The 50,916-nt window shown below is 62.5% G+C and carries 47 protein-coding genes (1 of these 47 only partly in view); 21 read left to right on the top strand and 26 right to left on the bottom strand.

All coding sequences use genetic code 11. From position 1 onward, the window contains the following. Positions 1 to 339, bottom strand: partial view of a DUF4390 domain-containing protein gene (locus BLS51_RS19905; protein WP_175472633.1) — the 5' portion only. 261 nt of this gene lie to the left of the window's left edge; 339 of the gene's 600 nt are visible here — the first part of the coding sequence; its start codon is at positions 337 to 339; the stop codon falls past the left edge of the window. Continuing rightward, positions 332 to 1,738 carry a 16S rRNA (cytosine(967)-C(5))-methyltransferase RsmB gene (gene rsmB, locus BLS51_RS19910; RefSeq protein ID WP_090187084.1) on the bottom strand — a complete coding sequence of 469 codons (1,407 nt, stop codon included), beginning with the start codon at positions 1,736 to 1,738 and terminating at the stop codon, positions 332 to 334. The genes BLS51_RS19905 and rsmB overlap by 8 nt, the downstream gene beginning before the upstream one ends. Before the next feature lie 127 nt (positions 1,739 to 1,865). Between rsmB and BLS51_RS19915 the strand changes: the two genes are divergently transcribed. The 8 genes from BLS51_RS19915 to BLS51_RS19950 all read left to right on the top strand — a co-directional run bounded on the left by BLS51_RS19915 (position 1,866) and on the right by BLS51_RS19950 (position 8,462). Next, the gene (locus BLS51_RS19915) at positions 1,866 to 2,183 is read left to right on the top strand and encodes a hypothetical protein (protein WP_090187088.1); all 318 of its coding nucleotides are present in this window, start codon (positions 1,866 to 1,868) and stop codon (positions 2,181 to 2,183) included. Positions 2,184 to 2,298: 115 nt separating this feature from the next. Then, on the top strand, positions 2,299 to 4,008 hold the full coding sequence (gene argS, locus BLS51_RS19920; RefSeq protein ID WP_090187321.1) for an arginine--tRNA ligase: 1,710 nt from the start codon (positions 2,299 to 2,301) through the stop codon (positions 4,006 to 4,008). A 21-nt stretch (positions 4,009 to 4,029) separates the two neighbouring features. Next, complete coding sequence (locus tag BLS51_RS19925) at positions 4,030 to 4,731, top strand: SPOR domain-containing protein (RefSeq protein ID WP_090187092.1); 702 nt, start codon at positions 4,030 to 4,032, stop codon at positions 4,729 to 4,731. An 11-nt stretch (positions 4,732 to 4,742) separates the two neighbouring features. After that, on the top strand, positions 4,743 to 5,408 hold the full coding sequence (locus BLS51_RS19930; protein WP_090187097.1) for a thiol:disulfide interchange protein DsbA/DsbL: 666 nt from the start codon (positions 4,743 to 4,745) through the stop codon (positions 5,406 to 5,408). A 2-nt stretch (positions 5,409 to 5,410) separates the two neighbouring features. Next, positions 5,411 to 6,205 (top strand): SDR family oxidoreductase, encoded by a 795-nt coding sequence (locus BLS51_RS19935; protein ID WP_090187100.1) that lies wholly within the window; start codon positions 5,411 to 5,413, stop codon positions 6,203 to 6,205. Between the two features lie 13 nt (positions 6,206 to 6,218). Beyond that, positions 6,219 to 7,022: a biotin--[acetyl-CoA-carboxylase] ligase gene (locus tag BLS51_RS19940; protein WP_090187325.1), complete on the top strand. Its 804-nt coding sequence runs from the start codon at positions 6,219 to 6,221 to the stop codon at positions 7,020 to 7,022. Beyond that, positions 7,019 to 7,768 carry a type III pantothenate kinase gene (locus BLS51_RS19945; RefSeq protein WP_090187105.1) on the top strand — a complete coding sequence of 250 codons (750 nt, stop codon included), beginning with the start codon at positions 7,019 to 7,021 and terminating at the stop codon, positions 7,766 to 7,768. The genes BLS51_RS19940 and BLS51_RS19945 overlap by 4 nt, the downstream gene beginning before the upstream one ends. 10 nt (positions 7,769 to 7,778) lie before the next feature. After that, positions 7,779 to 8,462 carry an SPOR domain-containing protein gene (locus BLS51_RS19950; RefSeq protein ID WP_090187329.1) on the top strand — a complete coding sequence of 228 codons (684 nt, stop codon included), beginning with the start codon at positions 7,779 to 7,781 and terminating at the stop codon, positions 8,460 to 8,462. Here BLS51_RS19950 and BLS51_RS19955 read toward each other — a convergent pair whose 3' ends face one another. From BLS51_RS19955 to BLS51_RS19985, 7 genes are all read right to left on the bottom strand, one after another. Continuing rightward, positions 8,463 to 9,620 (bottom strand): septal ring lytic transglycosylase RlpA family protein, encoded by a 1,158-nt coding sequence (locus BLS51_RS19955; protein WP_090187110.1) that lies wholly within the window; start codon positions 9,618 to 9,620, stop codon positions 8,463 to 8,465. It lies immediately after the preceding gene. Beyond that, positions 9,604 to 11,523 carry a penicillin-binding protein 2 gene (gene mrdA / locus BLS51_RS19960; RefSeq protein WP_090187113.1) on the bottom strand — a complete coding sequence of 640 codons (1,920 nt, stop codon included), beginning with the start codon at positions 11,521 to 11,523 and terminating at the stop codon, positions 9,604 to 9,606. Before mrdA (BLS51_RS19960) ends, BLS51_RS19955 begins: the two co-directional genes overlap by 17 nt. A gap of 1 nt (position 11,524) precedes the next feature. After that, positions 11,525 to 12,637, bottom strand: coding sequence for a rod shape-determining protein RodA (rodA, locus tag BLS51_RS19965; protein WP_090187116.1), 1,113 nt, complete (start codon positions 12,635 to 12,637; stop codon positions 11,525 to 11,527). 13 nt (positions 12,638 to 12,650) lie between these two features. Next, positions 12,651 to 14,696 (bottom strand): penicillin-binding protein 2, encoded by a 2,046-nt coding sequence (gene mrdA, locus BLS51_RS19970; RefSeq protein WP_090187120.1) that lies wholly within the window; start codon positions 14,694 to 14,696, stop codon positions 12,651 to 12,653. A 15-nt stretch (positions 14,697 to 14,711) separates the two neighbouring features. Next, complete coding sequence (gene mreD / locus BLS51_RS19975) at positions 14,712 to 15,224, bottom strand: rod shape-determining protein MreD (RefSeq protein ID WP_090187123.1); 513 nt, start codon at positions 15,222 to 15,224, stop codon at positions 14,712 to 14,714. Then, a complete protein-coding gene (gene mreC, locus BLS51_RS19980) occupies positions 15,221 to 16,546 on the bottom strand; it encodes a rod shape-determining protein MreC (RefSeq protein ID WP_090187127.1) in 1,326 nt (441 codons plus the stop codon). The genes mreD and mreC overlap by 4 nt, the downstream gene beginning before the upstream one ends. Positions 16,547 to 16,640: 94 nt before the next feature. After that, entirely contained in the window at positions 16,641 to 17,684 is a 1,044-nt protein-coding gene (locus BLS51_RS19985) for a rod shape-determining protein (protein ID WP_072789105.1), read from the bottom strand. Between the two features lie 257 nt (positions 17,685 to 17,941). Here BLS51_RS19985 and gatC point away from each other — a divergent pair, with 257 nt between their 5' ends. From gatC to BLS51_RS20015, 6 genes are all read left to right on the top strand, one after another. Further along, positions 17,942 to 18,244, top strand: a complete 303-nt coding sequence (gene gatC, locus BLS51_RS19990) for an Asp-tRNA(Asn)/Glu-tRNA(Gln) amidotransferase subunit GatC (RefSeq protein WP_090187131.1) — start codon at positions 17,942 to 17,944, stop codon at positions 18,242 to 18,244. A 67-nt stretch (positions 18,245 to 18,311) separates the two neighbouring features. Further along, positions 18,312 to 19,784 (top strand): Asp-tRNA(Asn)/Glu-tRNA(Gln) amidotransferase subunit GatA, encoded by a 1,473-nt coding sequence (gatA, locus tag BLS51_RS19995; protein ID WP_090187136.1) that lies wholly within the window; start codon positions 18,312 to 18,314, stop codon positions 19,782 to 19,784. A gap of 23 nt (positions 19,785 to 19,807) precedes the next feature. Further along, on the top strand, positions 19,808 to 21,268 hold the full coding sequence (gene gatB / locus BLS51_RS20000; protein ID WP_090187141.1) for an Asp-tRNA(Asn)/Glu-tRNA(Gln) amidotransferase subunit GatB: 1,461 nt from the start codon (positions 19,808 to 19,810) through the stop codon (positions 21,266 to 21,268). A 47-nt stretch (positions 21,269 to 21,315) separates the two neighbouring features. Then, entirely contained in the window at positions 21,316 to 22,395 is a 1,080-nt protein-coding gene (locus tag BLS51_RS20005; RefSeq protein ID WP_090187144.1) for an acyltransferase family protein, read from the top strand. A 102-nt stretch (positions 22,396 to 22,497) separates the two neighbouring features. Beyond that, complete coding sequence (locus tag BLS51_RS20010) at positions 22,498 to 22,869, top strand: BlaI/MecI/CopY family transcriptional regulator (RefSeq protein ID WP_090187147.1); 372 nt, start codon at positions 22,498 to 22,500, stop codon at positions 22,867 to 22,869. Next, positions 22,866 to 24,125 carry a M56 family metallopeptidase gene (locus tag BLS51_RS20015; protein ID WP_090187150.1) on the top strand — a complete coding sequence of 420 codons (1,260 nt, stop codon included), beginning with the start codon at positions 22,866 to 22,868 and terminating at the stop codon, positions 24,123 to 24,125. The genes BLS51_RS20010 and BLS51_RS20015 overlap by 4 nt, the downstream gene beginning before the upstream one ends. A 4-nt stretch (positions 24,126 to 24,129) precedes the next feature. Here BLS51_RS20015 and BLS51_RS20020 read toward each other — a convergent pair whose 3' ends face one another. The 3 genes from BLS51_RS20020 to pyrE form a co-directional block, all read right to left on the bottom strand. Beyond that, entirely contained in the window at positions 24,130 to 24,927 is a 798-nt protein-coding gene (locus BLS51_RS20020; protein ID WP_229207652.1) for an alpha/beta fold hydrolase, read from the bottom strand. A gap of 55 nt (positions 24,928 to 24,982) precedes the next feature. Next, positions 24,983 to 25,354 carry a hypothetical protein gene (locus BLS51_RS20025; protein WP_090187161.1) on the bottom strand — a complete coding sequence of 124 codons (372 nt, stop codon included), beginning with the start codon at positions 25,352 to 25,354 and terminating at the stop codon, positions 24,983 to 24,985. Between the two features lie 74 nt (positions 25,355 to 25,428). Further along, the gene (gene pyrE, locus BLS51_RS20030; protein WP_090187164.1) at positions 25,429 to 26,094 is read right to left on the bottom strand and encodes an orotate phosphoribosyltransferase; all 666 of its coding nucleotides are present in this window, start codon (positions 26,092 to 26,094) and stop codon (positions 25,429 to 25,431) included. A gap of 76 nt (positions 26,095 to 26,170) precedes the next feature. Between pyrE and BLS51_RS20035 the strand changes: the two genes are divergently transcribed. Together BLS51_RS20035 and BLS51_RS20040 are read left to right on the top strand one after the other, a co-directional pair. Then, complete coding sequence (locus tag BLS51_RS20035) at positions 26,171 to 26,941, top strand: exodeoxyribonuclease III (protein ID WP_090187168.1); 771 nt, start codon at positions 26,171 to 26,173, stop codon at positions 26,939 to 26,941. A gap of 122 nt (positions 26,942 to 27,063) precedes the next feature. Continuing rightward, on the top strand, positions 27,064 to 29,403 hold the full coding sequence (locus BLS51_RS20040; protein ID WP_090187171.1) for an Ig-like domain-containing protein: 2,340 nt from the start codon (positions 27,064 to 27,066) through the stop codon (positions 29,401 to 29,403). 3 nt (positions 29,404 to 29,406) lie between these two features. On the opposite strand, the gene BLS51_RS20045 is transcribed toward BLS51_RS20040, so the two are convergent. The 13 genes from BLS51_RS20045 to BLS51_RS20105 form a co-directional block, all read right to left on the bottom strand. After that, positions 29,407 to 30,309: a pseudouridine synthase gene (locus BLS51_RS20045; protein WP_229207653.1), complete on the bottom strand. Its 903-nt coding sequence runs from the start codon at positions 30,307 to 30,309 to the stop codon at positions 29,407 to 29,409. 1 nt (position 30,310) lies between these two features. Next, the gene (locus tag BLS51_RS20050) at positions 30,311 to 31,186 is read right to left on the bottom strand and encodes a M48 family metallopeptidase (protein ID WP_090187178.1); all 876 of its coding nucleotides are present in this window, start codon (positions 31,184 to 31,186) and stop codon (positions 30,311 to 30,313) included. Beyond that, positions 31,173 to 32,417, bottom strand: a complete 1,245-nt coding sequence (locus BLS51_RS20055) for an AmpG family muropeptide MFS transporter (protein ID WP_090187182.1) — start codon at positions 32,415 to 32,417, stop codon at positions 31,173 to 31,175. Before BLS51_RS20055 ends, BLS51_RS20050 begins: the two co-directional genes overlap by 14 nt. 10 nt (positions 32,418 to 32,427) lie before the next feature. Continuing rightward, positions 32,428 to 33,030 (bottom strand): methionine biosynthesis protein MetW, encoded by a 603-nt coding sequence (metW, locus tag BLS51_RS20060; protein ID WP_090187187.1) that lies wholly within the window; start codon positions 33,028 to 33,030, stop codon positions 32,428 to 32,430. After that, positions 33,027 to 34,175, bottom strand: coding sequence for a homoserine O-succinyltransferase MetX (locus tag BLS51_RS20065; protein WP_090187190.1), 1,149 nt, complete (start codon positions 34,173 to 34,175; stop codon positions 33,027 to 33,029). The genes metW and BLS51_RS20065 overlap by 4 nt, the downstream gene beginning before the upstream one ends. A gap of 77 nt (positions 34,176 to 34,252) precedes the next feature. Further along, positions 34,253 to 36,001 carry a phosphoenolpyruvate--protein phosphotransferase gene (gene ptsP, locus BLS51_RS20070; protein WP_090187194.1) on the bottom strand — a complete coding sequence of 583 codons (1,749 nt, stop codon included), beginning with the start codon at positions 35,999 to 36,001 and terminating at the stop codon, positions 34,253 to 34,255. A gap of 44 nt (positions 36,002 to 36,045) precedes the next feature. Beyond that, positions 36,046 to 36,315 (bottom strand): HPr family phosphocarrier protein, encoded by a 270-nt coding sequence (locus BLS51_RS20075; protein ID WP_090187196.1) that lies wholly within the window; start codon positions 36,313 to 36,315, stop codon positions 36,046 to 36,048. A 41-nt stretch (positions 36,316 to 36,356) separates the two neighbouring features. Beyond that, the gene (locus BLS51_RS20080; RefSeq protein ID WP_090187199.1) at positions 36,357 to 36,764 is read right to left on the bottom strand and encodes a PTS sugar transporter subunit IIA; all 408 of its coding nucleotides are present in this window, start codon (positions 36,762 to 36,764) and stop codon (positions 36,357 to 36,359) included. Between the two features lie 47 nt (positions 36,765 to 36,811). Beyond that, complete coding sequence (gshB, locus tag BLS51_RS20085) at positions 36,812 to 37,762, bottom strand: glutathione synthase (protein WP_090187203.1); 951 nt, start codon at positions 37,760 to 37,762, stop codon at positions 36,812 to 36,814. 52 nt (positions 37,763 to 37,814) lie between these two features. Beyond that, positions 37,815 to 39,116 carry a glutamate--cysteine ligase gene (gene gshA / locus BLS51_RS20090; protein WP_090187207.1) on the bottom strand — a complete coding sequence of 434 codons (1,302 nt, stop codon included), beginning with the start codon at positions 39,114 to 39,116 and terminating at the stop codon, positions 37,815 to 37,817. 114 nt (positions 39,117 to 39,230) lie between these two features. Then, the gene (locus BLS51_RS20095; protein ID WP_090187211.1) at positions 39,231 to 40,766 is read right to left on the bottom strand and encodes an ammonium transporter; all 1,536 of its coding nucleotides are present in this window, start codon (positions 40,764 to 40,766) and stop codon (positions 39,231 to 39,233) included. Positions 40,767 to 40,780: 14 nt separating this feature from the next. Beyond that, positions 40,781 to 41,119, bottom strand: coding sequence for a P-II family nitrogen regulator (locus BLS51_RS20100; protein ID WP_090187216.1), 339 nt, complete (start codon positions 41,117 to 41,119; stop codon positions 40,781 to 40,783). Between the two features lie 11 nt (positions 41,120 to 41,130). Beyond that, positions 41,131 to 41,877, bottom strand: coding sequence for a TorF family putative porin (locus tag BLS51_RS20105; RefSeq protein WP_373994341.1), 747 nt, complete (start codon positions 41,875 to 41,877; stop codon positions 41,131 to 41,133). A 278-nt stretch (positions 41,878 to 42,155) separates the two neighbouring features. On the opposite strand from BLS51_RS20105, the gene BLS51_RS20110 reads away from it, so the two are divergent. The 5 genes from BLS51_RS20110 to BLS51_RS20130 all read left to right on the top strand — a co-directional run bounded on the left by BLS51_RS20110 (position 42,156) and on the right by BLS51_RS20130 (position 46,913). After that, positions 42,156 to 42,440, top strand: coding sequence for an accessory factor UbiK family protein (locus BLS51_RS20110; RefSeq protein ID WP_090187220.1), 285 nt, complete (start codon positions 42,156 to 42,158; stop codon positions 42,438 to 42,440). Positions 42,441 to 42,588: 148 nt separating this feature from the next. Next, complete coding sequence (locus BLS51_RS20115) at positions 42,589 to 44,100, top strand: YifB family Mg chelatase-like AAA ATPase (RefSeq protein WP_090187223.1); 1,512 nt, start codon at positions 42,589 to 42,591, stop codon at positions 44,098 to 44,100. Between the two features lie 115 nt (positions 44,101 to 44,215). Further along, the gene (locus tag BLS51_RS20120; RefSeq protein WP_090187227.1) at positions 44,216 to 45,910 is read left to right on the top strand and encodes a M1 family metallopeptidase; all 1,695 of its coding nucleotides are present in this window, start codon (positions 44,216 to 44,218) and stop codon (positions 45,908 to 45,910) included. Next, a complete protein-coding gene (locus tag BLS51_RS20125) occupies positions 45,907 to 46,395 on the top strand; it encodes a hypothetical protein (protein WP_307188158.1) in 489 nt (162 codons plus the stop codon). The genes BLS51_RS20120 and BLS51_RS20125 overlap by 4 nt, the downstream gene beginning before the upstream one ends. A 176-nt stretch (positions 46,396 to 46,571) precedes the next feature. Next, a complete protein-coding gene (locus BLS51_RS20130; protein ID WP_090187230.1) occupies positions 46,572 to 46,913 on the top strand; it encodes a DUF1840 domain-containing protein in 342 nt (113 codons plus the stop codon). On the opposite strand, the gene BLS51_RS20135 is transcribed toward BLS51_RS20130, so the two are convergent. Then, positions 46,910 to 50,737 (bottom strand): sensor histidine kinase, encoded by a 3,828-nt coding sequence (locus BLS51_RS20135; RefSeq protein ID WP_090187232.1) that lies wholly within the window; start codon positions 50,735 to 50,737, stop codon positions 46,910 to 46,912. The genes BLS51_RS20130 and BLS51_RS20135 overlap by 4 nt on opposite strands. Between the last annotated feature and the right edge of the window lie 179 nt (positions 50,738 to 50,916).

The following is a 50,916-nucleotide window of genomic DNA, read 5'->3' on the forward strand; positions in this document are numbered from 1 at the left end:
GGTCAGCACGTTATACGACAGGCTGATGGTCTGGCGCTTGGTGATGGCCTTTTCGTCAAACCAGTACCAGCGCGGGCGGGTGAATTCTATTTCGGTATAGAAATACAGGGTACGGCCATACTGCAACGCCTCTTCCATCTCGGAACTCAGCTCGAAGCCGTAGGTGGCCGACAGGCGGTAGCCGTCTTCGGTGGCTTCGACCAGCGCGCGGCGGATTTCCACGCCTTCGGCCGCGTGCGAGGGCTGCGGCAGCAGCGCCAGCATCAGCAGTAGCGGAGCGATCAGAAGTCGAAAAAATCGTAGCGTCACGGGTGGGCAAGTACTCAAGAGGTTACGCATTTTTCTGGAACAGCGCGTAAAACAAACCATCGTGATCCTGCCCGGAGCCGCCGGCGGGGAGCAATTGACCGGGCGCATCCAGTCGGACAGCCTGATGTCGTACAGCAAAAGCGGCCGCCTGCGCCTCGGATTCCTGCGGCCACAAGGAACATGTCACGAATAGCAATTTACCACCCGGTGCCAGCATCTGCCAAAGGTTGTCGAGGATTTTGCCGGAAAGTGTTGCAAGTTGGAGCGCGTCGCCCTTGCGGCGCAACCAGCGGATGTCGGGATGGCGGCGCACGATGCCGGAGGCGGTACACGGCACGTCGGCCAGGATGCGGTCGAACTGCTGGCCGTCCCACCAGTCCCTGTTTTGCGCATCGGCCGCCTTCAGCGTGGCTTTCAGTTGCAGACGGTCAAGATTTTCGCCGACGCGCGCCAGGCGCTTGGGATCAGCGTCCAGCGCGGTGACCTGGGCATCGGCCAGTTCTAGAATGTGGCAGGTCTTGCCGCCCGGCGCGGCGCAGGCGTCCAGCACGCGCATGCCGGGCTGCACGTCCAGCAGCGGCGCGGCCAGCTGGGCGCCGGCGTCCTGCACCGAGACTTCGCCTTCGGCAAAACCAGGAATCAGCTGGACACCGACCGGCTTTTCCAGGCGCACGGCGTACGGGCCGATCTGGCTGGCGGCCATGCCGGCGTCGGCCAGCTTGTCCAGGTACTCAGCCACCGTGGTCTTGCTGCGGTTGACGCGCAAGGTCAGCGGCGGCGGCGCATTGCCCGTGGCAAGAATTTCCTGCCATTGTTGCGGCCAGGCCGTTTTAACGGCATCGATCCACCATTGCGGGTAGTTCCATTTTGCTACCGGTTGCAGCAGCGCGGTGTCCAGCAAAGCCTTGCGTTCCCGCAGGAAGCGGCGCAGCACGGCGTTGACCATGCCTTTGGCGCGGGCGGTGTCCGGGTGGGCATCGGCGGCGGTGACCGTCTGGTCGACCACGGTGAATTCTTCGTAGGGCGGCGTCTCGTCCGGCGCGGTCATCAGCGCCAGCGCGCACGACAGCAGCGCCGCCACCAGCGGCTCCGGTGCCTTGGGCGCCATCAGGCCGATCAGCGCCTCGCTCTGGCCCAGCTGGCGCATGGCGCGGTAGGCGATGTCCTGCATCGCACCGCGCGCCTGCGGCGTGGTGTCCGGCTGTTTGGCCCACACCTGGGCCAGCGCCTGCGGCAGGTTGGTGCCGGTCTTGACCTGGGCGATGGCGCTGGCGGCGCCGATCAGGCTGTAGGCCAGCGAATCGGGCTTGAGTTTGGTCTGGAAATGGGTCTGCAACGCCGGTTTCAGCTCCCGCGCGTGACTGGCGCGCAACTTCGGCGCGGCCGGCTTGGCAGGGGACTTCAAGGAGAGCGTTGGACGCTTGTTCATATGCTAATTCCAGAGGTGGGTGACGGCCGTGATCGCGCAGTATACATTAGGGCCTGACGCAAGGCGACAGCGGTGTCGGCTTAATTTAGATCAATCGTGCCGCCGCTGGCGGGCGTAAGATCGGCGTATGGCTACGCAAGCAAAACCCGAGCAAACCACTGACGAGCAGGTCGTAACAAGACTGGGCGGCCTGGAAACACGACTGGGCGGCCTGGAAACGCGACTGACGATAGTCGAAATTGATCTGGCGGTCGTCAAATCAAACTATGCGACCAAGGAAGACATAGCCCGGCTGGAGCAAGCGATCGCGGCTGTCGACAGCAAGCTGGAGGTCAACATGGCGCAACTGGAGGCCCGCCTGATCAAATGGTTCGTCGGCACCGCAGTCACCTTGTCGGCGGCGGTGGGAGCGATCGCGTTCAGCATTGCAAGGTTTCTTCATTAACAACACCCTCCTGTCTCACAGTCCGCCCCTCCGCCCGGTCAACACAGTATAATTACCGCTGTTTGGCCGGCGCCCATGCGCCCGCCGTTTCCACTATCTGATGACCTTTAAGCGCATGCTAGCCCAACAAAAACAAGATATCACGGCCCTGTTCCAGGCCGCCCTCGCCCCGATCCTGGCCGGTACTGAAGTCGCCGCCAACGTCGTGCTCGAGCGCCCGCGCGATCCTTCGCATGGCGACGTCGCCTGCAACATCGCCATGCAACTGGCCAAGCAACTGAAAATGAACCCGCGCGAGCTGGCCACCAGGCTGGTCGACGCCCTGCTGGAAGATCCCGCCCGCAACGGCCTGATCGACAGCGCCGACATCGCTGGCCCTGGCTTCATCAATCTGCGCGTCAGCGCCGCCGCCAAGCAGGCCGTGGTCAAGAGCGTGCTGGCACAGGGCGACAAGTTCGGCGCCGCCGATAGCGGCGCCGGCAAGAAAGTCATCATCGAATTCGTCTCCGCCAACCCGACCGGCCCGCTGCACGTGGGCCACGGCCGCCAGGCGGCGCTGGGCGATGCGCTGTCGTCGCTGTTCACCTCGCAAGGCTACGACGTCACCCGCGAGTTCTATTACAACGACGCCGGCGTGCAGATCCAGACGCTGGCCAACTCGGTGCAGGCGCGCCTGCGCGGCTACAAGCCGGGCGACGCCGAATGGCCTGAGTCGGCCTACAACGGCGACTACATCGCCGACATCGCCGAAGATTTCAAACAGAAGAAAACCGTATCGGCCTCCGACGGTTCGCCCGCCACCGCGTCCGGCGATATCGAAGACATCGAATCGATCCGCGCCTTCGCCGTGACTTATCTGCGCAACGAGCAGGACATCGACCTGCAAGCCTTCGGCGTCAAGTTCGACAACTACTATCTCGAATCGTCGCTGTACTCGGACGGCAAGGTGGACGCCGCCGTCGAGATGCTGAACAACTCCGGCAAGACCTACGAAGAAGAAGGCGCGCTGTGGCTGCGCACCGAAGACTACGGCGACGACAAGAACCGGGTGATGCGCAAGAAGGACGGCACCTACACCTACTTCGTGCCGGACGTCGCCTACCACATCGTCAAGTTCCAGCGCGGCTACAATCAGGCGATCAACATCCAGGGCTCCGACCACCACGGCACCATCGCCCGTGTGCGCGCCGGCCTGCAAGCGGTCAACCTGGGTATCCCGCAAGGCTTCCCGGACTACGTGCTGCACAAGATGGTCACCGTGATGAAGGGCGGCGAAGAGGTCAAGATCTCCAAGCGCGCCGGCTCCTACGTCACCGTGCGCGACCTGATCGAATGGTCGGGCGGCGGCGACATCACCAAGGGCCGCGACGCCGTGCGCTTCTTCCTGATCTCGCGCAAAGCCGACACCGAATTCGTGTTCGACGTCGACGTCGCGCTGAAAACCTCGGACGAGAATCCGGTCTACTACGTGCAGTACGCCCACGCGCGCATCTGCCGCATGCTGGAACAATGGACCGGCGACGAAGCTTCGCTGGCCAATGTCGACCTGTCGCCGCTGACCGCGCCAACCGAAGCGACGCTGCTGGCGACGCTGGCCGCCTATCCGGAAGCGCTGGCGCGCGCCCAGGCGGAACTGGGTCCGCACCAGATCGCGTTCTACCTGCGCGACCTGGCCGCCAACCTGCACAGCTTCTACTTTGCCGAGCGCGTGCTGGTCGACGACGAAGCACTGAAGGCCGCGCGTATCGCCCTGATGGTCGCCACCCGCCAGGTGCTGCGCAACGGCCTGGCGCTGATCGGCGTTTCGGCTCCCAACAAAATGTAATTGCGAAGGACATCCCGCACAATGAATTTCCGTTCCAGCCGCTCCAGTTCCCATCGCCCTCGTACGAAACAGCAGGGCAACACCTTCGTCGGCATCATCATTGGCCTGGTCATCGGCCTGAGTATCGCTGTCGTCGTAGCGCTGATGATTACCAAGGGCGCGACGCCGTTCACGGACAAGGGCCATCCGGGCAAAACCACGGAACCGACTGCGGGACAAATCGCCGATCCAAACAAGCCGATGTACGGCAACAAGGACGCGGCGCGCGAAGCGGCCAAGGACCTGTCGCGCGAGCAGCCAGCACCTGCGCCGGCCACGCCTGCGCCACCGGCTCCGGCAGCGGCCGACCAGTTGCAGGCCATGGTCGACAAGATCCAGAACACGCCGGCAGCGCCAGCCAAGCCGGCGCCGGCAACGCCTAACGCCGCCAACGTCACGCCGCAGCCGGCGGCCAAGCCTGCCACCGACGCAGCGGGCGCGGACGAGAAATACATCTACTACCTGCAAGCCGGCGCCTTCCGCGAAACGGCCGATGCTGAAAGCGCGCGCGCCAAGCTGGCCCTGCTGGGCTTTGAAGCCAACCTCTCGGACCGCTCGACCGACACCGGCGTGCTGCACCGCGTGCGCCTCGGCCCTTATCATCAGGTTGAAGCGATGAACAAGGTGCGTAGCAAACTGTCCGAAAACGGCATTGACGTTGCCGTTGTGCGTAACCAGAAATAAGAGGAGTAATAATGCGATTCCTGAAATTCATCCTGACCGCCATCACCCTGAGCGCCGTGGCGTTCACCGCTTCCGCTTCGCCAACCGATCCGAAAGAAGGCACCGAGTTCAAGACGCTGGCCAAGCCGCAGCCGGTGGACACCGGCAAGAAAGTCGAGATCATCGAATTCTTCGACTACGCCTGCCCGCACTGTGCCGCCTTCGACGCCACGCTCAACGCCTGGGTGAAGAAACAGGGCGACAACATCGTCTTCAAGCGCGTGCACATCGGCCGCCAAGGCACCGAACTGCCGCAGGCGCGCATGTTCTACACGCTGCAATCCATGGGCGCGCTGACGCCTGAGCTGCACACCAAAGCCTTCAATGAAATCCACGTCAACCACAATCGCCTGAACCGCGATGAGCAGGTGTTCGACTTCGTCGCCAAACAAGGCGTCGACAAGCAGAAATTCACCGACACCTATCGCGGCTTCGGCGTTGCCGCCCAGGTGCGTAAATCGCTGTCCATGATGGATGCTTACAACGTCGAATTCTGGCCGCTGCTGATCGTCGACGGCAAATACCAGACCGCGCCATCGATGGCCAACGCCAATGCCACCAGCGAAGCGCAGCTGAACGAAAGCGTCACCCAGGTGCTGGACGCACTGGTGGTCAAAGCCAAGGCAGAGAAGAAATAAGCATGACGCCTTTGCGCGTCTTTATCACCGGCGCCTCCAGCGGCCTGGGCGCCGCGCTGGCCCGCCAGTACGCCGCACAAGGCGCCACCCTCGGCCTGCTGGCCCGCCGTGGCGATTCGCTGGCCGCCCTGATCGCCACCCTCCCCAATCCGCAGCAGCACCGCGCCTACGCGGTTGATGTGCGCGACCACGCCGCCATCAACACTGCAGCGCAAGCCTTCCTCGCGCACGCCGGCGGCGTTGACGTAGTGATCGCCAACGCCGGCATCTCGGTCGGCACGCTGACCGAATACGCGGAAGATATCGCGGTCTTCGCCGACATCATCGCCACCAACGTCACCGCCACCGCCGCCACCTTCTCGCCGTTTATCGCCGCCATGCGCAGCCAGCGCACGCCGGGCCGGCTGGTGGGCATCGGCAGCGTGGCGGGCATCCGCGGTCTGCCGGGCGCCGAAGCCTACAGCGCCTCCAAGGCTGCCGTCATCAGCTACTGCGAATCGCTGCGGCTGGAGATGAAACCCTATGGCATCCGCGTGGTCACCATCTGCCCCGGCTACATTGATACGCCAATGACACAAGTGAATCCGTATCCGATGCCATTCCTGATGGCGCCTGAAAAATTTGCCGCGCGCGCGGCGCAGGTGATCGCCGCCGGCGATAGCTACGCCGTCATTCCATGGCAAATGGGCGTGGTCGCCAAGGTGCTGCGCCTGCTGCCGAACACTGTTTACGACTGGGCCTTCAGCAAGGCGCCGCACAAACCCCGCAAGTCCGCCGGCCCCGCCGCGCCGCATTGATATGAACATCGCCATGACCCAAGCCGCAGCGTCGCAGCTGTCCGCGTCCGCCATCAACGCGCATTGCGCGACATCGGCCACGCACATCGCCATTGAAGTCGTCAGCGAAACCGGCTCCACCAATGCCGACCTGCTGGCGCGCATCGGCAGCCTGTCAGGCCCGCTGCTGCGCATCGCCGAAAATCAGACTGCTGGTCGTGGCCGCGCCGGCCGTTCCTGGCTGTCCAAACCGGGCGCCGCGCTGATGTTTTCGCTGGCCTGGCCGTTCAAGGGACCGCTGCACAAGATGTCCGGCCTGCCGATGGCGGTGGGCGTGGCACTGGCCGAAACCATCGGCGCGCTGGGTGTGCCGGTGCAGATCAAGTGGCCGAACGACCTGCTGCGCGACGGCGCCAAACTGGCTGGCATCCTGGTCGAGACGCAGAAGGCTGGCGACGCCATCTGGGCTGTCATCGGCTGCGGCATCAACCTGGTCATGCCGGACGAACTGGAAGCGCAGATCGGCCGCGAAGTGGCCAGCGCACCATGGCTGGCGCAGATGGACCGCAACCAGCTGATGGCCGCCCTGCTCAGCCGCCTGGCCGCCGTGCTGGCGGAATTCGATGACACCGGTTTCGCCCCGTTCACCGAGCGCTGGAATGCGCTGCACGCGTGGCAAGGCAAGGAAGTGATGCTGCTTGATGACGGCGCGGTGATACAGCAAGGCCGAGCCGCCGGCGTTGACGCCATCGGGCGCCTGTTGCTCGACACCGATGCCGGGCGCGTGGAAATCCTGTCCGGCGATGTATCGCTGCGATTAACCGGAGCACAAGCATGATATTACTGATCGACGCCGGCAATACCCGCGTCAAATGGGCGCTGGCGGCGGAAGACGCGGCGCTGGGCGCATGGACCACCCACGGCGCTGTCACCCACGCCGACATGCCACAGCTGGAACTGGCCTGGAGCGAGGCGCTGTCCGGGCACGCGGTGCAGCGCATCCTGATTGCCAATGTGGCCGGCAACGCGCTGCGCGTGCAACTGGAATACGTGCTGCAGCGCTGTCTGCCGGACCTGACGCCGGAATGGTTTGCCTCGCTGCCGGCGCTGGCTGGCGTCACCAACGGCTACCGTAATCCGGCGCAGCTGGGTTGCGACCGTTTTGCCGCCGCCATTGCCGGTCACGCGCTGGTGCCTGGCCTACCGGTCGTCGTGGTCAACTGCGGCACCGCCACCACCATCGACGCGGTGACGGCGGACGGTGTGTTCCTCGGCGGGATGATCCTGCCCGGCCTTGGCCTGATGGCCAGCTCGCTGGCGCGCAATACTGCGCAGTTGCCGCAGATCGCGCAAGACGGTAAGCTGCCGGACGGATTTGCCGACAACACCGACGACGCCATCCTGAGCGGCATCCTGGCCGCGCAGAGCGGCGCCATCGAACATGCCTGTGCCGCCCACCAGGCCGGCGCCTGCATCATCTCCGGCGGTGCCGCACCCTATATTGCGCCAATGCTGAAAGTGCCGTACCGTATCGTCGAAAACATCGTGCTGACCGGACTGCATGCCGCAGTTCGCGCCGAATAAGGAACGCCTTGTGCTGAAGTTTATTTTCTGGTCCCTGCTTGCCGTGAACGCCGCGCTGTTCGCGTATGGACGCGGCTACCTGGGCCACTTCAGCGGCAATGAGCGCGAGCCGGAGCGCATGCTGAACCAGCTAAACGCCAACAAGCTGGCCATCATCACGGCGGACAGGGCCAACCACGCGGCGGAAGCCAGCGCCACGGCGGTCGCCGAAACCAGGCCGGCGCCGGAGGTCCAGGCCTGCATCGAAATCGCCAGCTTCGTGCTGGCCGACGCACGCCGCTTCGAAGCCCAGCTGGAGCCGCTGAACCTGGGTGACCGCCAGTCGCGCCACAACCTGCCGGGCACCGAGGTTTCAAGCTATATCGTGCATATCCCGCCGCAGGGCAGCAAGGAGGCAGCCGACAAGAAGGCCGCTGAACTGCGTGGACTGGGCGTCAGCAACTACTTCATCATGTCCGACAACTCGCCGCTGCGCTGGGGCATTTCGCTGGGCGTGTTCAAGACCGAGAACGCTGCGCAGAACCAGCTGGCGATGCTGATGAAACAAGGCGTACGCACCGCGCGCGTGGCGCCGCGCATGAGCGGCAGCAAGCTGCTGGCCTTCCAGTTCCGCGAAGTCGACGCCGGGCTTAAAGCAAAGCTGGAAAAAATCCGCGCCGGCTTCCCCAACGCGGAGCTCCGCAACTGCAAATAATCAGCGCTGCACGATGATGGGCTTCAGGCCCAGCGTCGATGGCAGCCCTTGTGCCGCCTGCTGCGCTTCCTGGCGCGTCGCGAACGGGCCGCCGAACAGGCGGAACACCGCACCACCCTGCACCACTTCCATCAGGTTGAATTTTCCACCCAGCTTGCTGCGCATGGCTTCAGCGTTTTCAGCGCGCGAATACGCGCCCAGTTGCAGGTAGAAGCCGCCGGCCAAGCCCGGCGTCGCCGGCGCCGCATAATCTGCCGGCGAGCGGTCGGCCAGCATCAACGCTTCGATATCCTTCGGCGGTACGCTTGCCTGCACAGTGGTGGCTCCGGCTGGCGCGGCCGGCGTCAACACCAGCGGCGTCTCGATCATCTTCGCTGTAACAGTCGGCGTTGGCGGTGGCGTCGACGCGCCAGGCGTAGACGATGGCAAGCGGTCTTTGGACTCCGGCGTCAGGCGTGGCCTGGTGCTGCCGGACAGACCTTCGCGCGTAGCCAGTATGCGCTCAATTTCTTCCGGCAGGATGCGCTCGATCTTCAGCTCATGGCTGCCCTTGCCCAGCAGGCCGAGTTTCAGCGCCGCCGTGTACGAGACATCGATGGCGCGGTTGGCGTGAAACGGCCCCCGGTCATTGATGCGCACAATGACGGTGGCGCCGCTGACCATATTGGACAGGCGCGCGTAGGAGGGAATCGGCAGCGTTGGATGCGCGGCGGTCATCTTGTACATATCGTACAGTTCACCGGACGACGTGCGCTGGCCATGGAACTTCTTGCCGTACCAGCTGCCGACGCCTATCTGCGTAAATGGCTCCTCGTTGGTGATCGGCGTATAGGTTTTGCCAAACACGGTGTACGGACGGTTGGAGCGCGGCAGCAGCGGATCGTTGCGCACATCGGCGTCCGGCGTGTCGGCCAGGTTGGCCGGCGGTGCATCGCCCGGGCCATCATCCTGATAATAGCCGCCACGTCCCGAATTCGCCGGCGGCAGCACCGGCAGCGAGGGATCGATCTTCTTGACGGTCGGCGGCTTGACCACCGGCGCCGGTATCTGCACCGGACGCGGTGTACGCTCCACCACCGGTGCCGTGCCGCAGCCGACCAGCACCAGCGCCGCCGCCAGCACGCCGACGCGCGGCAAATGGTTACGTTGCCGGCGCATTGCCATTCACCGTATCTTGTTTTTCCATTTTGTTCTTGTCCTTCTCCTGCGGTCGCTTGCCCAGCAGGTAATAATCCAGCGCTTTGCGCGCAATCGGCGCGGCAGCCTCGCCACCCTTGCCCGCGTTTTCCACCACCATGGCCAGCGCGATGCGCGGCTGGTCGACCGGCGCAAAGGCGGTGAACAGCGCATTGTCGCGCAGGCGCTCGGCCAGTCTGGCGGCGTTGTACTTCTCGCCCTTGCGGATCGTGATGACCTGCGCGGTGCCGGTCTTGCCGCCCACCGTGTAGCCGGCGCCGCCAAAGGCGCGGTAGCCGGTGCCACCCGGTTCGCTGGTCACGCCCACCATGGCGCTCTTGATGAAATCAATATTCTCCTGCTTCAGCGGAATGCGGTAGCTCTGCTGCGCCACTGTCAGCCGGCGCGCGCGCGAGACGCCGTCTTCCACCGTCTTCACCAGGTGCGGCTTCATCACCACGCCATTATTTGCCAGATTGGCCACAGCGTGCGCAATCTGCAAAGGCGTGTAGGCGTTGTAGCCGGACCCGTTGCTGACCGAGATAGTATCACCACCGACCCAGCGTCCGGCCGCACCCTTGAAGCGCCGGCTTTTCCATTCCGGCGATGGCAGCACGCCGGTCTTTTCGCTTTCGAGGTCGATGCCGGTCTTCTGGCCGAAACCAAACGGCTGCATGAAGTCGTGAATGGCGTTGATGCCCATGTCGTGACCCAGTTCGTAGTAATAGGTGTTGCATGACACGATGATCGACCGGCGCATGTCCACCGAACCATGGCCACCGACTACGTCGTCATTGAAGCGGTGCCCGCCCAGCATGTAGAAACCGGGATCATAGGTCGTCTGCGACGGCGTGCGCTTGCCCAGCTCCAGCGCCGCCAGCGCCATGAAGGGCTTGAAGGTGGAACCCGGCGCATAGGTGCCGGACAGCGGCCGGTTGATCATCGGCCGGTCCGGCGAGTTATTCAATTCGTCCCAGCTTTGCGCATCGATGCCGTCAACGAACAGGTTGGGATCGTAGCCCGGCCGCGAGACGTAGGCGAGGATGTCGCCGGTCGCTGGTTCGATCGCCACCAGCGCACCCCGCCTGTCGCCAAAGGCTTCCTCGACGATCTTCTGCAATTCGATGTCGATCGACAGTATCAGGTTGCTGCCCGGTCTGGCCGGCGTGCGCGACAAGGTGCGCACCGCGCGGCCGCCGGAAGTTTTCTCGACTTCCTCGTAGCCGGTCTGCCCGTGCAGCAGTTTTTCGTAGCTCTTCTCCAGCCCTTCCTTGCCGATATGGTCGGTGCCGCGGTAGTTGGCCGCATCGTCGCTGTCATCCAGCGCATCAGCTTCGGCACGGCTCACGCGGCCGATGTAGCCGACCACGTGCGATGCGGTTTCACCCAGCGGATACTGACGGAACAGGCGCGCCTGCACTTCCACGCCAGGGAAGCGGAAATGCTGGGCGCTGAAGCGCGCCACTTCTTCGTCGCTCAGGCGGGTGCGCAGCGGCACGCTCTCGAAGCCCCTGGCGTCTTCCAGCAGTTTCTTGAAACGGCGGCGGTCCTTGACATCGATCGCCACCAGCTTGGACAACTCAGTGATGGTGTCATCCAGCGTGGCGTTCAGCTTGGAAGGCGTGATCTCCAGCGTATAGGCCGAGTAATTGCGCGCCAGGACCACGCCGTTGCGATCAAGGATCAGGCCACGGTTCGGCACGATGGGCACCAGCGAGATGCGATTCTCCTCCGCCTTGACCGCATACGTATCGTGCTGGACCACCTGTAGCCAGATAAAGCGCGCCAGCAGCAGGAAGAAGCAAAGGAACACCAGCCCGCCCAGCACGGTGACGCGCAGGCGGAACTGGCGCATCTCCGCTTCGTTGTCCTTAAACTCGGTCAACTCAGGTCTGCACCAGTTTGCGGTGCCGCTGGATGCTCATCAGGATGCCGCCGGCCAGGCCGAGCGTCACCAGCGCGGTGCCGCCGTAGCTCATGAACGGCAGCGGCACGCCCACTACAGGCAGGATGCCGCTGACCATGCCCATGTTGACGAAGGCGTAGGCGAAGTAAATCATGGTCATCGCGCCAGCCAGCAGGCGGGTGAACAGGTTGGGTGCATTCCCGGCGATCATCAGGCCTCGGCCGATCAGCAGCAGGTACAGCACCATCAGGATCAGGTTGCCCACCAGGCCGAATTCTTCCGAATAGACGGCGAAGATGAAGTCGGTGGTGCGCTCGGGGATGAACTCCAGGTGGGCCTGGGTGCCATGGGTCCAGCCCTTGCCGGTCAGGCCGCCCGAGCCTACCGCGATGGTGGACTGGATGATGTGGAAGCCTTTGCCCAGCGGGTCGGTGGTCGGGTCAATCAGCGTCATCACGCGTTCGCGCTGGTAGTCGTGCAGCACCGACCAGATCACCGGCAGCGCGGCAGCGCCGGCGAGCAGCAAGGCTGCCAGTGCCTTCCACGCCAGGCCGGCCAGGAAGATCACGCTGAAGCCGGCGGCGATCACCAGCAGCGCGGTACCCAGGTCCGGCTGGCGCACCACCAGGCCGACCGGTACCGCCAGCAACAGCGTGGCCACGCCGAACGCGCGCCAGCTCAGATGGCCGGAGCGGTTCTGGAAGTACCACGCCAGCATCATTGGTGTGACGATCTTCATGAATTCCGAGGGCTGAATGTCGATGCCGACGTGCAGCCAGCGCCGTGCGCCCAGCTTGATGATGCCAAACAGCGCCACGCACACCAGCAGAAACACGCCGGCCGCATAGGCCGGCACCGCAATCCGCATCATCATCTGCGGCGAGATATTTGACACCACCCACATCACGAAGAAGAACAGCACGATGTTGCGCATGTGGTCTTCCATCTTGCCGGGTATGCCTATGCTGGCCGAGTACAGCGTGACCATGCTGACTGTCAGCAGCATGACGAGGATGACGGTCAGCGGGCCGTCGAAGACGGTGAAGTATGGCCGCATTCGACGCCACAGCGAGCGTCTTTCATGGATGCGCATGGTGTAGTGGTCCTTATTGTTTCTTCCGTTCCGGCGTCGCCGGTTGCGGTGCAGGGGCGACGGCCGGCGATTGCGGAGCCGGCGCAGGCGCCGGGTCACGCTGCGACTCACGCGCGGCGGCGACGGCTTCGGCCGCCTCAGGGTCCTCGATCGGCACAAATTCGGCCGCGTCTTCTTTCGGTACCTTGGTGGTTTCCTTGTCGGCCGGGCGCTTGCCCAGCAGGTAGAAGTCCAGCGCCTTGCGGGCGATCGGTGCGGCGATCTCCGCGCCCCAGCCGGCATTTTCCACCACCATGGCGACCACGATCTTCGGCTTGTCGGCTGGCGCAAAGGCGACGTATAGCGCGTTGTCGCGCAGGCGCTCGGCCAGCGCCGACTTGTTGTACTTCTCGTTGGCCTTGATGCCGACCACCTGCGCGGTGCCGGTCTTGCCGCCGGAGGTATAGCCGGCGTTGACAAAGGTGCGGTAGGCGGTGCCGCCTGGTTCGCTGTTCACGCCGACCATCGCGCTTTTGATGATGTCGATATTTTCCTGCTTGAGCGGGATGCGGTAGCTTTCCTTGGGCACGGTCAGGCGCCGCGCGCGGGTGCCGCCGTCTTCGATGATCTTCACCAGGTGCGGCTTCATCACCACGCCGTCGTTGGCCAGGTTGGCCATGGCGTGGGCGATCTGCAGCGGTGTGTAGGAGTTGTAGCCGGAGCCGTTGGACACCGAAATCGTGTCGCCGCCGACCCAGCGCCCGGCGTTGCCCTTGAAGCGCTTGGCCTTCCACTCTTTGGACGGCAGCACGCCGATCTTCTCGTTATCCAGGTCGATGCCGGTTTTCTGGCCGAAGCCGAACGGCGCCATGAACTTGGTGATCGAGTCGATCCCCATGTCATTACCCAGCTGGTAGTAATAGGTATTGCAGGAGACGATGATGGAGCGGCGCAGGTCGACATTGCCATGGCCGCCGACTTTATCGTCGCGGAATTTGTGGCCGCCCAGGTAGAAGAAGCCCGGATCGGGATACGCAGTAGCGGCATTGCGCTTGCCCAGCTCCAGCGCGGCCAGCGCCATGAAAGGCTTGAACGTGGAGCCTGGCGCGTAGGTGCCGGACAGAGGACGGTTGACCATCGGCCGGTCGAGCGAGGTATTCAGCTCGTTCCAGCTTTGCGAGTCGATGCCATCGACGAACAGGTTGGGGTCATAGCCCGGACGCGAGACGTAGGCAAGGATGTCGCCAGTCTCCGGTTCGATGGCGACAAACGCGCCGCGCCATTCACCAAAGGCTTCCTCAACCACCTTTTGCAGTTCGATATCGATCGACAGGATCAGGTTATGGCCCGGCGTGGCCGGCGTGCGCGACAGCGTGCGGATGGCGCGGCCGCCGGCCGACACTTCCACTTCCTCGTAGCCGGTCTGGCCGTGCAGGTGCTTCTCGTAGCTTTTCTCCAGGCCTTCCTTGCCGATATGGTCGGTGCCCTTGTAGTTGGCGGCATCGTCAGTGGCCTCGATCGCCTTGACCTCGGATTGGTTGATGCGGCCGATGTAGCCGATCACGTGCGACGCGGTTTCGCCCAGCGGGTACTGGCGGAACAGGCGCGCCTGCACTTCCACGCCGGGGAAGCGGAAGCGCTGCGCGGTAAAGCGCGCCACCTCTTCATCGGTCAGGCGGGTGCGCAGCGGCACGCCTTCAAAGCTCTTCGACTCGTCCAGCAGCTTCTTGAAGCGGCGGCGGTCCTTGACGTCGATCGACACCAGCTTGGACAGCTCGTCGATGGCTTCATCCAGCGTGGTGTGCAGCTTGGATGGTGTGATCTCCAGCGTGTAGGCCGAGTAGTTGCGCGCCAGGACCACACCTTTGCGGTCCAGGATCAGGCCGCGATTAGGCACGATCGGCACGATGGCGATGCGGTTTTCTTCCGCCTTGACGGCGAAGTCGTTGTACTTGATCACTTGCAGCCAGATGAAACGCATCAGCAGCAGGCCAAAGCAAAAAAATACCATCCCGCCGATCACCGTCAGGCGCAGGCGGAACTGCTGGAGTTCGCGCTGGTTGTCCTTGATTTCAGTCATGCCGGAACCGCTGCGTCAGATCGGACGGGTATGGTCGCGGTCCACCGCGCGCCGCTGTGGCGCCAGCAGCAGCCAGGTCACCAGCGGCCACAGGGCCACCGCCACCGCGCTCTCGATGAAGTAGAACCAGCCGGGGAATTTGCCGGAGACGAAGAAGCGCACGATCAGTTGCACCGACTGCGCCATCAGCAGCAGCGGAAACACATGCAGCGCCTGGGTCAGGATCGGGAACCACAGCACACGGCGGTGCATCATGATGGCGAAATAGGACAGCAGCGTGTACGACAGGGCGTTCTCGCCCAGCAGCGTGGCGTCGTGCACATCCATCAGCAGACCAAGCATGAAGGCAGTGCCGATGCCGACCTTGCGCGGCTGGTGCACACCCCAGAACACCAGCACCAGCGCGACGAAATCCGGCACGCCGATGAACTGTCCCCATGGCAGCAGGTTCAGCAGAAACGCCCCGAGCAGGCTGAAGGCGATGAACAGCGGGCTGACCGGTAGCAGGATGTAGTGCGGACGATTCATCGTGCCGGCTCCTTGGGTTTGTTGGCGGCAGCCGGCGCCTGCGCGGCAGGCACGGTGGCGGCAGGCGCTGCGTTCGTGGCCGCAGGCTTGACGCCTGCGCCGGCAGCGGCCTGGGTGGCCGGAGTGGTAGCGCCCGCAGTCGGCTTGACACCGGCAGCAGCGGGCTGCGTGGCCGGAGTGGTAGCGCCGGCAGTTGGCTTGGCGCCGGCAGCAGCGGGCTGCGTGGCAGGCGGCACGGCTGCGGCGGCCGGCGTGGCGCCCGCTGCAGCGGCGTCGGTGGCTGCCGGCTTGGGCGCCGGTGGTGGCGGCAGGACCGGGATCAGGCCGGGCGTGCCGTTGGCGGCTGGCGTGGCGGCAGCCGGCGCGGCGCCGCTCGTCGTGGCGGCAGGCTGGCCTTCGCCCTCCTTCGGCACATCCTTGACCGGCGCCATCTTGTTATTGCCCTTGCGTGGCGCGCGCAGCTCCTCGGCCGGCGGACGCGGTGGCATCTCCGGCGTCGACATCAGTATCAGCAATTGCGTATTATTGGCGATGCCGGCCAGCGGCTGGCAGATCACGCCGCCGAACGAACCGCCGGCACTGTTCTCCACCTGCGTCACGCGCGCCACCGCCAGGCCGGCCGGATACACGCCATCCAGACCGGAAGTCACGACAATATCGCCCACCTGGATATCCGCATTCGGCGCGGTAAAGCGCAGCTCCAGATTGCCCGACTTGCCACGCCCATAGGCCACGCTGCGCAAGCCATTGCGCAGCAGCTGCACGGGGATCGCCTGCTCCTTGTCGGACAGCAGCGTCACCTCGGAAGTAAACGGGAACACGCGGGTGACCTGGCCGACCACGCCCTGGTTATCGATCACCGGCAGGCCCAGTGCCACGTCATTGCGGCTGCCGCGGTCAAGAATGATCTTGCGGCTGTTGACGTCACGCGCGTCGTATAGCACCTCGGCCAGCATCGACTTGACCGGCACCTGCTGGCGCGCGTCCAGCAGGCGGCGCAGCTGGGCGTTTTCCGCTGCCTGCAATTGCGCCAGCTGCAAAGCCTGCGAATTGAGAATCTGCTGTCGCTTCATCTCGTTCACCTGCTTTTCCATCGACGACAACGTAGAGAAATAATCACCGACGCCGTAGATGGCGTCGCGCGGCAGCAGGGCCGCCATTTGCAACGGATACAGCACGGTGCCGGCCACCTGGCGGATCGTGGCCAGGCTGCGCATATGCGAGTCGACCAGCAGCAGTGCAATCGAGATGCACGCAAACACCATCACCTTGACCCGGGCCGAAGCGCCTTGCTTGAAAAGTGGCGGAGGACTGTATTCCATGACTTCCAAATAATCCGGCGCTCGCGCGCCAACGAGACTGTCAACTCACCCAAATGAACCGGGGCCGCTGTTTGGCGGCCCCGGTTTTGTCAGATCACTCGTAGGAGAAGATCGAGCCCAGTTGATCCATGCGCTCCAGCGCCATGCCCGAACCGCGCACCACGCAGGTCAGTGGATCTTCGGCCACCAGCACCGGCAGGCCGGTTTCTTCCATCAGCAGGCGGTCCAGGTCGCGCAGCAGCGCGCCACCACCGGTCAGCATCATGCCTTTTTCGGCGATGTCGGCACCCAGTTCCGGCGGCGTCTGCTCCAGCGCGTTCTTGACGGCGGAGACAATATTGTTCAGCGGGTCGGTCAGCGCTTCCAGGATCTCGTTGGACGAGATGGTGAACGAACGCGGGATACCTTCCGACAGGTTGCGGCCCTTGACTTCCATCTCCTTGACTTCGGAGCCTGGGAAGGCCGAACCGATGGCCTTCTTGATCGCCTCGGCGGTCTGCTCGCCGATCAGCATGCCGTAGTTGCGGCGGATGTAGTTGACGATGGCTTCATCGAACTTGTCGCCGCCAACGCGCACCGAACCCTTGTACACCATGCCGCCCAGCGAGATGATGCCCACTTCGGTGGTGCCGCCGCCGATGTCGACCACCATCGAGCCGGTCGCATCCGACACTGGCAGGCCGGCGCCGATTGCTGCCGCCATTGGCTCTTCGATCAGGTACACCTGCGAAGCGCCGGCGCCCAGCGCCGATTCGCGGATCGCGCGGCGTTCCACCTGGGTCGAGCCACACGGCACGCAGATGATGATGCGCGGCGAAGGACGGAAGAATTTGGAGTCGTGCACCATGCGGATGAACTGCTTCAGCATCTGTTCGGTGACGGTGAAGTCGGCGATCACGCCGTCCTTCATCGGGCGGATCGCCTCGATATTGCCAGGCACCTTGCCCAGCATCTGTTTTGCTTCTTTACCGACAGCTTGAATGGTCTTCTTGCCATTCGGGCCGCCTTCCTGGCGAATCGCCACGACCGAAGGTTCATCCAGAACGATGCCTTGGCCGCGAACGTAGATCAGGGTGTTGGCCGTGCCCAAGTCAATGGCCAGGTCGGAGGAAATGTAACGACGTAAAAAACCAAACATTAAAGTGTCCTGTGGCGCTACCAATGTGCGCGTAAACCGTTGAGTAAAAAATTCTGTCCGAAATGCGGCGGCAGCAATGATTCAGCGCCGACAACGCATCAACCCGCCATTCTACCTTATAATTTGACTGCGATTTACCGAAAATCCACGCAAAAGTGTGGTGCCTGAGACCGCGATTTAGGCGGCATTCGTCGGCAGATACCGACGGATAGGCAGAATTTCAAGTTTTTTATCAATATCACAACTAACCTCGCGCCATGTCCCTGACCATAACCGACGTAACCCGCATTGCCAAACTGGCCCAACTTGAGATGAGCGAGCAGCAAAGCGCCACCGCGCTGGAGCAGCTGAACGGCATTTTCGCGCTGGCCGAGCAGATGCAAGCGGTCGACACCGACGGCGTCGCCCCGCTGAGCCATCCGCTGGCGGCGCACATGAACAACATCGCCCTGCGCCTGCGCGAAGACGTGGCCGCTGAACCGAATCGCCGCGACGACTATCAAGCCGTGGCACCGAAGACCCAGGACGGCCTGTACCTGGTGCCCAAGGTGATCGAATAAGGTGATCGCGTCACCGGCGCGCCGCGCCCTGCCACCTTTACCGATCACGCATCTGAATTGAAACGCCATGCACACCAAAACCATTAAAGAGCTGTCCGCCCTCCTGCAAAGCAAAGCGATCACCGCCACCGAACTGGCGACCCAGTTCCTCGACCGCATCGAGCAAAGCGACCTGAACGCCTTCCTGCACGTCGACCGCGCACTGACCTTGGCGCAAGCCGCCGCCGCCGACGCGCGCATCGCTGCCGGCACCGCCACGCCGCTGACCGGCGTGCCGATCGCCCACAAGGACATCTTCGTCACCAAGGGCTGGCGCTCGACCGCCGGCTCGAAAATGCTGGCCAACTACGTCAGCCCATTCGACGCCACCGTGGTCGAGAAGTTCCAGCAAGCCGGCATGGTCACGCTGGGCAAGCTGAATTGCGACGAATTCGCCATGGGCTCGGCCAATGAAAACTCGGCCTTCGGCGCGGTGAAGAATCCTTGGGATAAAAGCGCCGTGCCTGGCGGTTCGTCCGGTGGTTCGGCCGCCGCCGTGGCCGCGCGCCTGGCGCCTGCCGCCACCGGCACCGACACCGGCGGCTCGATCCGCCAGCCAGCCTCGTTCTGCGGCATCACCGGCATCAAGCCAACCTACGGCCGCGTGTCGCGCTTCGGCATGATCGCGTTCGCCTCGTCGCTGGACCAGGGCGGCCCGATGGCGCAAACCGCCGAAGACTGCGCACTGCTGCTGAACGCCATGGCCGGCTTCGACGAGCGCGACTCGACCTCGCTGACGCCGGAACTGGGCGGCGTCGACGAAGACTACACCCGCGAGCTGGGCCAGCCGCTGACCGGCCTGCGCATCGGCGTGCCGAAGGAATACTTCGGCGAAGGCCTGTCGAAAGACGTGGAAGACGCGGTGCGCGCTGCGCTGGCCAAGTACGTCGAACTGGGCGCGACGCTGGTCGACATCTCGCTGCCGAACACCAAGCTGTCGATTCCTGCCTACTACATGATCGCACCGGCCGAAGCCTCGTCCAACCTGTCGCGTTTTGACGGCGTGCGTTACGGCTTCCGCGCCGAAGGCTACAAGGACCTGCAGGACATGTACCGCAAGACCCGCGACCAGGGCTTCGGCAACGAAGTCAAACGCCGCATCATGGTTGGCACCTATGTGCTGTGCCATGGCTACTACGACGCCTACTACCTGAAGGCGCAGAAGATCCGCCGCCTGATCGCACAGGATTTCGAAAAAGTGCTGAACGGCCCGGACGCCGTATGCGACGTCATCATGGGCCCGGTGGCGCCCACCGTGGCGTGGGACCTGGGCGACAAATCGGATGATCCGGTGGCCGCCTACCTGGCAGATATCTACACGCTGTCGACCAGCCTGGCCGGCTTGCCTGGCATGTCGATCCCGGTCGGCTTCGGCGCGAAAGACCGCCCGGTCGGCCTGCAGATTATCGGCAAGCATTTTGGCGAAGCAAAGCTGCTGAACGTCGCTCACGCTTATCAACAGGCGACCGACTGGCACACCCGCGCTCCGGCCGGCATCTAAGAATCAAACCAAGCGAGAATAATATGGAATGGGAAGTCGTCATCGGTATTGAGAACCACGTACAGCTCACTACCGCATCTAAAATCTTCAGCGGCTCGCCGACCACCTTCGGCGCCGAAGCCAACACGCAAGCCAGCCCGGTTGACCTGGCGCTGCCTGGCGTGCTGCCGGTCATGAACAAGCAGGCGGTGGATCGCGCGATCCGCTTTGGCCTGGCCGTTGGCGCGAAAATCGCGCCGGCCTCGATCTTCGCCCGCAAAAACTACTTCTATCCTGACCTGCCGAAGGGCTACCAGATCAGCCAGTTCGAAGATCCGGTGGTGCTGGGCGGCGCCGTGTCGTTCGGCTACGAGAAGGATGGCGAATTCGTCACCAAGACCGTCAACCTGACCCGCGCCCACCTGGAAGAAGACGCCGGCAAATCGCTGCACGAAGACTATGCCGGCATGTCCGGCATTGACCTGAACCGCGCCGGCACGCCGCTGCTGGAAATCGTCTCCGAGCCGGAGCTGCGCAGCGCCGCTGAAGCCGTCGCCTACTGCAAGGCCTTGCACTCGCTGGTGATGTGGCTGGGCGTCTGCGACGGCAATATGCAGGAAGGCTCGTTCCGTTGCGACATCAACGTCTCGGTACGTCCAAAAGGCCAGACGGAATACGGCACCCGCTGCGAGATCAAGAACCTGAACTCGTTCCGCTTCATCGAAGAAGCGGTGCACGTTGAAGTGCGCCGCCAGATCGAACTGATCGAGGACGGCGGCAAAGTGGTGCAGGCGACCCGTCTGTACGATCCGGATCGCAAAGAGACGCGCGAAATGCGCAGCAAGGAAGACGCGCAGGACTACCGCTACTTCCCTGATCCAGATCTGCCGCCGCTGGTCATCTCCAACGCATGGATCGAGCAGGTCAAAGGCGCGATGCCGGAACTGCCGGCGGCCATGCGCGCACGCTTCGTCAATGAATATGCGCTGCCGGACTATGACTCGCTGGTGCTGACCCAGTCGAAAGCCATGGCAAACTACTTTGTCGCCGTGGTGGATGCCGCCGGCAAGGAAAACGCCAAGGCCGCCGCCAACTGGCTGATGGGCGACGTGTCGTCGACGCTGAACCGCGAAGGCGTGGACATCGCCGACGCCCCGGTTAAACCGGCGCAACTGGCGCTGATGCTGAAGCGTATCGCCGACAGCACCATCAACAACAAGACCGCCAAGGAACTGTTCGGCGACATGTGGGCAGCCAGGTCGGAGGACGACAATCTGGTCGACGCGCTGATCGAATCGAAAGGCCTGAAGCAGATCTCCGACACCGGCGCACTGGAAGCCATCGTCAACGAGGTGATTGCCAACAACGAGAAATCAGTTGAGCAGTACCGCGCGGGCAAGGAAGCGGCGATCAACGCGCTGATCGGCCAGGCGATGAAAGCCTCGCGCGGCAAGGCCAACCCGGCGCAGCTCACCGAGCTGCTGAAGGCCAAGCTGGCCGGCTAAAACCCGAAGGGCGCTACGGCGTCCTTTTTCATACAGGGCACCCAGCGATGACACGCGCTCCGGGAATTGATCTGCTGCGCGCGCTGGCCATCGTCGCGGTGATGCTGTACCACGTCAGCAGCCATGGCATTCCCATGCCGGCGCTGGTGGAACATGGCTGGATGGGCGTGGACCTGTTCTTTGTGCTCAGCGGCTATCTGATCGGCTGGCAGCTGCTGCGCGCCTACGCGCAGGGCGAGGAACCGCAATGGCGCGGCTTCATGCTCAGCCGCGCGCTGCGCATCCTGCCCGCCTATTACGCGGTCCTGGCGCTGTATGTGCTGCTGCCATCGACCGAAGGCGGCGCGCTTCAACCACTGTGGAAGTACCTCACCTTCACGCTCAATCTCGCGCCGGACTGGCGGCAAGGAGCCGCGTACTCCCACGCGTGGTCGCTCTGCGTTGAAGAACATTTCTACCTGCTGTTTCCCTTGTTCGCCTGGCTACTGGCGCGCCGCCTCACGATGTACCGCGCCATCGCACTGGTCCTCGGCCTGATTGCCGGCGGCATGCTGTTGCGCGGCTGGCTGTGGCACACGCAAGTCGTGCCGCACCTCGATGATGCCGGCGAGGCGATGCATGCCTTCATCAGCCTGATCTACAACCCGACCTACGCGCGCCTGGACGGCCTGCTGATGGGCGTGAGCCTGGCCGCGTGCCGTGCCTTCCGCCCGGCGTGGTGGGACGCACTGCTGCGCCATGGCCGCATTCTGCTGGCAGCCGGCGCTGTCGTCATGGCCGCCTGCTCGCAGATGAAACTCGACAGCGCGGTCGGCGCGACCATCCTGTTTCCGCTGATCGCCCTAGGCTGCACGCTGCTGCTGGCTGGCGCCATCAGCCCCGCCACCTGGATCGGTCGCCGCCCCCTGCCCGGCGCCAGGCCGATGGCGATACTGGCATTCAGCCTCTATCTGACGCACAAACAAATCTACGCCTGGCTGGACGCCCTGCTGCCCGAACTCGGCCAGCAAGCGCCATTGCTGTCCTTCGCTGTCTACACCACAGCATCCCTGGCCGCCGCCGCCCTGCTCCACCTAGCAATCGAACGCCCCGGCTTGCGCGTGCGGCGCGCCCTAACCGGCCATTGATCCGGCAAGTGCCGACTGCATCACCACTTTCCAACATCCAGTATACATTTTTGTCTAGAAGGTCTACGCTAGAGTTTTCGCAACGAGTGGGCAGGAGGTGTCGTGAGCATTCCCAAACCTACAGCCGGGGAACTGGAGCTGCTGCAAACGCTGTGGCCACTGGGCGCAGCCACGGCCAAGCAGGTGCACGAGGCCATGTTGGCCGACAAGCCGGACCTCGCCTACGGCACTGTGCTGCGGCTGATGCAGATCATGCACACCAAGGGCATTCTCACGCGCAACGAAAGCCAGCGCTCGCATATCTACGCTCCGGCACAGGCGCAGGACACGCTGCAAAATAGCCTGCTGAAAGACCTGATGCAGAAAGCATTCGCCGGCTCGGCCAAGGCGCTGGTGCTGGCCGCGCTGCGCACCGGCATCTCCAGGAAGGAACGCGCTGAAATCGAGCGGCTGCTGAGGGAGGACAAAAAATGAGTGCCTTCACTTTCGCCTTTGGCATGACGTTGATGCACTTCCTTTGGCAAGGCCTGCTGATCGGCTGCGCCACCGCCGTCGTCCTCACGCTGCTGCGCAACAGCCGCGCCGAATACCGCTACCTGGCCGCCTGCTGCGCGTTGCTGGCTTGTCTTTGCTGGCCAGCGCTGGAACTGTGGCAACGCCTCACCGGCGATGGTGCGACCAGCAGCGCCAGCATCCACGGCTTCCAGCTAGGCATCTACGGCTTCGGCCCGGAACAAGGCTGGTTCAACCTGCGCGATTCGCTGCGCAGCATTGTCAGCCTGTGGGCGCTGTGCGCCGCCGTGCTGGCGCTGCGCATGCTGGCAGGACTACGATGGATAGCGCGCATCAGCCGTCAGCGCGACACGCATCCCCACCAGCAGCGCTGGGAAGCCGAACTTGCGCGGCTGGCGCAAGCCTTCGGTATCGCACGCGCGGTGCGTCTGCGCGTGACCGCCACGCTGGCCAGCCCTGTCACCGCCGGCTGGTGGCGCCCGGTGGTGGTGATGCCGGCAGCGCTGCTGACCGGCATGCAGCCGGACCTGCTGCACGCCCTGCTGGCGCACGAAATGGCGCATATCAAGCGCCATGATTACCTGGTCAACCTGCTGCAAAATCTGATCGAAACGCTGCTGTTCTACCATCCTGCCGTGTGGTGGATCTCGCGCCGCATCCGCGTCGAGCGTGAACTGATCGCCGACCGTCTCGCCGCGCAGCACCTGGGTGAACCGCGCCGCCTGGCGCTCGCACTCTCGGAACTGGAAAAGCTGCGCTTCAGCGGCCAGCAACTGGCGCTGGCAGCCAATGGCGGACATTTGCTGCTGCGCATCCAGCACCTGCTGCGTCCAAGCCCGCAATCACTGAACTGGAAAGCCGCCCTTGCCATGCTGGCGGTTGCCACCGTCTGCCTGTCAATCTACGCGCAAGCCACCGCCGCCGATAAACGCACCACGGTCACCAGAGCGGCAGTCATCGACTTCAACACCTGCACCAAGCCGGCATGGCCGCAAGGCGCCATTGCCGCCAACCGCACCGGCCGCGTGCAGTTGGCGTTCCAAGTGGGTGAAGACGGCCGGGTCAACAACTCCAGGATCGAGCGCACCAGCGGTCATGCGGACCTGGACGAAGCTGCCCGCAGCGGCATCGGCAAATGCCAGTTCAAACCCGCCACCAAGGCCGGCAAGCCCTTCGCCACCTGGCAGAAAGTGCAATACGTATGGACGCTGGAATAGGTGCTTAGCGGGCTATCCATGCCAGGATGTCGGCAAAGATCTGCTCGCGATTAAGCTCGTTGAAGTTTTCGTGGAAGTTCTGCGGATGGCGCTGATAGGTCAGCAGGTGCGCCGGCACCGATTTCAGCATCGCCTCGGCGGCATCTGCGTCGGCCAGCTTGTCGTCGCCAGCGACCACCGCGAATAGCGGCTGCGTCCACTGCGGCATGCGCGCCGCCAGTCCTTGCTGCGCCGCCGTCAGCTCGTTGCCGAAGCGGACCGTGATTTCGGTGGCGCGGATGCCGTCGCGCTCATCCTGGTAGTGACGTTCGGTGATGGCGCTGTCGTGCGTCAGCTGGTGGGTGAGCGGCGCCAGCGGCACCTTCATACGCGGCGCCAGCGCGCCCAGCACGCCGGCCAGCGCCAGCAGCAGCGGCGATACCTTGATCGCATTCACGTAGTACGGCGACGACAGGATGAAGCCGTGCACCGCCGCCTCGCCGGCAAAGCTGCCCAGCGCCAGGTGGGTGGCGATCAGCGCGCCCATCGAGTGCCCCATCACATACACCGGCAGGCCGGGATACTGCTGCTTCACCCATTGCAGGAACAGGTGGCTATCATCAAGAAAAACGTGGAAGCCGGGTATGTCGACCCGGCGCGCATCCTGGTGGCCGCACAGGTCGTAGGCCACGGTGGCGATGCCGTGCTGGCGGAAATACAGCGCCGGCGTGACGTAGTCACCGCCGTGGGCCATGCCGCCGTGGATGGCCAGGATGACTGCGCGCGGCGCGGGTGGCTCCCACACGTGCACACGACGCGACACGCCCTGCCCTGCGCTGAATTGGCTAAGCCGGTCCTCGCCAAACCGCATCGCGTGCTTAGGCGGTGATGCTGAGATTGATGCCCATCTCGACCAGCATGGTCATGTCGGCCAGCGACAGGTCCAGCGTTGGCGAATCGGCACCCTGTTCGGTAGGGAAGGAAATGCGCAGCTCGGCGTCCACATCGGAACGCTCGAAGTGGATGCCGCGCGCGCGGCATTCACCCAGGTAAAACCGTACCTGTTTGAGCAGCTCGGCCGGATTCGGCTCGGTGCCGATGGCCACGTAAAAGCCCGAATCGATGCGCACCCGGCCGTTCGGCTTGACGTCGCCTTTTTGCCAGTCGCCGTGCGGCTCGCTTGGCAGGCCGTCGCGGACGTCCGCCAGGCCTTCAGGGTCGCCGTGCACCTTCAATGTTGCGATATTCATGGTCTACCTTATATGGTCTCCTACCTTTAAGAAGGTTACACCATAGAAATATCAAAGTCTAGCAAGATGGCCAATTAAACAATGCCATAACGGCTGCGGTAGGCCGCCACCGCGTCCTTGTGCTGCGCCAGTTGCGGATCGGCACCGGCACCGTCGAGGAAACCGAACAGGTCGTCCAGGTTGCCGATCGAAATCACTGGAATGCCATACTTTTGCGTCACTTCCTGCACTGCCGACAATGCGGAGATCTGGCCATCCTTGCCGCCGCGCTCCATGCGGTCCAGCGCGATCAGCACGGCGCACGGTTCGGCGCCGGCGGCACGTATCATTTCAACGGATTCGCGCACCGAGGTGCCGGCCGAGATCACGTCGTCGATGATGACAACCTTGCCTTGCAATTTGGCGCCGACGATGGTGCCGCCTTCGCCGTGGTCCTTGGCTTCCTTGCGGTTGAAGGCGAACGAGGTGTTGCGGCCCTTGCCGGCCAGCGCTACCGCCGTCGCCGACGCCAGCGTGATGCCCTTGTAGGCTGGACCGAACAGCATGTCAAATTGCACGCCAGAATCCAGCAGCGTTTGTGCGTAGAACTGTGCCACCTGCGCCAGCGTGGCGCCGTCATGGAACAGGCCGGCGTTGAAGAAGTACGGCGACTGGCGGCCCGCCTTGGTGGTGAATTCGCCAAAGCGCAACACACCGCTTTTGACCGAAAACGCAATAAATTCCTGACGTAAGTTTTCCATGATGCCTCATTTCTTTAAAGTGCCGGTATTTTACCGCTACACTAGCGCATTCCGTTATTTCTGCACCGAATCTTCTATGCCAAAAATCATCTCCGCCAATCTGAACGGCATCCGTTCCGCTTCGTCCAAAGGCTTCTTCACCTGGCTGGCCAAGCAGGATGCCGATTTCGTCTGTGTCCAGGAACTCAAGGCGCAAGCGCCTGACATGACGCCGGAATTCCTCAACCCGGGCGGCTACCATGGCCACTTCCACTACGCCGAGAAAAAAGGCTATTCCGGCACCGGCGTCTACAGCAAGCTGGAACCGGACCGCGTGGTAATCGGCTTCGGCTCGCCGGAGTTCGATGCCGAAGGCCGTTATGTGCGCTGCGATTTCGGCAATCTGACGGTGATCTCGGTCTACTGCCCGTCCGGTTCGTCCGGCCCGGAGCGCCAGGAAGCCAAGTTCCGCTTCATGGACCTGTTCATGGTGCACCTGCAACAGCTGCACGCCGAAGGCCGCGAAGTGGTCATTTGCGGCGACTGGAACATCGCCCACAAGGAAATCGACCTGAAGAACTGGAAGGGCAACAAGAAGAATTCCGGCTTCCTGCCGGAAGAACGCGCCTGGATGACGCGCATCTTCGACGAAGTCGGCTATGTCGACGTGCACCGCGGTCTCGATCCGCGCGAAGAGCAATACACCTGGTGGAGCAACCGTGGCCAGGCTTACGCCAAGAACGTCGGCTGGCGCATCGACTACCACGTGGCCACCCCTGGCATCGCCGCCAAGGCCACTACCGTCGCCGTCTACAAGGAAGAAAAGTTCTCCGACCACGCACCGCTGACCATCGAATACGGCGCCTGACGCCGATCCGGTCGGGCACCGCCCGACCGTTGTTTCGCCGTCGCTTATAAGCTTAACTAATTGGAAATGGTTGTGTTTCATTGTTATCATGGGTGTTTCGCGCTGATAACTTCCTAATCGCCATGTCCGTCATCACTCCCAATCCCACTGCGTCGTTTGCACTGCAGTCGATCGCCTATTCCGGCAACATCGTCACGCTGCACTTCGACCGCGCGGTCAGCGCCAACAACGGCAATATCATTATCAGTGATGGCTTTGCGCAGACCTATATCGGTTCCAACGGCCTGTCGACCCGTATTGTCGGCGCCACCGATGTGCGCACGCTGGACGACAGCGATGCGCAAATCCAGTACCTCGGCCAGGACGTCGTCATCACCCTGAGCACGCCGCTGCGGACGGGCATCAACTACAGCGTCACCATGCAGGCCGGCGCGGTCCAGGACAGCAGCCTGAACACCAATAGCGCCATCAGCTCGCCGAAGCTGTTCCCGTTCACCGCCAGCGGCACGCCAACCGCGCCGCCGGCCACGCCAAGCGCCGTGGTGACCGGCACGATCCATTTCACCGACACCGGCGTCAGCAACAGCGACTACATCACCGATGCGCTGGACCAGCAGGTCAGCGGCACTTACAGCGGCACGCTGGCCGCCAACCAGTTCATCCAGGTTTCGCTGGACAACGGCGCCAGCTGGCACAAGGCCACCACGGGCGCCGGCGGCACCTGGAGCTACCACGGCGCCATCGATACCGCCAACCTGCCCGGCGGCACCGACGGCACGCTGCTGGCGCGCGTCAGCAGCGTGGCCGGCGGTAGCAGCGCCACCGTCAGCCAGAAGTATGTGTATGGCGTCGCCTACACGCCGCCAATCGAGGCCTATATCAGCGAAGGCATCAGCTTTTCCAATGACAGCGGCAGCAGCGACATCGACCGCGTCACCAACATCGCCGGCCAGACCATCAGTGGCAGCTACAGCGGCACGCTGCACAACGGCCAGACCTTGCAGGTGTCGGTGGACGACGGCCAGACCTGGCTGAACGCCAGCGCGGTAAATGGCAGCTGGCAGGTCAACGCCACGCTGCTGAGCGGCAACCATTACCTGCAAGCCCGCGTGACCGACGGCAGCAGCAGCGGCACCGTCACCTACAGCGATTACCAGCTGATTACCAGCACCGTGTCGCTGGGCGGTCATGCGCTGGCCCTGGCCAGCGGCAGCGATACCGGTATTTCCTCCACCGACGGCCTGACCAACCATCCGGCGACGGTGACGCTGAACGTGGCGGGTCTGCACGGCTTCCATGCCGGCGACACCATCGAGATCATCGATGTCAGCAATGGTTCGGCGGTGGTCGGCAGTTATGTGATCCAGTCCGGCGACCTGTTTTACGGCGATGATTATTTCAGCGTCAACCAGTACAACTCCGCGCCGCGCAGCACCGTAGACATCGATATCGATGGCACGCTGGGCGATGGTACGCATGCGCTACAGGCGCGCGTGGTGGATGTCGCCGGCAACACGGCGACCGCCAGCAGCGTGGCCAGCATCACGGTCGATACGCAAGGCTTCAGTAACGACACGCTGACCGGCAATCACTTCATCGAGACCCACACCAGCCTGACCGGCACGCTCACCACCAACGCCACCATCTCGGACCAGATCGTGCAGATCACGCTCGATCATGGCGCCAACTGGCAGCAGGCGACACTGACGCCGACCGATGCAACGCACGCCGGCTGGACTCTGGCGGGGCTGGACCTGGCGCATGCCGTTGAATATGGTGTGCGTCTGTCGGATGCGGCAGGCAACGTCACCGGCACCACCTATTACCTGACTTCGCGCGAAGCCAGCTACGACCACCCCGAATACAACGACATCACCCTGTACGCCGGCGGCGGCATCGACTACATCACCGTCGGCGCGCGCGCCAGGGTGGATGGCGGCGGTGGCTACGGCGACCAGATCACCACCGGCGACGACGCCTTTGTGGTGGTGGGCAATGACAGCAAAGTCATCACCGGCAACGGCAGCAACTTTGTCAGCACCGGCTTCGGCGCCAACATCACCACCGGCAATGGCAACGACACCATCTACTGCAGCACAATCGATGGCGTCACCATCCGGGGCGGCCTGGGCAACGACAAGCTGACGGCCAACACGCAGGTCCAGTCCTTAACGCTGGGGAGCGCCAGCCTGAACGTGCAAGGTATCGAAGAACTCCACTTCGGTTCCAGCTACGCCAACGATCTGACGATTCTCACTGGCACCAGCGTGCGCACCGCCAGCGATGCCGGCAAGATGACCATCACGGCTGAGTACAATGGCTCGTTCATTCATCTGGGCGCGGAATGGCAGTCGGATGGCGTGCAGGGCGGCTACAAGGCCTATCACAGCAATGCCAGCGGCGGCGAGATCCTGCTGATCGGCCAGAACATCACGGTCGATATCGCGCAGGCGTCGGCCTGACCGTTACAGCGTGCGGCGCGAGCGGAACTCGCGCCATTCGCCGCTGATCGGATCGATGAAGCTGATGGCGCGCGCCAGCAGCTGCAAGGGCTGCGACACATCGTCCTGCTTGCACGGCAGCGCCACCGGATAGAAGGCATCGTTGACAATCGGGATGCCGAGCGACGACAGATGCACGCGCAACTGGTGCTGGCGGCCGGTGTGCGGAAACAGGCGGTACAAGGTCAGCTCGCCGCGATGCTCGGCGACGTCGATCGCGGTTTCCGAATTCGGTTCGCCCTCCACTTCCTTCATCGTGAAGAACTTGTCGCCCTCCACCATGCGGCTGCGATAGGTAAACGGGAACTGCACATCGTGCAGGCGCGGCGCCAGCGCCTCGTACTCCTTGTCGATCACGCGCTTCTGGAACATCGACTGATAGATGCCACGGCTGGCCGCATTTCGCGAGAAGATCACCACGCCGGCCGTCTCGCGGTCCAGCCGGTGGATTGGCGTCAGGTCCTCTTCGCCCAGCGTCTTCCGCAGGCGCACCAGCAGCGTCTCGTGCAGGAAACGGCCGGTAGGTATCACCGGCAGGAAGTGCGGCTTGTCGACCACCACCAGGTGCTCGTCCATGTGCAGGATCTCCTCCTTGAACGGAATCGGCGTCTCCGGCGCTTCCAGCTCGCGATAGTAGAAGATGCGCAGGCCGCGCTTGAAGCGGCTGGTCGGCAGCACCTGCCTGCCTTCGCCGTCCACCACGTCACCGCGCGCCATGCGTTCACGCCACACGGCCTCCGGCACATCCGGAAAGCGCGCCACCAGGAACTGGATCATGTCCGGCCAGTCGCCCTCCGGCAGATACAGGAAGCTCGGCGCAACGCCGTCGCGCATGGGCAGCGGCGCACGGGAGATTGCAGACGACATATCAGGACTTGGGCAGAGCGATCGAGTGGTACGCCGGCAGCTTGTTCGGATCGAGTCCCTTGGCGCGCGCGTACACCGGCAGCACCAGATGCATATTGTCGTTCATTTCCTTGATGCGGTCCTTGCCGGCAGGGTGGGTCGACAGGAAGCTGATCGGCTGGTTCTTGTTGATCGCACCCATCTTCTGCCACAAGGCGATGCCGGCACGTGGATCGAAGCCCGCGCGCGCGGCCAGGTCCATGCCGACCAGGTCGGCCTCGGTTTCATCGGTGCGCGAGAAGCTCAGCGAGGCCACCCTGGCGGCGCCGCTGCCGACCGCGTCGCCGAGGCGCGGATCGAGGCCGAAGTAGGCTGCGCCAGCGGCGCCGGCCACGCGACCCAGCAACGATGTGACGTTGTTTTTGCCAGCCTGTTCGCGCGCGTGCTCGCGCAGCGCGTGGGCGATTTCGTGGCCCATCACCATCGCCACTTCATCGTCAGTCAGATTCAGCTTGGTCAGGATGCCGTTGTAGAAGGCGATGCGTCCGCCCGGCATGCAGAAGGCGTTGACGGTGTCGGAGCGCAGCAGGTTGACCTGCCAGTCCCATTTGGCGGCGTCCGGATTCCAGCGAGAAGTGAACGGGATGATGCGCCTGGCGATGGCGCGCAGGCGTATCAGTTGCGGATTATTGTCGGTGGCGACGGCGTCCTTCTTGTGCGCCTCGGACAACATCTGGTTGTATTGCAGTTTCGATTGCTGGTCGAATTGTGCGGCGTCAGCGCCGGCCAGGCCGCGCATGCGCGACAGCTTGGACACCGGGATGCCATCATTCTGCGCCATGGCGCTGGCACTGAGCAGCAGCGCCAGCACGACGGCTTTTAATTTAAGCTTTTTCATGTCCGCTATTCCATGGAGCGATTTTAGGCAGCATCATCATCGCCGGGAAGGCAAGGATGAAGCATACGATAAAGAACCAGAACCACCCGGTTTCGGCCACAATATACCCTACCGACGAGTTGATGAATGTGCGCGGGACCGCAGCCAGGCTGGAAAACAGCGCATATTGCGTAGCGGTGTAACGTGGATCGGTAGCGCGCGACATGAAGGCCACCAGCGCTGCCGAGCCCAGTCCCAGGCTGGCGAAAGCCTCAAAGCCGAAGACGGCGCTCAATAGCAGCTTGTCCGGCCCCACCTGCGCCAGCCAGGCAAAGCCAAGGATGGCGATTGCCTGCAACACGCCGAACACCCACAGCGCGCGGTTGATGCCCAGCTTGATCATCCAGATGCCGCCCACCGCGCCGCCGGCCAGGCTGGCCCACCAGCCGGTGGCATTGGCGGCCAGGCCGATGTCCTTGGTGGAGAAACCAATATCGAGAAAGAACTTGGTCGACAGCGCGGTGGTCATGGTGTCGCCGATCTTGTACAGCAGGACGAAAGCAATGATGAACAGCGCCTGCTTCAAGCCGTCACGCTGGACAAATTCGCGGAACGGCAGCACCACCGCCTCTTGCAGATTCTTTGGCGGTTCGCCATACACTTCCGGCTCTTTCGCCAGCAGTGTACACACCAGGCCGGGCAGCATGAAGGCCGCCACCGTCCAGAACACGATTTGCCACGGCTGGCTATCCGCCATCACCAGTCCCAGCGCGCTAGGAATCAGGCTGGCTGCCTTGTAGGCATTGACGATGATGGCCGCGCCCAGGCCCTGCTCTTCTTCCGCCAGGATCTCGCGGCGGTAAGCGTCGATCACCACGTCCTGGCTGGCCGACAGGAAGGCGATCAAAAACACCACCACGGCAATCATCGACAGTTCCAGCTTCGGATCGAGCATGCCCAGGCCGCCGATAAAGGCGAACAGCGCCAGCTGCGTCACCGCCATCCAGCCACGCCGGCGGCCGATTGGCAGCACGGTGTAGCGGTCCATCAACGGCGCCCACAGGAACTTGAAGGTGTAGGGGAACATGGCCAGGCCGAACAGGCCGAGCGCCTTGACATCCAGCCCGGCCTTGGCCAGCCATGCCTGCATCAGGTAGATCAGCGTGTACAGCGGCAGGCCGGAGCTGAAGCCCAGGAACAGGATGGAAACGGTGCGTCCGTTGAGATAGCTGTACCAGGGCCTGTCGCTCATTATTCAGCCATTATTTTTTACGTAGTCGGAAGACGGCAAGATCGCCGCGCAGATTAGGCAGGAATGATACCCGCTTCCCCTCCGCCAGCGCTACACATTCGATCACTTCCAGCCCGCATTCCTCCGCCAGGTCACGGAAATCGTAGATGGTGGCGCAACGCACGTTGGGTGTGTCGTACCATTCGTACGGCAGCGATTCCGATACCGGCATGCGGCCCTTCAGCAGCGCCACGCGGTGCGGCCAGTAGGCGAAGTTGGGGAACGAAACAATCGCCTCCTTGCCGACGCGGACGATGTCGCGCAACAGATCCTCGACGTGCTTCATCATCTGCAAGGACGACAGGCACAGCACCGTATCGAAGGAGTTGTCGCCGAACAGTCCGAGGCCACCCTCCATATCCTGCTGCACCACCTGCACCCCACGCTGGGTGGATGCCAGCACCTTGTCGTCGGCGATCTCGATGCCGTAGCCGCTGCATTGCTTGTCGCTTTGCAGATAGTCCATCATCACGCCGTCACCGCAGCCGACGTCCAGCACGTGTGCCTTGTTGTCGATCCAGTGGGCGATAAACGCCAGGTCGGGACGTGCCGCGCTCAGTTCATTGAAATTCATGCCGCACCTCCGATCTCGTTCCACACCTGGCCATAGTAGGCGCGCACCATATTCATATACCGCGAGTCTTCCAGCAGGAAGGCGTCGTGGCCGTGCGGTGCGTCGATTTCCGCGTAGGTGACGTTGCGGCGGTTGCTGATCAACGCCTGCACGATCTCGCGGCTGCGCTCCGGTGAAAAGCGCCAGTCGGTGGTGAAGGAAGCCAGGAAGAACCTGGCCTTGGTGCCCGCCAGCGTTTTCGCCAGGTCGCCGCCATGCAGGCGCGCCGGGTCGAAGTAATCCAGTGCCTTGGTGATCAGCAGGTAGGTATTGGCGTCGAAGTATTCGGAGAACTTGTCGCCCTGGTAGCGCAGGTAGGACTCAATCTCGAAGTCGACGCCAAAGTCGAACTTGTAGTTGCCCGACGTGGCCACGTCACGCAGCTTGCGGCCGAACTTCTCGGCCATGTCGTCGTCGGACAGATAGGTGATGTGGCCGACCATGCGCGCCACGCGCAGGCCGTTCTTCGGCACCACACCGTGTTCATAGAAATCGCCACCGTGGTAGTCCGGATCGGACAGGATGGCCTGGCGCGCCACGTCGTTGAAGGCGATGTTCTGCGCCGACAGCTTGGCGGTCGAGGCGATCACCACGCAGTGACGCAACCGTTCAGGGTACATGATCGACCAGGCCAGCGCCTGCATGCCGCCCAGCGAACCGCCCATGACGGCAGCGAACTGCGTGATGCCCAGCTGGTCGGCCAGGCGTGCCTGCGCAGCCACCCAGTCTTCCACCGTCACCACCGGGAAGGTAGCGCCGTAAGGTTTGCCAGTGGCCGGATTGGTATGCATCGGGCCGGTCGAGCCAAAGCAGGAGCCGAGGTTGTTAATCCCGATCACAAAGAATTTATCAGTATCCAGCGGCTTGCCCGGACCGACCATATTGTCCCACCAGCCGGTGCTTTTCGGCTTGCCTTCATATTCGCCGGCGACGTGGTGCGAGGCGTTCAGCGCGTGGCACACCAGCACCGCGTTGGATTTGTCGGCGTTCAGCGTGCCGTAGGTTTCGTACATCAGCATGTAGTCGCGCAGCGACGCGCCGCTTTGCAGGAGCAAGGGCTCGGCAAAATGCATGGTTTGCGGCTTAACGTATCCCAGGGATGACATTGTTGGTTTAGTTTTTTTGAGGGGCGGCCCCACGGGCCATCTAACAAGGTGGAGCCGCGAGGGTGGGCTCCACCAACTTACATCAACTGCAATTGTTCGACCGCGTCTGCAATTACGTTGGGTTCCATCGAGCGCATGATCTTGCGGGTTTGCGGCACGATGCGCGCAAGGTCGCTGTTCAGGATTTCCTGCTTGACCGACAGCAGTTGGGCAGGATGCATCGAGAATTCCCGCAGTCCCATGCCCAGCAGCAGGCGTGTCAATTTCACATCGCCGGCCATTTCGCCGCACACGGCGACGTCGATCCCGGCTTTATGCCCGGCCGCAATCGTCATCGAGATCAATTGCAGCACAGCCGGATGCAGCGGATTGTAAAGGTGTGCGACTTCATAATCAACCCGGTCGATCGCCAGCGTGTACTGGATCAGGTCATTGGTGCCGATCGACAGGAAGTCCATGCGCTTGACAAACATCGGCAGCGCCAGCGCGGCGGCCGGGATTTCGATCATGGCGCCGACATCGACATCATCATCAAACTTGATGTACTGCTCGCGCAGTTCGGCCTTGGCTTGCGCCACCATGGCCAGCGACTGGTCGATTTCAAATGCATGCGCCAGCATCGGGATCAGGATGCGCACCTTGCCGAACGCCGAGGCGCGCAGGATGGCGCGCAGCTGTGTCAGGAAAATCTGCGGCTCGGCCAGACAGTAGCGGATCGCGCGCAAGCCCAGTGCCGGATTCAGCGCGGTCTGCTCGCTCTGGTCCAGCGGCTTGTCGGCGCCGATGTCCAGCGTGCGGATGGTGACCGGGCGGCCCTTCATCGCCACCACGGCTTTCTTGTACTGCTCGAACTGTTCGTCTTCCGACGGGATCTTGCTGTTGCGGCCCATGAACAGGAATTCGGAGCGGAACAGGCCGACGCCATTCGCGCCCGCCTCCATCGCAGCCGGGCAATCGTCCGGCAGTTCGATATTCGCCAGCAGCGTGATCTCGGTGCCGTCCTTGGTGATGGCCGGCGTCTTCTTCAGCTTTTGCAGCTTCTTCCTGGCGCGCGCGGCGGCGCCCTGGCGCTCGCGGTACTGGTTCAGTATCAGCGCGCTCGGGTTGGCGATCACCACGCCGGCGTCGCCGTCGATGATCAGCCAGTCATCCTGCTCCACCAGCGTCGAGGCGCCGGATACGCCGACCGTCGCCGGAATATCCAGCGAGCGGGCGACGATGGCGGTGTGCGAGTTCTGGCCGCCGACATCGGTGACAAAGCCGATAAACGAGCGGTCGCGGAACTGCAGCATGTCGGCCGGCGAAATATCGTGGGCGACGATGATCATCTGCGGCTGGAACTCGTCGCCGCCGGCTGGCGCGGCAGCCGGCAGGATCTGCTCGGTGCCCATCATCACCTTCAGCACGCGCTCGGCGACCTGCTGGATGTCGGCCTTGCGCTCGCGCAGGTAAGGGTCTTCGATTTCGTCAAACTGCGCCGACAGCTCATCGATCTGCGTCAGCAGCGCCCATTCGGCGTTGTAGTGGCGGGTGCGGATGATGTCCAGCGGTGCTTCGGAAATCATCGGGTCGGACAGGATCAGCGCATGCACGTCGATGAACGCGCCCAGCTCCGTCGGCGCATCCTTGGGCAGCTCGTTCCACAGTGTTTGCAGTTCCTTGTGGACGGCGGCCAGCGCCTGCTGCAAACGGCTGACTTCAGCCTCGACCTGCTCTTCAGCCACCAGATAGTGTTTGACGTCCAGCGCGGCCGGCGCCAGCAGGTGCGCGCGGCCTATCGCGATGCCGCGCGAGACCGGAATGCCGTGCAGCGTGAACGAGGCCATCGGCTGGCCTGCGGGGAAACGGGGACGGCTGCGCTCCGCCCCCATTACTCGCCTTCGCCGAACTTGTCGTTGACCAGCGCGGTCAGGGCGGCGACACAGTCGCCTTCATCCGGGCCGTCGGCTTCCAGCAGGACTTTGGCGCCCTTGCCGGCGGCCAGCATCATCACGCCCATGATGGATTTGGCGTTGATGCGGCGCGCGTTACGCGTCAGCCAGACATCGCTTTTGTATTTTGCTGCCAGTTGAGTGAATTTGGCGGAAGCGCGCGCATGCAAACCAAGCTTGTTAATAATTTCGAGTTCTTGCTGAATCATTTTTCTTTTGTCTCAATCAGATTGCGCATTGCTAAAAAACGTCAGGTTTCCCCGACGCGTATCCGGTTGTCGACGCGCACGGCTCCACTTTGCGCGCCGGCCAGGGCCATCTCCACCACCACGTCCAGCGTGTCGCGGCGGTAGGTGATGGCGCGCAGCAGCATCGGCAAGCTGACGCCGGCGATCACCTCCACCCGTCCAGCATCGGCCAGCCGGTTACAGCAATTGGCGGGCGTGCCGCCTTTGACGTCGGTGATGACCAGCACGCCGTCGCCATCGTCAAGGCGCTTGATCGCCGCCGCCGCCAGTATCTGCACCTCGCCCAGATCCTGATCGGCGATCACGTCGATCGCTTCCAGGTGCTCGGTCGGACCACGGAATACGTGGGCACAAGCCGCCAGAAAGGCCTGTCCGAGTGGTGCGTGCGTCAGAAGTAGTATGCCTACCATATTGTTAAACCGCCAGTGAGGAATGAATATTTCTTGTCATCAGGAACTTATTTAGCTGCCGCCACGGCAGCCTCCACCGCATCGATAAACATCTCCGCCACCGGGAAGCCGGCTTGCTGGGTGATCTCCTGGAAGCAGGTCGGGCTGGTGACGTTAACTTCCGTGAGGAAATCACCGATAACATCTAATCCTACCAGCAACAGGCCACGGGCGGCCAGAATCGGCCCCAGCGTATTGGCGATTTCAAAGTCGCGCTCGGTCAGCGGCTGGGCCACGCCGATGCCGCCGGCGGCCAGGTTGCCGCGCACTTCGCCGTTCTGCGGGATGCGCGCCAGCGAGAATGGCACCGGCTTGCCGCCGATGACCAGGATGCGCTTGTCGCCTTTTTCGATGGCCGGGATGAAGCGCTGGGCCATGATGGTGTACTTGCCGTTGCCAGTCAGCGTTTCGATGATGGCGCCCAGGTTCATGCCGTCCGCCTTGACGCGGAAGATGCCGGTGCCGCCCATGCCGTCCAGCGGCTTGAGGATGATGTCGCCGTGCTGCTTCTGGAAGGCGCGGATGCGCGCCTCGTCCGAAGTCACCAGAGTCGGCGAGGTGAATTCGCTGAACTGGGTGATGGCAACTTTTTCATTGTGATCGCGGATCGCCGACGGCTTGTTGAACACCTTGGCGCCCTGCTTCTCGGCCAGCTCCAGCAGATAGGTGCTGTAGACGTATTCCATGTCGAACGGCGGGTCCTTGCGCTGCAGGATGGCGTCAAACTGGCCGAGATTGGTTTCCACCGGCGCGTCGGCGCGATACCAGTCGGTGCTGTCGCCGGTGAAGTGGATGCGCGCCACATTGGCCGTCACCACGCCCTGCTCGACCGCCATGTCCTTCTGCTGGAAGGCGTAGACCTCGTGGCCGCGCTTGTTCGCCTCCACCATCATGGCGTAGGTGGAGTCCTTGTAAGTCTTGAAGGTCGACAGCGGGTCGGCGAGGAAAGCGATTTTCATGGGTGCATCCAGTTGAGGTAATAACTGATTTTAGCCGAGATCCGCAAACCGCTCAGTAGACCTCCGGATTTGGATCGGTGCGTTCCATTTCCAGCGACGCCGCCAGCAGCGCCAGCCGCGCCACCACGCCGTACACGTAGAAGCGGTTCGGCGCCGCCGTGCCCGGCTTGGCCTTCAGGTCCGGCACCGCGTGCTGTTGGGCGAACGCCAGCGGCACATACTGCGAACCGGGCGCGTTCAGGTTCTGGTCGACGCCCTTCTCGGCGTGCACGCGGTAGAAACCACCGACCACATAGCGGTCGATCATATACACCACCGGCTCGGCCACCGCATGCTCGATGCTCTCGAACGTCGGCACGCCTTCCTGGATGATGAAGTCGGTGACTTCCTTGCCATCCTTGATGACGGTCATCCTGTCGCGCTGGGCCTGGGTCAGTTCCTTGATCTCGCTGGAATCCTTGATCGTCAGGATGCTGGTGCCGTAGGTGCCGGCGTCCGGCTTGACGATCACGAAGGGCTTGTGCTCCTTCATGCCGTATTCCTTGTACTTCTTCTTGATCTTGGACAGCAGCGCGTCAATATTGGCAGCCAGGCAATCATAGCCCTCGCCGGTGCGGAAATTGACGGCGTCGCACTTGGCGTGCAGCGGATTGAGCATCCACGGATCAACGCCGATCAGCTTGCCGAACTTCTTGCACACCTCATCGTAGGCGTTCAGGTGGTTGCTCTTGCGGCGCAGCGCCCAGCCGGCGTGCAGCGGCGGCAGCAGGCTTTGTTCGTGAATATTCTGCAGAATGTCCGGAATGCCGGCCGACAGGTCGTTGTTCAGCAAAATCGTGCACGGGTCGAAATCCTTGAGACCGACGCGGCGGCCGTTCGGCGAACGCACCAATGGCTCGACCACCAGCATGTTTCCATCCGGCAAAGCAATTGGCGTCGGCTCGGTGACCTCCGGCGACAGCGAGCCCAGCCGCACGTGCAAACCGGTCTGGCGGAAGATCTGCATCAGGCGGGCGACGTTTTGCCAGTAAGTCGGGTGACGCTGGGTCACTTCCGGGATCAGCAACAGGTTGCGCGCGTCTGGACAATACTTGTCGATCGCTGCCATGGCCGCCTGCACCGACAGCGGCAGCATCTCGGTGGCCAGCATGTTGAAGCCGCCCGGGAACAGGTTGGTATCCACCGGCGCCAGCTTGTAGCCGGCGTTACGCATGTCAACCGAGCAATAAAACGGCGGTGTGTGCTCCTGCCATTCGAGGCGGAACCAGCGCTCAATTGCAGGGGTAGCGGCCAGGATTTTTTCTTCGAGGTCGAGCAGAGGTCCGCTCAGGGCCGTGACGAGGTGGGGAACCATGTTATTACTTCCTTATTACCGTGCGGATGCCTCAAATGAGGGCAAAAACGCTATTTTAAAGGCAGGAAATAAAAAAAGCGCCCCGCAGGGCGCTTTTCATTGAAAACTTATCAATTAATGATGATAAGCCGATTCACCGTGGGTGGTGATGTCCAGGCCTTCGCGCTCTTCCTCTTCAGGCACGCGCAGGCCGATGACGATGTCCACCAGCTTGAAGGCCACCAGCGCAACGATGCCGGACCAGATGATGGTGGTGCCCACCGCAGTAGCCTGCACGATCACTTGCGAAGCGATCGAGTAGTCTGGCGATGGCTTGTTGGCAACGTAGTCGAAGATGCCCTGGCCGCCCAGCGATGGTGCAGCGAACACGCCGGTCAGGATCGCGCCCAGGATGCCGCCAACGCCGTGCACGCCGAACACATCCAGCGAATCGTCCGCGCCCAGCAGTTTTTTCAGGCCGTTGACGCCCCACAGGCAGATCACGCCAGCCAGCAGGCCGATGATCAGCGCGCCCATTGGGCCGACGAAGCCGCAGGCCGGGGTGATGGCCACCAGGCCGGCCACCGCACCCGAGGCGCCACCCAGCATCGATGGCTTGCCTTTGAAGATCCACTCAGCGAATACCCACGACACGGTAGCGGCAGCGGTTGCCAGCAGCGTGTTGATGTAGGCCAGCGCGGCGATGTCGCCGGCTTCCAGCGGCGAGCCGGCGTTGAAGCCGAACCAGCCCACCCACAGCAGCGAAGCGCCGATCATGGTCATCGTGACCGAGTGCGGTGCCATCGACTCGCGGCCGTAGCCGACGCGCTTGCCGATCACATACGAACCCACCAGGCCGGCAACGGCGGCGTTGATGTGCACCACGGTGCCGCCGGCGGTATCCAGCGCGCCTTTCTGGAACAGGAAGCCGCCTTTGGCGGTTTCCACGGCCAGCGTGGCGGCGTCCTTGATCGCGTCAGGGCCGGTCCAGAACCAGACCATGTGGGCGATCGGCAGGTAAGCGAAGGTGAACCAGATCACGATGAACGCCAGCACGGCAGTGAACTTGGCGCGTTCGGCGAAGGCGCCAACGATCAGCGAGCAGGTGATGGCCGCGAAGGTCGCCTGGAAGGCAACGAACATGAACTCAGGAATCACCACGCCCTTGCTGAAGGTCGCCGCGTAAGCGAACGTGCCTTTGATCGGGTCGTAGATGTTGTTCAGGAAGGTGCGGTCATGCAGGTTGCCGAAGAACGCATTGCCCTCGGTGAACGCCAGCGAATAACCGTAGATGCACCACAGCACCACGATCAGCGCGAAGATCATGAAGACTTGCATCAGGATCGACAGCATGTTTTTCGAACGGACCAGGCCGCCGTAGAACAGCGCCAGACCAGGAATCGTCATCAGGATCACCAGCAGCGTAGCGACCATCATCCAGGCGTTGTCGCCCTTCTGTGGCGTAGGCGCGGCAGCGGGAGCGGCTTCGGCAGGCGCGGCTGGTGCAGCAGCGGCCGGTGCGGCGGCTGGCGCTTCAGCAACAGGTGGCGATGCGACTGCGGCAGCGGCAGCCGGCGCTTCCGCCGGCTTGGCGTCCTGGGCGTGCACGGGTGCGGCCAGCGCCAACAGGATAGAGACCCCAGCTAGCAAGCTTGTTATAGTTTTCTTCATTCTCGTTCTTCCTATTAGAGAGCTTCGTTGCCGGTCTCGCCGGTACGAATACGGATCACTTGTTCCAGGTTGGTCACGAAGATTTTGCCGTCGCCGATCTTGCCGGTACGGGCAGCGCCTTCAATCGCTTCGATGGCCTGTTCGACGACGGCGTCATCCACCGCCGCTTCGATCTTGGTCTTCGGCAGGAAGTCCACCACATACTCCGCACCACGGTACAGCTCGGTGTGGCCTTTCTGACGGCCGAAGCCTTTCACTTCGGTGACCGTAATCCCCTGCACGTTGATCGCCGACAGGGCTTCACGCACCTCGTCAAGCTTGAACGGCTTGATAATGGCGGTAATCATTTTCATACTGGCCTCGCTTAAAAGATTTTGGAAATGGTCAGGACAGCACCTTTCTTACCCAGGTTCTTCCCGTTTCCGACGTAGGCATCGGTGTCGGCATAGACCGCCGCCAGGCCAACTGAAACCACGCCGAAATCCTTGGTGACGCCCACCTTGTAGTCGGTGTAGCTGACAGCGCCGTTATTCTTGACGTTCTGACGGCCGACGTGCAGGTTCAGCACGAAGCCATCGGCGATCTCCTGGTTCAGCTGGGCGTCGATGTAGCCGGAGTTTTTCGAATCGGCCGTGCCAAACAGGTTGGTGGTCGAGTGCGAATACTTCAGCGAGGCCGGGCCCACCGAGATCTGGCCATACAGCTCGAAGGTGTTGGCGCTGGTGCTCAGCTTGTTCGACGGATAGTAGTAGTACAGGCCGCCGACGTCATAGCTGACCAGGTCGGTGATGGCGCCGCGCTTGCCGCCATAGATGTCCAGCTCGACGTCGCCATCGCCGCCGCCATCCTTGATCCATTTGATATTGGTAGCCCAGGTGCCGGCATAGAAGCCGGTCGGGTTGTTCACATAGTCCGCGCCAACTTGTAGGGCCGGTTTCAGGCGGGTTTGCGAAATACCGCGATAACGGTAGTCGCTGACAACGGCAGCGTTGAAGCTGACTTCGTTGTCGGGTTTGGCTTCAGGGGCGGGTGCCGCCTCCTGGGCCTGCGCCATGGATGCGAATGCTAAGGTCAACGCAGCGATCAGGGTTAAGTTCTTGGCCATTTTCATAATTGTTTTTCCTAGTGAGTTGAACTTGATGAGCAGATGCGGTTTAAAATCCTTGTTAAGCGAAGCAATGAAAAGCATTCATTGGCTTCTTTAGCAGAATGTGTGCCAGCTAATGTTGTTCAGCAATCAGGTGCCGTATCATGGTTGACAACGGCCCGGCTCAACCCAAAGTGGGAATCATCACGCGCGCAAAGAGGGATATCGGCGGTTTCGCACCACATTAACGCCGGATCGCACCATAATGGTGCAATGAGAGACTAACCAGATCAAGGAATATTATGGATATGAACACTTTTTTTAATGACTTGCAAAACAAGATCAGCCAAGCGATCGAAAACTCACCAGCAAAGGACATTGAGAAGAACGTCAAGTCCATGATGACGCAGGGATTCGCCAAACTGGACCTGGTGACACGCGAGGAATTCGATATCCAGACGCAAGTCCTGGCCAAGACCCGCGCCAAGCTGGAAGCCCTGGAAACCCGCCTGGCCGCCCTGGAAGCCCAAGCCGGCGGCGACGTCACCGCCGCCAAGGTGGAGATCGCCAAGGGCGAAGTGCTGTAACGAAATGCTGTAACGAAGTGCTGTAAATCGAATCGCTCGATCACTGCGATCTGGGCGCGCTTGACTACCTGCCATTTGCGGTAGCGCAAACGATGGTGCATGGTCTGAGGTTACGCTCGAAGCTGATCCATTCGTCGATCCTTAAGCCATGTCACTCGCCGTACTCAAAAGCCGTGCCCTGGCCGGCATGGAGGCGCAGGAAGTCAGCGTCGAAGTGCATCTGGCGAATGGGCTGCCGTCGTTTGCCATTGTCGGGCTGGCGGATACGGAGGTGAAGGAAGCCAAGGACCGCGTCCGCGCCGCCATCCAGAACGGCGGCTTTGAATTCCCGGCGCAACGCATTACCGTCAACCTCGCGCCGGCCGATCTACCGAAGGAATCCGGCCGCTTCGACCTGCCGATCGCGCTCGGCATCCTCGCCGCCTCCAGGCAAATTCCCTCAAGCCGTTTGCACCAATACGAATTTGCCGGTGAACTATCGTTGTCCGGCGAACTGCGGCCGATTCGCGGCGCGCTGGCGATGTCGCTGGCCACCCGCCGCGATGGCGGCTGCCTGGCCTTTATCCTGCCGCTGGCGAATGCGGATGAAGCGGCGCTGGTAGCCACCGCCGCCATCTATCCGGCTGATTCCTTACTGCAGGTATGCCGTCACTTCGCTGGCAAGTCGGTGGAGAACATGCTGTCGCGCCATGAAGCGGCTCCCGTTGTGGTCGCTGCTGAATATGCGGACTTCGCCGATGTCAAAGGCCAGGCTTTCGTCAAGCGCGCGCTGGAGGTCGCCGCAGCAGGAAACCATTCGGTACTGCTGGTCGGCCCGCCAGGCGCAGGAAAAACCATGCTGGCTTCGCGCTTCGCGGGGCTTTTGCCAGAAATGAGCGACGAGGAAGCATTGGAGGCAGCAGCTGTGCAATCGCTGACCAGCGCTTTCCGCATCGAACAGTGGAAGCAGCGTCCGTTCCGCTCGCCGCATCACACCTCGTCCGGCGCGGCATTGGTCGGTGGCGGCAGCGTACCGCGTCCGGGCGAGATTTCGTTGGCGCACCGCGGTGTGCTCTTCCTTGACGAACTGCCCGAATTCGACCGCCGCGTGCTGGACGTGTTGCGTGAGCCGATGGAATCGGGACGCATCACCATTTCGCGCGCCGCGCATCGGGCGGATTTTCCCGCAAAGTTTCAATTGATCGCCGCCATGAATCCCTGCCCCTGCGGCTACCAGGGCCACGCCAGCGTTGTGTGCAAATGTTCCCCCGATGCCATCCTGCGCTACCAGAATCGTATCTCCGGTCCGCTCCTCGACCGCATCGACATCCAGATGGAAGTCGCCTCGGTTCCTGCCGAGGTTCTCGCAGCCGATACCTATGGCGAGCCCTCCTCCATCATTGCCGCACGCGTGCAAGAAGCTGCATCGTTGCAGTTACATCGGCAAGGCAAGTGCAACCAATATCTCACGCCCCGCGAAATCGACCATTACTGCAAGCTCGACCGTATCAGCAAAGCAAAGCTCAAGCACACGATGGAGTTCTTTCATTGGTCAGGCCGCGCCTACCATCGCGTGCTGCGCGTGGCGCGCACGATCGCCGACCTTGAAAAGAGCGAGCGTATTCAGGCAAATCATCTCAACGAAGCGCTCCAATATCGGCGTGCGCTCCAAAAGGACTAGCCGGCAGGACTAGCCAGCACCCAATATAAAAACCGGCCAGCGCCATCCATTGACGTAGCAAGTCTTGCGCGCTTGCTGCTATATTTGCTCGCAGCTTCTTAACGCCAGGACCACGATGACACGCTTGCCTGTTTACCTCGCCGCCAGCACGCTGCTGGCCGGTTGCGCCACGTCGCAACTGCCGCTTACCGACTTTACCGCCAACTCCGGCAGCCCGCGCGCGCCGGAGCAGCTGGCGGTAACGTTCGAGAAGGTCGACCTGGCGCTGCGCGTCGATCCATCCAGCAAAAGCATCAGCGGCGATGCCACCCTCACCTTCGTGCTGAAAGAACCGCTGAGCCGCATCGCCGTCGAACTGGACCGCAACCTGCCGGTCGACAGCGCCAGCATCGACGGCGTCGCATTGACACCATCAGCAATCAGCAATCCTGAAGGCCGCCTGTACCTGACATTGCCGACACCATTGCCAGCCGGCGCCCGCAGCAGCGTGCGCATCAAATACCATGGCGTGCCGCACATCGCCAGCAAAGCCCCATGGGACGGCGGCTTCACCTGGAGCCAGACCAGGGACGGCCAGCCATGGATCGCCACCACCGTCGAAGGCGAAGGCTGCGACCTGTTCTGGCCGTGCATCGACCATCCGACCGGCAAGCCGCAACAGATCGACCTGCACATCACCGTGCCATCACCGCTGGTGGTGGCCAGCAATGGCGTCGCCACCGGCATGGAAGAAAAGGACGGCTGGCGCACCTACCACTGGCGCGCCAGGAATCCGAGCACCTACGGCGTTGCCCTCAACATCGGCCCGTACGAAACGCTGTCGGCCGACTACGCCAGCCGCTACGGCAACATCATCCCGCTACGCATGTGGTATCTGAAAGGCCACGAGCAGCAGGCGCAAGGGCTGTTCAAGGAATTCACGCCGATGCTGGATTTCTTTGAATACCGCGTCGGCCCCTATCCGTTCGGTGACGAAAAAATGGGCGTGGTCGAAACGCCGCATCTCGGCATGGAACACCAGACCATCAACGCCTATGGCAACGGCTACAAGAAATCCGCCTACGGCTACGACTGGCTGCTGCATCACGAACTGTCGCACGAATGGTTCGGCAACCAGATGACCAACGCCGACTGGGATGATATGTGGCTGCACGAAGGCTTCGGCTCCTACATGCAACCGCTGTACCTTGAATCGTTGCGTGGCGAACGCGAGTTCCAGATCGAGCTGTTCAACCTGCGCAAGCAGCTGCTGAACAAGGCACCGGTCGTCAGCGGCAAATCGCAACGTATCGAGGATGTCTACCAGGATGAACGCGGCGGCCCCGGCAACGATATCTACGCCAAGGGCGCACTGATCCTGCACACGCTGCGCAACCTGATCGGCGATGACGCCTTCTTCAACGCCATGCGCCGCATGGTCTACGGCACCGTCACGCCAGCGCCGGGCAACTTCCAGCCGCGCTGGAGCAGCACGAAGGAGTTCATCCAGTTCGCCAACGAAGCCAGCGGCCGTGACCTGGACTGGTTCTTCAACGCCTACCTGTATCACGCCGACCTGCCGCAACTGGTGGAAGAGCGCAGCGCGGATAAACTCAGACTGCGCTGGCAACTGAAAGATGGCGGCGCCTTCCCGCTGCCGCTGCAAGTGCGCATCAACGACCGTATCGAAACACTGCCGATGCGCGATGGCGTCGGCGAACTGCCGCTGCCGCCGCACGCCATCGTCACCATCGATCCGATGTCGCGCGTGCTGCGCCAGCAAGCCCACATCGATGCGTGGAAAGCCAACGAGGAAAGTAAAAAGAAATGATGCGCACCCTGCCACCGGCCTTGCTATTGGCCCTCGCCTTGACGGCTTGCAGTCCCAAATACGATTGGCGCGACTACCGCAGCCAGGAAGCGCCGTACAGCGTGCTCTTCCCCGGCAAGCCCGCCAAGCAAACCCGCATGGTCAAGCTCGATCAGCTGGAGGTCAGCATGAATATGACTGCCGCCGACATCGACGGCGTGGTGTTCGCCATCGGCAGCGCGCAGCTGGCGGATGCGGCACAAGCGCCGGCCGCCATCGCCGCCATGCAGACCGCCATGGTCAATAACATCGGCGGCACGGTCACCAGCAGCAAGGCCTTGCCCGGGGGCGCGCAGGAGCTTGACGCCAGTGGCAAGACCATGCGCCTGATCGGCCGCTTTCTCACCAAAGACAGGCGCGTGTACCAGATTGTCGTGATCGGCCCAGCGCAAAAAATCGAGGCCGAAACGCTGGAAACATTCTTCAGTTCTTTCAGACTTTTGTGAAAACTGAAGTATTGGCTTAGGGAATACTTAATCTGGGTGCGCCAGCGCCCAAACAGCCGGGCCAGGGTCTTGTAAAGTTTCAGCTATGTACTAAAGTCTAGCTAACGGACGTGCCGTTACCTAAGCAAACCGGCGCGCCGCGACTCTTTCAACCATAAGACCAAGAAAGCGCAGCCATGTTAATTGCATTCAAATCGAAGTCCAGCCCGGAAGTCTTGATGTATCAGGAACACGCTCAACGCATCCTGGACCTGTTGCACAAGAATCCCACCCGTGGCGTGATCACCGCTGCCGAAGCGGCGCAAGCGCTGTCGATCCTGGAACACGAAGTCGCCGAGACCAAGCTGCATCCGGAGAACGACGTCGAACACGACATCCACAGCCACGAACAGGAAGAAGGCGAAACCCGGGAACACGCGATGGCGCAGCGCGTCGGTTTCTCCGCCCGCGCCTACCCGCTGCTGGAAATGCTGCGCACCGCCAAGGCGGAAAACGAGCACATCATCTGGGGCATTTAATCCCCCGCCAGGGACGCCTTCAACGGCAAGTCGATCGTGAAGCGCGTCCCGATACCCACCGCACTGTCCACCCGTATCGTTCCATCCAGCAGCGACGTCACGATGTTATAGGTGATGCTCAAGCCCAGCCCATTGCCGCCCTGTCCCAGCTTGGTGGTAAAGAAGGGATCGAAGATGCGCGCCTGGTGCTCGACCGGTATGCCCTTGCCGTTGTCCTCGAACACAATGCGCACGCGGTCCGAGCCGAGTTGCACCGCCCACATACGCATCTCGCCGCCCTCGCGTCCTTCAAACGCATGCAGCAGCGCGTTGTTGATCAGGTTGATGATCACCTGGCCGTAAGGTCCCGGAAAGCTGTCCAGCACGATATCGTCCGGCATTTCCAGCACGATCTGATGGCCGGCCTTGCGCACCTGGTTCTTCATCGTCATGACGATTTCCTGGCTGGCCTGGTGCAGATTGAACTGGCGCCGCTTGGCGCTGGCCTGGTCGACCGCCACCTGCTTGAAGCTGTTCACCAGTTCGGCCGCGTTGCGCAGGCTGCGCATCAATAACGTCGAGGCTTCGCGCGCCGCATCAATGAAGTTGCGCAGGTCGGAACGGCGCAGCGTGCTGCCGTTGTTCATCATCTCGATCTCGGTGGTCTTGTCTTCCAGCGTCGAGGCGATCACCAGGCTGTTGCCGATCGGCGTATTCAATTCGTGCGCCACGCCGGCCACCAGCGAGCCCAGTGCCGCCAGCTTTTCCCGCTCCACCAGTTGCTGCTGCGCGTCCTGCAACTGACGATATGCATCCGCGTTGGCAAACGCCACCGCCACATACGAGGCCAGTGTGGTCAGCATGTCGAGGTCGATGCGCTGATAGGCGTGGCTACGGTAGCTGTGCACGGTAATCACGCCGCGCACCTGGCCGCTGACCGAGATCGGCACGTAGATCAGCGAGCGCGGCTCGGTCGGCACCGAGCCATCTTCCAGCGTGCCCATGTTCTCGGCGCCGGACACCAGGTCCAGCTTGGAGATGTAGCGCTGGTATTCGTGCTCCAGGTCGTTGATGAACACTTCCTGCGCATGGTTGATGCACCACACCGCCAGCTGCTCGGACTCGCGCATGCTGCGCGTGTAAGGCGTATAGCGCTTGCCGCGCTCCATCGCGAACGGATACTCGATCAGCTCGCGCTCCGGCCGGTAAATGCCGATGCCGAACACGCTGGCATCCATCAGCGCATGCACCTGCTGGTACAGCAGCGACATGATGGCTTCGCTATCCAGATTGGCGGTGATGCGGCGGCCGATATCCGACAAGAGCGAAATATTCCGGTGCGCCAGCTCGACGTTTTCCTTCTCGCGTTCGATCGATTCCTTTTGCAGCACCAGCTCGCGCGTGCGGCTGCCGACCTGCTGCTCCAACGCCTGCTTCTGCAACAGCAGCAAGCGGATGCGGATGCGGAACAGCAGGTAGGCGCCGCCCAGCACGCAGCACGCCGCCAGTACGCGGAACCACCAGGTCTTCCAGATCGGCGGCGCAATCGTCACTTCGAGCGACACCGGCTGCTCGCTCCACACGCCATCCTTGTTCGACGCGCGCACGCGGAACACATAGCGGCCCGGGTCCAGGTTGGTGTAAGTGGCAAAGCGCTTGCCGGCATCGGCGCTGACCCACTCGGGATCGAAGCCCTGCAGCTGATAGGCGTAGCGGTTGCGTTGCGGATCGGCGTAATGCAGGGCCGCGAATTCAAACGCGAACACCGCGTCGCGATACGACAGCGCCAGCGTCTTCGCCTGATCCAGCGCAGTGCCGCTGCGTACCGATTGATTGAAGATGGAGAAATCGGTAATCACCACCGGCGGCGGATAGGGATTGTCATGTATGCGCTCTGGCCGGAACGATGTCATGCCTTCCAGCCCGCCAAAGTACAGTGTGCCGTCCGGCGCGCGGTAGCCGGACGCGATGAAATACGAACCATCGATCAGGCCATCCTTGGAGGTGTAGTGCTTGAACGCGCCAGTCTGCGGATTGAACACCGCAATCCCCGATGTCGAGCTGATCCACAACCGCCCCTGCGCATCGCCGAGTATGACGCCGATCGGATCTGGCGCACGTCCATCGGCAGGTGGATACACCTTGAAGTGCGGCGTGCCGTGTTCGTCGATGCGCGCCATCGTCAGGCCGGCGGCCGTGCCGATCCAGATGCGCTGCTTTTCATCCTGATACAGGTGATGGACGCGGTTGTGACTCAAGCTGTCTGGCCTGGCGGCATCGTGACGATAGTGTTCGAAATTGCCGGTAGTGCGGTCCAGCCGATCCAGGCCGTTCTCCGTACCTACCCACAATGTGCCGCGTTTGTCTTCCAGCAGCGCATAGACGCGGCCAGCCAGCTCACCCGGAGTGTTGACATCCGCATGCCAGGTGCGCACCGCCAGCGTCTGCGGATCGATGCGGTGCAGCGCCTGCCGCGAGCCGGCCCAGATCGCCCCATCGCGGCTCACCAGCACATGCTGGATATAGCGTACTTGCGACTCTTCGCTCAACGGCAGCTCGGTGTAACGGCCACTGACAGGATCGCGCCAGAAAAGGCCGTTCAGCGTGCCCACCCATAGCCGGCCGCTGTGATCGGTGGCCAGTGTGGCCAGCGTATCCGATGGCAGGCCATCCTGCCGTGGCTGGTCATTGGCGGCAAATTCCAGCGTGCCTTGCGCGGGATCCAGCAATCCCAGGCCGCCCGCAGTAGCCAGCCACAGCTTGCCACCGGGCGCTGGCGCAATCGCCCGCACCTTCTTGTTACCGATACCGGGTAATACACCGGCATGATCTGTATAACGCTCAAAGCCGCCGCTGGCGAGATCGACACGATCGACGCCGCTAAACCAGTTGCCTACCCACAGCGTGCCGGTGCGGTCCTGGTAAAGCGCGCTGATCTGATTGTCGCTGATGCTGTGACGTTCGCGATTGTCGCGCGGGTAGCTGTAGAAGCGGCCGGTGGCCGGATCGCGGCGCTTCAGGCCATCGGTGAACGTACCCAGCCACAGCGTGCCGTCGCCATCGTGCAGCAGCCTGGGCACGCGCACGCCCGCCAGGTCCGCCGGCACCGGCACCGTCAACAGCTCGGCAGACGATCCAGTCAAGCGCCAGGCTTGCACACCCTTCATGGTGCCCGCCCACAGCACACCGTCGGCGCCGATCGACAGCGACATGATGCTGTTCTCAAGGCGGTTATCCTGCGCGCCGAAATGGCGGAACTGGGTGCCGCCGGCCGGCAACATTTCCAGCCCGCGCGCCGTGCCCACCCACAGGTTGCCGTGCTTGTCGCGCACCAGCGCGGCAACGCGATCGTCATTGATGCTGGACTGGTCGGCGTCGGCATGGCGCAGCATGCGCACGTGGCCGCTGGCAATATCCAGATGCTGCAAGCCCTCGCTGGTGGCCAGCCACAAACCCTGCTTGCCATCGCCGATCATGGCCAGTACCGCCGCCTTGGTCAGCACGTGGGTGAAACTCTGGGTGGCGGCATCGTAGCGGTCCAGTCCCCCTTTGCTACCGACCCACAGCTGGCCGGCGGGATCTTCGTACAAGGACTGGATGTAGTTGTCCTGCAGGCTGCGTGGATTGGCGGGGTCGTTCTTGAAGGTGGTGACGCGATAACCGTCGTAACGGTTCAGGCCGGCCTGTGTGCCGAGCCAGATATAGCCACGCTTGTCCTGCTGGATGCTGGTGACGGATTCCTGCGTGAGGCCCTGTTCCACGCCCAGATGTTCAAAGCGCAGCGTCAGCGGCGCGGCGTGCGCAACTAAGCACCACATCAACAGGGAAAACAGCACAGCGCGCATAGGGTTGCATCTCCGATATCAACCCATTTTAATGCACAAAAGCAAAAAAGCCCCAACCAGTTTCATCCTGGAAGGGGCTTTTTCTAATAACTAGCTTGACGATAACCTACTTTCACACTGGTTGCAGCACTATCATCGGCGTAGAGTCGTTTCACGGTCCTGTTCGGGATGGGAAGGGG

It is taken from the genome of Duganella sp. OV510 (assembly GCF_900100205.1).
GTDB lineage: Bacteria > Pseudomonadota > Gammaproteobacteria > Burkholderiales > Burkholderiaceae_D > Rugamonas.

Bases quoted from the DNA above. Each gene is read 5' to 3' on its own strand.
- rsmB (WP_090187084.1), bottom strand. From the start codon at position 1,738: ATGAACAAGCGTCCAACGCTCTCCTTGAAGTCCCCTGCCAAGCCGGCC.
- BLS51_RS19915 (WP_090187088.1), top strand. From the start codon at position 1,866: ATGGCTACGCAAGCAAAACCCGAGCAAACCACTGACGAGCAGGTCGTA.
- argS (WP_090187321.1), top strand. From the start codon at position 2,299: ATGCTAGCCCAACAAAAACAAGATATCACGGCCCTGTTCCAGGCCGCC.
- BLS51_RS19925 (WP_090187092.1), top strand. From the start codon at position 4,030: ATGAATTTCCGTTCCAGCCGCTCCAGTTCCCATCGCCCTCGTACGAAA.
- BLS51_RS19930 (WP_090187097.1), top strand. From the start codon at position 4,743: ATGCGATTCCTGAAATTCATCCTGACCGCCATCACCCTGAGCGCCGTG.
- BLS51_RS19935 (WP_090187100.1), top strand. From the start codon at position 5,411: ATGACGCCTTTGCGCGTCTTTATCACCGGCGCCTCCAGCGGCCTGGGC.
- BLS51_RS19940 (WP_090187325.1), top strand. From the start codon at position 6,219: ATGACCCAAGCCGCAGCGTCGCAGCTGTCCGCGTCCGCCATCAACGCG.
- BLS51_RS19945 (WP_090187105.1), top strand. From the start codon at position 7,019: ATGATATTACTGATCGACGCCGGCAATACCCGCGTCAAATGGGCGCTG.
- BLS51_RS19955 (WP_090187110.1), bottom strand. From the start codon at position 9,620: ATGCGCCGGCAACGTAACCATTTGCCGCGCGTCGGCGTGCTGGCGGCG.
- rodA (WP_090187116.1), bottom strand. From the start codon at position 12,637: ATGCGCATCCATGAAAGACGCTCGCTGTGGCGTCGAATGCGGCCATAC.
- mrdA (WP_090187120.1), bottom strand. From the start codon at position 14,696: ATGACTGAAATCAAGGACAACCAGCGCGAACTCCAGCAGTTCCGCCTG.
- mreD (WP_090187123.1), bottom strand. From the start codon at position 15,224: ATGAATCGTCCGCACTACATCCTGCTACCGGTCAGCCCGCTGTTCATC.
- mreC (WP_090187127.1), bottom strand. From the start codon at position 16,546: ATGGAATACAGTCCTCCGCCACTTTTCAAGCAAGGCGCTTCGGCCCGG.
- BLS51_RS19985 (WP_072789105.1), bottom strand. From the start codon at position 17,684: ATGTTTGGTTTTTTACGTCGTTACATTTCCTCCGACCTGGCCATTGAC.
- gatC (WP_090187131.1), top strand. From the start codon at position 17,942: ATGTCCCTGACCATAACCGACGTAACCCGCATTGCCAAACTGGCCCAA.
- gatA (WP_090187136.1), top strand. From the start codon at position 18,312: ATGCACACCAAAACCATTAAAGAGCTGTCCGCCCTCCTGCAAAGCAAA.
- gatB (WP_090187141.1), top strand. From the start codon at position 19,808: ATGGAATGGGAAGTCGTCATCGGTATTGAGAACCACGTACAGCTCACT.
- BLS51_RS20005 (WP_090187144.1), top strand. From the start codon at position 21,316: ATGACACGCGCTCCGGGAATTGATCTGCTGCGCGCGCTGGCCATCGTC.
- BLS51_RS20015 (WP_090187150.1), top strand. From the start codon at position 22,866: ATGAGTGCCTTCACTTTCGCCTTTGGCATGACGTTGATGCACTTCCTT.
- BLS51_RS20025 (WP_090187161.1), bottom strand. From the start codon at position 25,354: ATGAATATCGCAACATTGAAGGTGCACGGCGACCCTGAAGGCCTGGCG.
- pyrE (WP_090187164.1), bottom strand. From the start codon at position 26,094: ATGGAAAACTTACGTCAGGAATTTATTGCGTTTTCGGTCAAAAGCGGT.
- BLS51_RS20035 (WP_090187168.1), top strand. From the start codon at position 26,171: ATGCCAAAAATCATCTCCGCCAATCTGAACGGCATCCGTTCCGCTTCG.
- BLS51_RS20040 (WP_090187171.1), top strand. From the start codon at position 27,064: ATGTCCGTCATCACTCCCAATCCCACTGCGTCGTTTGCACTGCAGTCG.
- BLS51_RS20045 (WP_229207653.1), bottom strand. From the start codon at position 30,309: ATGTCGTCTGCAATCTCCCGTGCGCCGCTGCCCATGCGCGACGGCGTT.
- BLS51_RS20050 (WP_090187178.1), bottom strand. From the start codon at position 31,186: ATGAAAAAGCTTAAATTAAAAGCCGTCGTGCTGGCGCTGCTGCTCAGT.
- BLS51_RS20055 (WP_090187182.1), bottom strand. From the start codon at position 32,417: ATGAGCGACAGGCCCTGGTACAGCTATCTCAACGGACGCACCGTTTCC.
- metW (WP_090187187.1), bottom strand. From the start codon at position 33,030: ATGAATTTCAATGAACTGAGCGCGGCACGTCCCGACCTGGCGTTTATC.
- BLS51_RS20065 (WP_090187190.1), bottom strand. From the start codon at position 34,175: ATGTCATCCCTGGGATACGTTAAGCCGCAAACCATGCATTTTGCCGAG.
- ptsP (WP_090187194.1), bottom strand. From the start codon at position 36,001: ATGGCCTCGTTCACGCTGCACGGCATTCCGGTCTCGCGCGGCATCGCG.
- BLS51_RS20075 (WP_090187196.1), bottom strand. From the start codon at position 36,315: ATGATTCAGCAAGAACTCGAAATTATTAACAAGCTTGGTTTGCATGCG.
- BLS51_RS20080 (WP_090187199.1), bottom strand. From the start codon at position 36,764: ATGGTAGGCATACTACTTCTGACGCACGCACCACTCGGACAGGCCTTT.
- gshB (WP_090187203.1), bottom strand. From the start codon at position 37,762: ATGAAAATCGCTTTCCTCGCCGACCCGCTGTCGACCTTCAAGACTTAC.
- gshA (WP_090187207.1), bottom strand. From the start codon at position 39,116: ATGGTTCCCCACCTCGTCACGGCCCTGAGCGGACCTCTGCTCGACCTC.
- BLS51_RS20095 (WP_090187211.1), bottom strand. From the start codon at position 40,766: ATGAAGAAAACTATAACAAGCTTGCTAGCTGGGGTCTCTATCCTGTTG.
- BLS51_RS20100 (WP_090187216.1), bottom strand. From the start codon at position 41,119: ATGAAAATGATTACCGCCATTATCAAGCCGTTCAAGCTTGACGAGGTG.
- BLS51_RS20105 (WP_373994341.1), bottom strand. From the start codon at position 41,877: ATGAAAATGGCCAAGAACTTAACCCTGATCGCTGCGTTGACCTTAGCA.
- BLS51_RS20110 (WP_090187220.1), top strand. From the start codon at position 42,156: ATGGATATGAACACTTTTTTTAATGACTTGCAAAACAAGATCAGCCAA.
- BLS51_RS20115 (WP_090187223.1), top strand. From the start codon at position 42,589: ATGTCACTCGCCGTACTCAAAAGCCGTGCCCTGGCCGGCATGGAGGCG.
- BLS51_RS20120 (WP_090187227.1), top strand. From the start codon at position 44,216: ATGACACGCTTGCCTGTTTACCTCGCCGCCAGCACGCTGCTGGCCGGT.
- BLS51_RS20125 (WP_307188158.1), top strand. From the start codon at position 45,907: ATGATGCGCACCCTGCCACCGGCCTTGCTATTGGCCCTCGCCTTGACG.
- BLS51_RS20130 (WP_090187230.1), top strand. From the start codon at position 46,572: ATGTTAATTGCATTCAAATCGAAGTCCAGCCCGGAAGTCTTGATGTAT.
- BLS51_RS20135 (WP_090187232.1), bottom strand. From the start codon at position 50,737: ATGCGCGCTGTGCTGTTTTCCCTGTTGATGTGGTGCTTAGTTGCGCAC.